The sequence below is a fragment of the Mycoplana rhizolycopersici genome (assembly GCF_013378445.1).
Taxonomy (GTDB): domain Bacteria; phylum Pseudomonadota; class Alphaproteobacteria; order Rhizobiales; family Rhizobiaceae; genus Mycoplana; species Mycoplana rhizolycopersici.
Window position 1 is genome coordinate 55,266 of record NZ_JABXYK010000014.1, and the last position, 56,078, is coordinate 111,343.

Below are 56,078 nucleotides of genomic sequence, written 5' to 3' on the forward strand. Positions count from 1 at the left end.
ATCTTCGGAATGGGGTTCGGCGTCGGGATGGGCTGGGCGCATCTGGTGACGCTGGTGCTGCGGCTGGCGCCGGACAGCGAGAAGGACAAGGCATCGGCTGCGATCACGACCATGCAGTCGATCGGCAGCGCGTTCGGCGCGGCCCTTTCGGGCGTGCTGGCCAACAGCTTCGGCCTGCTCCACCCCGGCGGCGTCGCCGGCAGCATATCGGCGGCCACGTGGCTCTTCGGCATGCTGGCGCTGCCGGCTCTGCTGGCCTTCCTGCTTTCGGCGAGCCTGCGCAAGGAGATCGGCTGACACCGGTCTCCTGCTGCGCTCAATCGAAGCTGATCACCACCTTGCCGACATGATCGCCGTGCTCCAGCATCCGGTGCGCATCAGCGATTTTCGTATAGGGCAGGACCGCCTGGATGACCGGCGCGACACGGCCGGAATCAAGCAGCGGCCATGCCTGTTCCAGAAGCGCGTCGCGGATCTGGCGCTTTTCCTCCGCCGTGCGCGGGCGAAGGGTGGAGCCCATGACGCGCAGGCGCTTCAACAGGATCGGCCCGAGGTTGACCTTGTCGGCAAAGGCACCGCCGAGGAAGGCGATGATGGAAAGCCGGCCATCCTGCGCCAGCGATTTCAGGTTGCGGTCGAAATAGGCAGCGCCGACCATGTCGAGGATGATGTCCACGCCGCGCCTGCCGGTCTCCTCTGCGATCACCGCGCAAAAATCCTCGCTGCGGTAGTTGATCGCGCGCGACGCGCCGAGGCCGACGCAGGCTTCGCATTTCTCGGTGGTTCCGGCCGTGGCAAAGACCCTTGCGCCGAAAGCCGTGGCAAGCTGGATCGCCGTCGTGCCGATGCCGCTGGTGCCGCCGTGTACCAGTACCGTATCGCCCGCCTTCAGCCCCGCCATCATGAAGACGTTGGCCCAGACGGTGAAGAACGTCTCCGGCAGGGCTGCCGCCTTGACCGCATCATAGCTCTTGGGAAAACGCAGGGCCTGGGTTGCGGGCACCGCGCAATACTGCGCGTACCCCCCGCCATTGACGAGCGCACAGACCTTGTCGCCGATCGAAAATCCACTGGCGCCGGGACCAAGGCCCACCACCTCGCCGGCGACTTCGAGACCGAGGATGGGACTGGCGCCGGGCGGCGGCGGGTAGTCGCCCTTGCGCTGCATGAGATCGGGACGGTTGATGCCGGCGGCTTCGACGCGCACCAGAATGTCGCCTGCGCGCGGCAGCGGCAGCGGCCCTTGCGCGACCAGAAGATTTTCCACGCCACCGGGCTCGCTCACGTCGACGAAGGACATGGTTTCGGGCAGCGTCATGGCAGTCTCCTTGGGGCAGGCTGCGGGCTGGTTGCCGCCCGCTTCTTGCATGACCATAGCGGAAACCATTCCGTGACGACATGGCATTGGCAGCGATACATTAAATTTGCTTCATCAGGAAGCTCGCCACAATTTGCCACAAATCATTGAAATCATGTGATTTCATGGACTTGTAGAATTACCTATCTTTAATTTGAAGTGGCGCTTGCGCACGCTTAACGTCCATATCGAAGTCGGGAAGCGCCGGCGGCCCTGGCCGTGACGCGACGCCTTTCGGACGACTTCCGAAATGAGGCCCTACAAGGGCCTAACCAGGACAAGTCTCATGCGTGTTCTTCTCTCCAATCTCGCAATCGTCAGCGTTCTGTCCGCGCCGGGCTTCGCCTTCGCTGCGGCGCAGACCGTTACCGGAACCGTGAAAGCCTACAGCTCGTCGGCAATGACGCTGACGCTTTCGGACGGCACCGCCTACATGCTGCCGAAGGGTTTCAAGGATCCGGGTCTGAAGGCCGGCGAGAAGGTATCGATCTCCTATGACATGGTCGGGAAGAAGCACGAAGCCAAGACTGTAAAGATCCTGGAGTGACCTCAGCAGTCTTGAGCGGTCTGCCCCGACCCAACTACAGCCGCTCAGGATAGGCCGACCAGCTCTGTGTGTGTACGGCTGGCGGTCGAAAGAGGGCGGATCCGTGGCCGGATCCGCCCTCCCCTATTCACCGGTGGCCGCCTTGGGTGATCTCCTTGGATCAGGCGGCCTCGCGCATCTCCACCGAACACAGGACGACACCGTTGGCGCTGAGCTTGGCCTGGCTCTTGAGCGTTGCGATGCGAGCGCTGATCTGCTGGGGATCTGCAACGAGGTCCCCCTCGTGGATGACGAGAACCACCGCCGAGCAACGCATCAGCGGAAAGTTGCGGGCATTGCCATCGCGGTCATGCCCCCTGATGCCGTCGGCCTGCAGATCCTCCAGCGCATAAAGCTGCCGGGCCTCCCGGGTGAAATCGCCCAGAAGCCGCTGCAGCAGTTCCTCCACCGAGGCGACGTCGCGCCCCGAGATGCCGGCAAAGAAATCATCCCCGCCGAGATGGCCGATGAACACGTCGTCTCCGATGAAGTGGCGGCGTAGAAGCGAGGCGAACAGCAGGATCGCGCGATCCCCCATCTGGAAGCCGTAGTGATCGTTGAAGGGCTTGAAGTTGTCGAAGTCGAAGTAGCAGAAGCAGCGCAGCTGGTCGCCGTCGAGCGCCCGGTCCTGGAGGTATTCATGGATCGAGCGGTTGCCGAGCAGGCCGGTGAGCGGGTTCTGATCCTCGGCCGCCTTCAACTGCTTTTCGCTGATGATCTTGAGCAGCGACGAGGCGCTGAGGATGCCGGCATAGCGCATGTTCTCCGTCAGGATCACGCATTCGCTGCCGCCCATGTCGGCGAAGATGTTTAGAAGCTGCTCGGCCGGCGTCTCCAGGTCGGCGACCGGCGCCATCTTGGCGAAATGCGAAAGGCTCTTCTGGTACAGCCTGTTCTTCAGGAGATCGCGACCGAAGGGATGATAGCTCAACTCGCGAACGTGATATTCGTGCAGAATGCCGCGCGGCTCGCCATTGGCGTTCAGGACGGGGAAGAAGGTGCGCTTCGGATCCTTGCGAAACAGCTCGAACACGGATTCGAGACTGTCGGCCTCGTGTACGGCCGGGAGGTGCTCGATCTGGCGGCGGATGAGGATGCTGTCCAGCGAGGGCGAATTGCGCCGGCCGGCGGCCGCCCGTGCAATCGGCGAATAGACCGGCTGCAGCGCCGACATGTCCGTCTGCGGACGGGAGATGTACCAGCCCTGCACGAGATCACAGCCGGCATCGCGGCAAGCGAGGAATTCCGCCTCCGTCTCCACGCCTTCGGCGATCACCCGGATACCGAGCACGTGGGAGACATTGACCATGTTCTTGACCAGGTGGCGCTTGCGGGCATCCGCCTCCAGGCCGGAGATGAAATGGCGATCGATCTTCAGATAGTCGATCGGATTGTCGCAGAGCACTTTCATGCCGCTGTGGCCGGCGCCGAAATCGTCGACGGCAAGCTTGAACCCTTCCTGGCGCAGCCGTGCCATCAGCACCCCGAAGTCCGGCACGTCACTGTGATCGAAGCGCTCGGAGATCTCGAAGCAGATGGACGAGGCGGGGATGCCCGCGCGCTTGAGGTGGCTCGACAGGCGCTCCACGATATCGCCCGCCTGCATGATCAGGCGGGAGTCGAGGTTGACGAACAGGGTCCGGCTGGAAAAATCCGGCAGTGTCGCGAAGGCTGCCAGCGCGCGGCTGGTGACCATGTGCTCCAGAGCCAGCAATTGCCCCGCCGCGTGGGCGCGGTCGAGGAGATCAAGCGGCGAGGAAAAGCCCAGCCGCTCGTGCCCGCGCATCAGCGACTCGTAGCCGAAGACCGCGCCGGAGGCCGTTTCCACGATCGGCTGGAATGCCGTTTCCACGACCAGCTTGGCGAGGGTCACGATCTGGTCGTCGCCGAAACGGCGAAGGCTGAGCATATCGGCGGACATTGCGGACTCCGGACAAGAATTGCCGGAAGCATGTTCGTCGATCCTGAAAAAACCGTTTCCCGAATATGACAGTTTCTTGAAACTTCAACGACAGCAAACACTTACATGACGATTTTATCATATTCTCAAGGTCAGCATCACCGCACCCGTGGCGATGAAGCAGACGGCGAGCCAGTGCATCGGCGACAGGCGCTCGCCGAGGAAGATCGCGGCAAAGGCGGCGACGAGAACGACGCTCAGCTTGTCGACGGGGGCAACCTGGGAGGCGTTGCCGAGCTTGAGCGCGCGGAAATAGCAGAGCCAGGAAGCACCGGTGGCAAGCCCTGACAGGATCAGGAACAGCCAGCTCTTCGGCGTCACCGTCGACGGCGCCTGCCAGCCGCCGGTCAGCGACAGGATGAAGGCGATCGCGCCGAGAATGACGATGGTGCGGATAAAGGTGGCGAAATCCGAGCCCACGCCCTCGATGCCGACCTTGGCGAAGACGGCCGTCAGTGCTGCGAAGATCGCCGAACCGACGGCCCAGAACTGCCAGGACACAAGCAGCGTCTTCACGCCAGCGCCACCGGAAACAGCCGCGCCAGGAACAGACCGGCGACGACAGCTATCAGCGACAGGACGACGCTTGAGACGACATAGGCGACCGCCATAGCAAGATTGCCGCGCTCCCACAGAAGCGTCGCATCGAGCGCGAAGGCGGAGAAGGTGGTGAAGCCGCCGAGCACCCCGGTCGTGAGCAGCAGCCGGACTTCCTGCGGGAGATGGCCGCGAAAGGCGAAAAAGCCTGCTATCAAGCCCATCGCCATGCAGCCTATGACGTTGACGGCCAGCGTCCCGAGCGGAAAGCCGGTTCCAAAGAGGCGCGCGGCGAGAACGTTCACGCCATGGCGGCCCGCGCCACCGATGCCCGCACCGAGAAATACGATGAGATAATTCATTTGCGTTACCTTATCCACGGATGTGGCGGTAACGGAAAACACCCGCAGCCGGCTGCGGACGCAAACCTGCCGCAGGCGACCTTCCGGTCCGCCTTCTGGCAGGAGCTATCAGCCGATATGGCGGTTGTCGGGGAGCTCCATCCCCATCACACGCAAGCTTCCTATCGCGGAAGCGGCGGCGCTGTCAAATGGCAGCGCCATCCCATCCGTCACGCCTTGCGCAGCGCCAGGCCGAAGCCGATCAGCGCCCAGCCCTGCATGGCAAGGTCGAAGGCCAGGAACAGGCCGAGCAGCCACAGGCTGTTGACAGGCCAGCCGATCAGGAAGACCAGGCCCGCAAGCGCCGTGACGATGCCGCCGGCCAGCAGCCAGCCCCAGCCGCCGTCCTCCCGGGCGCGCATCGCCACCCAGATGCGGAACAGGCCGGAGACGATCAGCGCCCAGGCCATGAGCAGCGTCAGCACCTTGGCGGTGAGCTGGGGATTCACGAAGGCAAGCACGCCGGCGGCGAGATAGAGCAGCGCGCTCAGCACCCAGTAGATCGTGTCCTTCCACGCCTTCACCTGGAAGGCATGGGCGAGATAGACGGCGCCGCCGACGATCATCAGCATGCCGACATAGTAGACGGTGACGACGGTGGCCCAGAGAAGGTTGCCGGCGGCAATGAAGCCGAAGACGAGAAGCGCGAGGCCGAGTGCGACGAACCAGCCCCATTTGCCACGGACTTCGGATAGGCGCGGTATCGATGATTGAACAGCCATAACAACCCCCAATAGCTGATACAAGGCAATTCGATAGTATCATGAAATCGACAGTTGTCATGCGTGTGAACGGCATGATTTCGCTTGGATTTTTTTATTGATTGATGAGTCAATTAAAAATAATGTCCTGTCGAAGGAGAGACTGGATTTGCCCAAGGTCGGAATGGAGCCGGTGCGCCGCAAGGCGCTTCTCGATGCGACGCTGAAGGCGCTCGGCGACCACGGCTCGCCGGCCGTCACCATGTCGGAGATCGCAAGGCATGCGGGCGTTTCGCCTGCGCTGGCGCATCACTATTTCGGCTCCAAGGAGCAGCTGCTGGTCGCGACAATCCGGAGTCTTCTCAGGCAGTTGCGCGACGACGTGGTGAAAACTATTCAGCACGCTCACACGCCGCGCGAACGGCTTTCCGCCGTCATCCGTACCAGCTTTCACGCCGATCAGTTCGCACCGGAGACGATCGCCGCATGGCTGGCCTTCTATGCCGATGCGCAGCGATCCGAAGAGACGCGGCGGCTGCTGGTGCTGTATGCGCGCCGGCTGCGTTCGAACCTCGTCGCCAGCCTCGCCGTCCTGTGTCCGCGCGAGGACGCGATCCGCATTGCCGAAGGTGCCGCAGCCCTGATCGACGGGCTCTATATCCGCCAGGGCCTGCGCGCAGCCCCGATCAGCGCCGAGGCTTCGATCGCGCTGACGGAGGATTACCTCAACGCGCAGCTGCGGTCGATCGATGCCGCGCCATCCCGAACTGCCCCTCATCCGCCTGCCGGCACCTTCTCCCCGCAGGCGGGGAGAAGGACGGATGCCGCGCGCTCACCGGCCCACCCTCCCCTTGAGGGGGAGGTTCAGAGCGCAGCTCCGGGGTGGGGTGACCAGTCGGGAACCATGCAGGCGACCGATGCTGTCGCAGGATCACCCCCGCCCGCCGCTGCGCGGCGACCTCGCCCCTCAAAGGGGAGGTAGGGTGCGCCCCGCATTTGCCACCCCCGCAACACCCAAGGAACCGCACGCCGTGACCGCCAAGAAGCCGAACATCCTGATCATCATGGTCGACCAGCTGAACGGAAAGCTCTTTCCGGACGGGCCGGCGGACTGGCTGCATGTGCCGCACATGAAGGCGCTGGCGAAACGTTCGGCGCGGTTTGCCAACAACTACACGTCCTCGCCGCTGTGCGCGCCCGCCCGCGCCTCGTTCATGGCCGGGCAACTGCCGAGCCGCACGCAGGTCTACGACAACGCCGCCGAATACGCCTCCTCGATCCCGACCTTCGCCCACCACCTGCGCCGCGCCGGCTACTACACAGCGCTGTCGGGCAAGATGCACTTCGTCGGTCCCGACCAGCTGCACGGCTTCGAGGAGCGGCTGACGACGGACATCTATCCGGCCGACTTCGGCTGGACGCCGGACTATCGCAAGCCCGGCGAACGCATCGACTGGTGGTATCACAACATGGGTTCGGTGACGGGCGCCGGCGTCGCCGAGATCACCAACCAGATGGAATATGACGACGAGGTCGCCTTCCTCGCCAACCAGAAGCTCTATCATCTCTCCCGCGAGAACGACGACGCCGGCCGCCGTCCCTGGTGCGTGACGGTGTCCTTCACCCATCCGCACGACCCCTATGTCGCGCGCCGCAAGTTCTGGGACCTCTACGCGGACTGCGAACATCTCGAGCCGGAAGTGAGCATGCTGGAGAAGCAGGACCCGCACTCGCAGCGTATCCTGCATTCCTGCGACTATGCCGGCATGTCGATCACCGCGGAGGACGTGCGCCGCTCGCGCCGGGCCTATTTCGCCAACATCTCCTATCTCGACGAAAAGGTCGGCGAGCTGGTCGATACGCTGACCCGCACGCGGATGCTGGACGACACGCTGATCCTGTTCTGCTCCGACCACGGCGACATGCTCGGCGAGCGCGGGCTGTGGTTCAAGATGAACTTCTTCGAGGGCTCGGCGCGGGTGCCGCTGATGATCGCCGGTCCCGGCGTCGCCTCCGGCTTGCACACGGTGCCGGTCTCCAACCTCGACGTGACGCCGACGCTCTGCGATCTTGCCGGCATCTCGATGGAAGAGGTCATGCCGTGGACGGACGGCGAGAGCCTGGTGCCGGTCATCAACGGCGCGGAGCGGACCACGCCGGTGCTGATGGAATATGCGGCCGAGGCCTCCTACGCGCCGATCGTCGGCATCCGCGAGGGCAAGTGGAAATACGTCCACTGCGAACTCGACCCGGAACAGCTCTACGACCTCGACGCCGACCCGCTGGAACTGAACAACCTGGCGACTTCGGACAATCCCGTCATCCGGGCGACACTGGAGGCGTTCAGGCAGATGCGCGAGGCGCGCTGGGACATGGCCGCCTTCGACGCCGCCGTGCGCGAGAGCCAGGCGCGGCGCTGGGTCGTCTACGAGGCGCTGCGCAACGGCGCCTACTACCCCTGGGACCACCAGCCGCTGCAAAAGGCCTCCGAGCGCTACATGCGCAACCACATGAACCTCGACAACCTCGAGGAATCCAAACGCTACCCGCGGGGAGAATGAGATGAGAGCCCAGCCGAAAGCCAGCCACTTCATCGATGGCGAATATGTCGAGGACACCGCGGGCACGCCGTTCGAGAGCCTCTACCCCGCCACCGGCGAGGTGATCGCAAAATTGCATGCGGCAACGCCGGCAATCGTGGAAAAGGCGATCCAGGCAGCCAAGCGCGCGCAGCCGGAATGGGCGGCGATGAGCCCGACGGCGCGCGGCCGCATCCTCAAGCGCGCAGCCGAGATCATGCGCGAGCGCAACCGCGAACTCTCGGAACTGGAGACGCTCGACACCGGCAAGCCGATCCAGGAGACGATCGTCGCCGACCCGACCTCGGGCGCCGACAGCTTCGAATTCTTCGGCGGCATCGCGGCCGCCGGCCTCAACGGCGACTACATCCCTCTCGGACAGGATTTCGCCTTTACGAAGCGGGTGCCGCTTGGCGTCTGCGTCGGCATCGGCGCCTGGAACTATCCCCAGCAGATCGCCTGCTGGAAGGGAGCACCGGCGCTCGTCTGCGGCAACGCCATGGTATTCAAGCCGTCGGAAAACACCCCGCTCGGCGCGCTTAAGATCGCCGAGATCCTGATCGAGGCCGGCCTGCCGAAGGGGCTCTTCAACGTCATCCAGGGGGACCGCACGACCGGGCCGCTGCTCGTCAACCATCCCGACGTGGCGAAAGTCTCGCTGACCGGCTCGGTGCCGACGGGCAAGAAGGTGGCGGGTGCGGCCGCATCCGAGCTGAAGCACGTGACGATGGAGCTCGGTGGCAAGTCGCCGCTGATCATCTTCGACGACGCCGATCTCGAAAGTGCGATCGGCGGGGCGATGCTCGGCAACTTCTATTCGACCGGCCAGGTCTGCTCGAACGGCACCCGCGTCTTCGTGCAGAAGGGCATCAAGGACAAGTTCCTGTCGCGGCTGAAGGAGCGGACGGAGAAGATCGTCATCGGCGAGCCGATGGACGAGGCGACGCAGCTCGGGCCGATGGTATCGAAGGCGCAGCGCGACAAGGTGCTCGACTATATCGGCAAGGGCAAGGCGGAAGGTGCGACGCTTCTCACCGGCGGCGGCATTCCGAACCATGTGCCCGGCGAAGGCTACTACATCCAGCCCACCGTCTTTTCCGACGTCACCGACGGGATGACCATCGCGCGTGAGGAAATCTTCGGCCCCGTCATGTGCGTGCTCGACTTCGAGCATGAGGACGAGGTGATCGCCCGCGGCAACGCCACCGAGTTCGGCCTTTCCGGTGGCGTCTTCACCCGCGACATCACCCGCGCGCACCGCGTCGTCGACAGGCTCGAGGCCGGCACGCTGTGGATCAACACCTACAACCTCTGCCCCGTCGAGATTCCGTTCGGCGGCTCCAAGCAATCCGGCTTCGGGCGGGAGAACTCGCTGGCGGCGATCGAGCACTATTCGGAGCTGAAGACGGTGTACGTGTCGATGGGGCCGGTCGAGGCGCCGTATTGAAACAGGTCCGTCCCGGACCATTCCACTGGCCCCTCACCCTAGCCCTCTCCCCGCAAGCGGGGAGAGGGGACGTGGCACGCGGGTCACCCGAATGCCGGCAGGGGCGCGGCATATCCCTTCTCCCCGCCTGCGGGGAGAAGGTGCCGGCAGGCGGATGAGGGGCAACCAGGCAAGGAAGAGATAGGCAATGCAGAACGCAGATTTCATCATCATCGGCTCCGGCTCGGCCGGCTCGGCGCTGGCCTATCGTCTCTCCGAGGACGGCAAGAACACGGTCCTGGTGCTCGAGTATGGCGGCTCGGATTTCGGGCCGTTCATCCAGATGCCGGCCGCACTTGCCTGGCCGATGAGCATGAAGCGCTACAACTGGGGCTACCTCTCCGAGCCCGAGCCGAACCTGAACAACCGGCGCATCACCGCACCGCGCGGCAAGGTGATCGGCGGGTCGTCGTCGATCAACGGCATGGTCTATGTGCGCGGCAGTGCTGCGGACTACAGCGAATGGGAAGAACTCGGCGCGCGCGGCTGGGGCTATGCCGACGTCCTGCCCTACTTCAAGCGGATGGAGCATTCGCATGGCGGCGAAGAAGGCTGGCGCGGAACCGACGGGCCGCTGCATGTCCGGCGCGGCAGCTTCAGGAACCCGCTGTTCAAGGCCTTCGTCGAAGCGGGAGCGCAGGCGGGCTTCGAGCTGACCGACGACTACAACGGCTCCAAGCAGGAGGGCTTCGGCCTGATGGAGCAGACGGTCCACAACGGAAGGCGCTGGTCGGCCGCCTCCGCCTACCTGAAGCCGGCTCTCAAGCGTCCGAACGTCGAGCTGGTGCGCTGCTATGCGCGGCGGGTCGTGATCGAGAACGGCCGTGCGGTCGGCGTCGAGATCGAGCGCGGCGGCAAGATCGAGGTGGTCAGGGCCAATCGTGAGGTTATCGTCTCGGCCTCGGCCTTCAACTCGCCGAAGCTTTTGATGCTGTCGGGCATCGGCCCGGCGCAGCACCTGCAGGACATGGGCATCGAGGTGAAGGTAGACCGGCCGGGCGTCGGCGCCAACCTGCAGGACCATATGGAGTTCTACTTCCAGCAGGTCTCGACCAAGCCGGTTTCGCTCTATTCCTGGCTGCCCTGGTTCTGGCAGGGGGTGGCAGGTGCGCAGTGGCTGTTGACCAAATCCGGCCTCGGCGTGTCGAACCAGTTCGAATCCTGCGCCTTCGTGCGCTCGGCGCCGGGGGTAAAGCAACCGGACATCCAGTATCATTTCCTGCCCGTTGCGATCTCCTACGACGGCAAGGCGGCGGCGAAGAGCCACGGCTTCCAGGTGCATGTCGGCTACAACCATTCGAAATCGCGCGGGAACGTGACGCTGCGCTCGCCCGAGGTGAAGGACGATCCCGTCATCCGCTTCAACTACATGAGCCATCCGGAGGACTGGGAGAAGTTCCGCCACTGCGTGCGACTGACGCGCGAGATCTTCGGCCAGAAGGCGTTCGATCCCTATCGCGGTCCGGAGATCCAGCCGGGCGCAAACGTGCAGAGCGACGAGCAGATCGACGCTTTCCTGCGCGAGCACCTGGAGAGCGCCTACCATCCCTGCGGCACCTGCCGGATGGGCGACCGCAACGATCCGCTGGCGGTGGTCGATCCCGAAACCCGGGTGATCGGCGTGGATGGCCTTCGCGTCGCGGACAGCTCGATCTTCCCGCACGTCACATATGGCAACCTCAACGGCCCCTCGATCATGACCGGCGAGAAGGCGGCCGATCATATCCTGGGCAAGCAGCCCCTGCCCCGCTCCAACCAGGAGCCGTGGATCAACCCGCGCTGGGAGACGAGCGACCGGTAAGCTGGGACGGCCGATGCGGGGTGGCGTCGGTGATCAGCACCCCAGGCACCGCGCCCGCGATAGTCAGTGGTAGTCTTCCTCGCGCTGGTGGCGGACGGCGGCTATCGTCACCGTCTCGCTATCGTCGATCATGAAGAGAACGACGTCACCCGAATATCCGACCGGGACCAGAAGTTCGCGCAGCAGCGCGTTGTCCTTGTGCGCCTTGCGGCAGCTGAAAGGAAATTCGGTCAACATTCCGAGGGCGGACTGGATTGCCAACAAAGCGCGCTCGGCCAGGCCGACATCGTAGGCGATGAGGAAGTCGTACAGTCTGTCGAAATCCTCCAAGGCTTCTTTGGTATGGCGAAGCCGGTACTTCATTTCGGCTTCGCGGCCTTCCCGGCCCTTGCCGCTTCAAGCTTTCTTCTCATCATGGATAGGACATCGTCGGTCGTGTTATAAACCCCGTCCGCTCCGCCTCGGCGAGCGAGGCCAGCCCGCGGGCGATGAACTCGGCCTGCGTTTTCCGGTAGTCGATCTGCCGGCGGAGCGAGTTTTCGACGAAGGCCGACAGCGTCTCGCCCTCCTTCAGGACGCTTTCGGCGGCCGCGCGCAGTTCCGGATCGACGCGTAGCGATGGGATGGTGGCGGTTTTCATGGCGGCACCTCGTGCGTTGCAATTGCGATGCAATATGCCTGAAATCGCCACGGCGTTCGACGACGCCGGTCAACGGCTCAAAGAAATCCGATCCAGCGGCCGGCGACGACGGCTGCGATCCAGACGAAAAGCGAGGCTGCAGCCGCAAGGCGGAGCGCCGGTCCGGGGGCGGCGCCGGCCAGAACCGCCCTCCAGCCCGCGCCCCGGTGGACGAGGGCGACATTGGCGAGCCCGAGTGCGATCAGACCCAGCTTGGCGAGGAAGGCCGGATTGCCGGCATATTCCGCCGGACGAACGGAAAAGAGACAGAGGCCGGTGACGATGGCGAAGGCGAGACCGGCAGCCGCGACGCGCGACAGGTAGGGTGCGACGGACGCGAGAGGGACTTTCGGGACATAGCCGAGCAGCCGCAGGTCAAGCGCGAGGATGGCCCCGAACAAGGCGCCGATCGACAGGATATGGGCGGCATTGACGAAGAGATAGAGCGTCGCCGAAGCCTTCAGGGATCCTGCCAGCTTTGATGTTGCGATCCAGTCCAGCACCTCCATGCGCTAGTTGGTCCGGATCCGCTCCGGGTAGATGTCGAAGACCTTGCCGTTGACGGTGATGCGCACGGCCTTCATCCGCTTCTCGCTCTGGTCGAGCGAGCGGTTGCCGAGGATGACGACCTCGTCGCCCGGCTTGGCGGAGCCCTCGACGAAGCCCGCGCGCTGGGTCTGGCGCGGATTGCCGAGCTCGATCTTCCACAGGCCGTCGCTTGCCGTCTCGACCTGAAGCGACGGATGCGGCGGGGCGATCGTCACCGTGCGGACAATTCCGGTCAATTCGGACTGCTCCTCCTCGGCCCAGGTCCAGCCGTGATGAGCAAGGGCGGTGGTCGCGGCAAACGCCATGATGGCGGCCGTCGCGGCAAGCATGCCGATCGATGTTCGCATGACGCATTCCTTCCGTTTCGGTGGCAGTTGAAAACGAAGGTAGCGTACGCATCCGCAAAGGCGAGACGGATCACCATTGCTTGAACGCACGGCGTGATACCAACCTCGGCCGATATTGACCGATCGCGCCGGCGTGGTGAAGCGTCTGTCGGCCACTGGGATCGCTGTGGTCAATCAGCGCCCACCGGAGGCCGCATGCCAATCCGCGATCCAGCCTTCTAGCGGAGGAAGGCCGGAGCGGAATCATCGCGAAGGACATTTGCGGTTGCACTGCCGGCCCCAGATGTGACATTTGCGGGATGCGTCCGCTTTATACCAAATCCAAGATCCTCAGACGCTCACGTGCGCTACGAGGATCGCGCGATCAATGGAAGCTTCGGCTGGTGTTCTGGATCGGAGCCGTCTCCACCGGCCTCATCAGCGTGCTGTTTGCGAAGATGGCCGATGCAGCACAGCATCTGTTCCATGGCATGCGTGGCGTCGAAGGCTGGGGCTATCTCATGCCGCTGCTCGTCACGCCGGCCGGTTTCATGGCCTGCTGCTATGTCGCGCTCAAGTTCTTCCCTGGCGCGCAGGGCAGCGGCATTCCGCAGGCGATCGCGGCGCGCCACCTGGAGGATATGCAGGATCGGACACGCCTCCTTTCGCTGAGAATTGCGATCGGCAAGATCCTCCTGACAGTGGCCGGGCTCATGAGTGGCGCCTCCATCGGGCGAGAGGGACCGACGGTCCAGGTGGGCGCCGCCATCATGATACAGGCAGCCCGCTGGGGCGGTATCGCCCATGCCCGCGGGCTGATCCTGGCCGGATCCGCCGCAGGGATCGCGGCCGCCTTCAACACGCCAATGGCCGGCATCGTCTTTGCAATCGAGGAGATGAGCCGCAGCTACCAGTCGCGCGCCAATGGCCTTGTGCTGACGACAGTCATACTTTCGGGACTGGCGGCCATGGGGCTGGTCGGCAGCTATACCTATTTCGGCGAGACCGACGAAGTCGCCAGAACGGCGGCGGACTGGTCGATGGTGGCGATTTGCGGCATCGTCGGCGGGGCGCTCGGAGCGGCGTTCAGTGCCCTCGCCCTGCACCTGACCCTGCGAATCCGGCGATGGACGCAGCCGGCAAGGCTCCGCCGTTCACTGCTCCTTGCCGGCTGCTGCGGCCTTTTCGTGGCCGTGGTCGGCATCCTCTCCCGCGGCGAAACCTTTGGCACTGGCTACGAACAGGCACGCGCCGCCCTGGAGGGAGCGCCGGCTTCGCCACTCTACTTCGCCGAGAAGCTGGCCGTCACCTTTGCATCTATGATGTCGGGCATACCTGGCGGGATCTTTGCCCCATCGCTTTCGGTCGGCGCCGGCTTCGGCAGCACTCTGGCGCTCATGCTTGGCGCGAATGTCGGCCTCGGAGCGCTCCTGGGGATGGCCGGCTATTTCGCTGGCGTCGTCCAGGCGCCGATGACGGCCTTCGTCATCATTCTCGAGATGACCGGCAACCACGACAACGTCATCGCCTTGATGACCGCCTCGATGCTGGGCTACCTCACCTCGCGGCTGATCTCCCGCGAGCCCCTCTATCACGGTTTGTCGCGAAATTTTATCGCCGAAGCGATCCGCACGCGGCGGGCCCAGCAGCGCGCGTAGGCAACGGCTCGCACCGTCGACCCTGTCCGGCCGTCAGTAAAACAGCTTCCAGCGCGTCGGGCGGAACGACAGGACCGAGCCGTTCGAGGCGGCCGCATCCAGCGGCACCTCGATCTCGACATGACAGGGCTCCTCCGAAGAGCCCAGTTCCACCTCGGCGATGCGGGTGCCGGCAAGGCGGCGGCTGGCGGTGACCGGGCCGGTGAAGCCAGGCCCCTCGTCTGCCAGCGACACGTCCTGCGGGCGGAAGAACAGCCGTGCGGCACCGTCGCGCTGGGCCGAAAGCCCGGTCGGCGCACCGTGGAAGAACACCGCGCCGCCTTCCACCGTCACCGGCAGGTTGGCGCTCTCGCCGATGAAGGAGAAGACGAAGGGCGAGTTCGGCCGGTCGTAGACGTCATCCGACGAACCGACCTGCTCGATCTTGCCCTGGCTCATCACCACGACGCGGTCGGCAAGTTCCAGCGCCTCTTCCTGGTCGTGGGTGACGAACACGGTCGTATGGCCGGTCCTGTCGTGGAACTCGCGCAGCCACCGGCGCAGTTCCTTGCGCACCTTGGCGTCAAGGGCGCCGAACGGCTCGTCGAGCAGCAGCACTTTCGGCTCGATCGCCATGGCGCGGGCGAGTGCCACGCGCTGGCGCTGGCCGCCGGAGAGCTGGTTGGGAAAACGCTTCTCCAGGCCAGACAATTGGACCATGTCCAGCAGTTCCAGCGCCCGGCGGCGGATTTCGGCCTTTGGCGGGCGCTGGGCCTTCGGCCGGACGGTGAGCCCGAAGGCGACGTTCTCGGCCACCGTCATATGCCGGAACAGGGCATAATGCTGGAACACGAAGCCGACGTTGCGCTCGCGCACGGACTTGTAGGAGGCGTCCTCGTTGCCGAAGAAGATGCGGCCCTGCGTCGGCTGCTCCAGGCCAGCGATCAGGCGCAGCAGCGTGGTCTTGCCGGAGCCGGACGGCCCGAGCAGCGCGATCAACTCGCCGGACTTGATGTCCAGCGAGACGTCGTGCAGCGCCGGGTAGAGATCGAATTCCTTGCGGATCTTTTCAACGCGAATTTCCATATACGGTCAGCTCTTCCCAGTATCTTGTCGGTCGTTGTTTCTTGTCAGTGCTTCTGGCCGGCCGACAGTTCGGAACCGTACCGGGTCTCAAGGATCGTCCGCAACACCAGCGTCAGCAGCGCCAGCAGCGCCAGCAGCGAGGCGACGCCGAATGCGCCGACGACATTGTAGTCGTTGTAGAGGATCTCGACGTGCAGCGGCATGGTGTTGGTCAGGCCGCGAATGTGGCCGGAGACCACGGATACGGCGCCGAACTCGCCCATGGCGCGGGCATTGCAGAGCAGGACGCCGTAGAGCAGCGCCCACTTGATGTTGGGCAGCGTCACGTACCAGAAGGCCTGCCAGCCATTGGCGCCGAGCGAGATCGCAGCCTCCTCGTCGCCTGTGCCCTGGTCCTGCATCAGCGGGATCAGTTCGCGCGCCACGAAGGGAAAGGTGACGAAGATCGTCGCCAGCACGATTCCTGGAACCGCAAAGACTACCTGGATGCCGTAGGATTTCAGGAACGGGCCAAGGAACGAATTGGCGCCGAAGAGAAGCACGTAGACCAGGCCGGAGATGACCGGGGAGACCGAGAACGGCAGGTCGATCAGCGTGATCAGGAAGGCCTTGCCACGAAACTCGAACTTCGCGATCGCCCAGGAGGCGGCGACGCCGAACAAGAGGTTGGCCGGAACGGCGATGGCCGCCACCAGCAGCGTCAGCCTGATGGCCGAGACGGCGTCCGGTTCCTGCAAGGCAGCGACATACTCGCCCGAGCCCTTGCCGAACGCCTCCTTGAAGACGATCAGCAGCGGCGTCAGCACGAACAGCGCCAGGAAGGCGAGCACGATGAAAATCAGCGTCAAGCGAACGGGCGCACTTTCGCTGATCGGGTTCTTGAAGGCCCTACTGCTCATAGCCGAACCTCCGCCTGCTCCAGGCCTGAATGACGTTGATGAGGAGAAGCATGAGGAAGGAGATGATCAGCATGATGGTCGCGATCGCTGTCGCCGATCCGTAGTCGAACTCCTCGAGGCGGATCACGATCAGAAGCGGGGCGATTTCCGAGACGAACGGAATGTTGCCCGCGATGAAGATGACAGAACCGTATTCGCCGATGCCGCGGGCGAGCGCCAGCGCGAAACCGGTGAGGATCGCCGGCACGAGACCGGGCAGGATGACGCGGAAGATGGTCTGGAAGCGGTTGGCACCGAGCGAGGCGGCCGCTTCCTCGACCTCCTTGCTGATCTCCTGCATCACCGGCTGGACGGTGCGGACCACGAAGGGAAGACCGATCGCGATCAGCGCGATGACGATGCCGAGCGGCGTATAGGCGACCTTGATGCCGAGCGGCGTCAGAAAGCTACCGATCAGCCCGTTCGGCGCATAGAGCGCCGTTAGTGCAATGCCGGCAACGGCAGTCGGGATCGCGAAGGGAAGATCGACGATGGCATCGACGATCCGGCGGCCGGGAAAGTCATAGCGCACCAGCACCCAGGCCGTGATGACGCCGAAAACGACGTTCACCACCGCTGCGATCAGCGCCGTGGAAAAGGAGACCTTCAGGGCTCCGAGCGTGCGGGCGTCGGTGATCAGGCGGAAGAAGTCGAACCAGCCAAGGGCTGCGGAGCGCCAGCCGAGTGCAGCCAGCGGAATGAGAATGATGAGCGTCAGGTAGGCCAGCGTAAACCCGAGCGTCAGTCCGAATCCCGGAATGACGCTCGGATTTTTCCAGTGCCACCGCGCAGCGCTGCGGGCGGATATCATGTGATGTCAGTTCCCCTCGGTATCAGTTCCCGGGCTTGTAGACCTGATCGAAGATGCCGCCGTCACCGAAGAATTCCGGCTGCGCCTTCTTCCATCCGCCAAAGGCCTCGATCGTCACGAGTTCAAGCTTCGGAAACTTCTCAAGCAGCTTCTGATCGACGACGGACGGATCCGACGGGCGATAGAAGTTCTTGGCCGCCAGATTCTGACCTTCCTTGCTATAAAGATACTCGAGATAGGCATTTGCAAGCTTTTCCGTTCCCTTGGCTTCGGCGTTACCCTTGACAAGCGCGACCGGGGGCTCGGCATAGATCGACAGCGTGGGCGCGACGATATCGAACTCGTCGGGGCCAAGTTCCTCCAGCGCCAGCCAGGCTTCGTTCTCCCAGGCAAGCAGCACGTCGCCGATGCCGCGCTCGACGAAGGTGGTCGTCGATCCGCGCGCACCGGTGTCGAGAACCGGCACGTGCTTGAAGAGCGTGGTGACGTATTCGGCCACCTTGACCTTGTCGCCGCCGAACTGCTTGTCGGCCCAGGCCCAGGCGGCGAGGAAGTTCCAGCGCGCGCCGCCGGAGGTCTTCGGGTTGGGGGTAATCACCTCGACGTCGTCCTTGATCAGGTCGCCCCAATCCTTGATCCCCTTGGGATTGCCCTTGCGGACGAGGAAGACGATCGTCGAGGAATAAGGCGTGGACTTGTTCGGCAACAGTTCGCGCCAGTTGTCCGGTATCTTCTTCGTATGCGCGACGATCGCGTCGATGTCGGCCTCCAGTGCGAGCGTCACGACATCAGCCTCGAGACCGTCGATGACGGCGCGCGCCTGCTTGCCGGAACCGCCATGCGACTGCTGTATCGTGACGTCCTCGCCGGTCTCCGCCTTCCAGTGCGCCGCAAACGCGGCGTTGTACTGCTTGTAGAGTTCGCGGGTCGGATCGTAGGACACGTTGAGCAGCGTCGTCTGCGCCCAGGCGCCCGGAACACTGCCGACCGCAAGGCCGACACCGAGCAGAGCTGCACCTAACCTTTTGGAAAAAATAGACATTTGCCACTCCCTCACAGTTTTGATGAACAAACTCTATCTAGTTAGTAGAATTAGTCAACATTGAAGGCGAACTTCGCAAAAGTCGTTCCCTGCAGCGCGCGGGAAGGCAAAACCGTTCCCGGCGAACAGGCGCAGGCGACATGCTTCTGCCGGGAAAACCCCGGCCGGGGAAATGCCACGGGCACCTCAACGAGCGCCGGCGGAGTTCCATTGTGCATAGTTTCAGCGCGTCTGGAAGGCTTCCGCGCCGACGCTTGCAATGCCATCGTTTTGTTGCGCACGCGTCAAAAAGGGCACCCCGGCCGAGGCGCCGCGAAAGGGCAGACGGCCACGGCAGGACCTGGGCAGTTGGCAAAGCCGCCCGGCGCGGCGCAGTGGCCGTCCCCGCCGCAAGCTGCCGCCGGCTTCGGTTCGCCCGTGCGCGTGAGGGCGGCAGGATTTCTGCCGCAGGCGCGAGATGGAGAGATATTTGCTCCGAGCCGAAAGGAATGGAAATCCGTTTTTCTGTCCGCTTGCGAAGGCGCCTGCGATAATCCGGCCAACTTTGGACAGGGCCTTTCCCATGACTGCAGTGACGGAACATAGCGCCGCAAAGACGCTCAACGAACAACTCGGCGAACGCGATCTCGCCGCCCGGCTGGCGCTGGTTGCAAGCCTCGGCGGACGCGCGGTCTTCACCACCAGCCTCGGCATCGAGGATCAGGTCATCACCGCGGCGATCGGCCTGAACCGCCTTCCGATCGACGTGGCCACGCTTGAGACCGGCCGGCTCTTCAAGGAGACCGTCGATCTCATCGACGAGACCGAGGAACGCTTCGGCATCGAGATCACCCGCTTCCACCCACGGAAGGACGATCTCGATGAATTCATCGCCAAGTACGGCGTGAACGGCTTCTACGAAAGCGTCGAAGCGAGACATGCCTGTTGTGGCGCGCGCAAGCTGAAGCCGCTTGCGCGCGCACTCGAAGGGGCATCCTTCTGGATCACCGGCCTGCGCCGCGGCCAGTCCGGCAACCGGGCGGAAACGCCCTTTGCCGAGTACGACGCCGAGCGCAACCTGATCAAGGTGAACCCCCTTGCCGACTGGGATCTCGAGACGATCAACGCCTACGTGGCCGAGAACGCCGTGCCGGTAAACCCGCTGCACGCGCGCGGCTACCCGTCGATCGGCTGCGAGCCCTGCACCCGCGCCATCAAGCCGGGGGAACCCGAGCGTGCCGGCCGCTGGTGGTGGGAAAACGACGAGAAGCGCGAATGCGGTCTCCACGTTCCCGAAGCCGCCATACCTTCGCTCAATTCCAGTTCTCTCTAAGGCCGCACGGCCGCACGAATTTTTCCGGAGACACAAACGAATGTCCGATAACCGCAACGAAGCGGAAGCCAGGAGCGCCGCGGCTTCCAAGCCGCCGCTAGACCCGCATCTGAAGGCGCTCGAAAACGAGGCCATCCACATCTTCCGCGAGGTCGCCGCCGAATTCGAACGGCCGGTGATGCTCTATTCGATCGGCAAGGACAGCTCCGTCCTGCTGCACCTCGCCCGCAAGGCCTTCCATCCCGGCCGCGTCCCCTTCCCGCTGCTGCACGTCAACACGGGCTGGAAGTTTGCCGAGATGATCGCCTTCCGCGACGAGATCGTGAAGCGCTACGACCTCGACCTGATCGAGCACATCAACCCGCGCGGTGCTGCCGAAAACGTGACGCCGTTCACGCACGGCTCGGCGCGCTACACCGACATCATGAAGACGGAAGCGCTGCGCCAGGCGCTCGACGCCGGCAAGTACGACGCGGCCTTCGGCGGCGCACGACGCGACGAGGAAGCCTCGCGCGCCAAGGAACGCATCTACTCGTTCCGCACGCCCGACCACCGCTGGGACCCGCGCAACCAGCGCCCGGAGCTGTGGAACGTCTACAACGGCATGATCAACCGCGGCGAAAGCGTGCGCGCCTTCCCGCTGTCGAACTGGACCGAGGTCGACATCTGGCGCTACATCCAGGCCGAGAACATCCCGATCGTGCCGCTCTACTTCGCCGAGAAGCGCCCCTACATCGAGCGCGACGGCATGATGATCCTCGCCGAGGACCCGCGGCTGGAGCTTCTGCCCGGTGAGGCGAAGCAGGAAGGACTGATCCGCTTCCGCACGCTGGGTTGCTTCCCGCTGACCGGTGCGATCCGCTCCACCGCGACCACGCTGGACGACATCATTTCGGAGCTCGAGACGGCGACCGTCTCCGAACGCCAGGGCCGCGCGATCGACCGCGACCAGTCCGGCTCCATGGAAAAGAAGAAGCGCGAAGGGTATTTCTGAGATGACCGCATCCGCCACCGCTACCGTTGCCGCCTTTCCGGCCGTCGAGACCGAACGCGCATCGCGCGATTCGCGTCCGCTCCGGCTGATCACCTGCGGCAGCGTCGACGACGGCAAGTCGACCCTGATCGGCCGTCTGCTCTGGGATACCAAGGCCGTCAAGGAAGACCAGGCCGCCACCCTTCAGCGTGATTCCTCCGGCAAGCAGAACGATCTCGGCCTGCCCGACTTCGCGCTTCTGCTCGACGGCCTGCAGGCCGAGCGCGAGCAGGGCATCACCATCGACGTCGCCTACCGCTATTTCTCGACCGACCGGCGCTCGTTCATCGTCGCCGACACGCCCGGCCACGAGCAGTACACCCGCAACATGGCGACCGGCGCGTCTACCGCCGACCTCGCCGTGCTGCTCGTCGACGCCCGCACCGGCATCCTCGAGCAGACCCGCCGTCACGCGACCATCGCCACCCTGATGGGCATCCGCCAGTTCGTGCTGGCCGTCAACAAGATCGACCTGACCGGCTACGACCGCGCCCGGTTCGACGAGATCAGCCACGAGTTCAAGGAACTGGCGCTGTCGCTCGGCGTCAAGCAGATCACCGCGATCCCGGTCTCCGCACTGAAGGGCGAGAACGTCGTCTATGACGGCCGCGCCTCCATGCCCTGGTACGAGGGCCCGACGCTCGTCGAGACGCTGGAGAAGGCCACCGTCCGCTCCAACCAGACGGTCGGCTTCCGCCTGCCCGTCCAGCGCGTCTCGCGCCCGGGCGAAAGCTTCCGCGGCTATCAGGGCACGGTTGCCGGCGGTGCGGTCAAGCCCGGCGACAGCGTCGTCGTGCTGCCCTCCGGCATGGTCGCCAACGTCAAACAGATCGTCACCTTCGATCTCGTGCGCAATGCCGCCGTCGCCGGCGACGCGATTACGCTTGTTCTCGACCGGCAGGTGGACGTCTCGCGTGGGGACATGATCGTCTCGATCGACAGCCAGCCGATGACGGGGCGCAAATTCGACGCGCAGATCGTGGCGCTGCAGCCGGAAGGCATCGAGCCCGGCAAGCGCTACTGGCTGAAGAGCGGTAGCCGCCGCCAGCGCGTCAGCGTCACGCCAGCGAGCCAGCTGGATCTCAAGAGCGGCAAGTGGAACGCGGCCGAGGCGCTGCCGATGAACGCGATCGGCAAGGTGGCGCTGACCTTCGACGAGCAGGCGATCTTCGATACCTACGAGCAGAACCGCACCACCGGCGCGTTCATCCTGATCGACCCGGACACGCACAACACGATTGCGGGCGGCATGATCACCGGCCGGCATTCCGAACTCGGCGGCATCCACAAGGGCGACGAGCGGGTGATCCTGTCGCTGCCGGCCGATCTTGCCGACAAGCTGATGGCGACCGAGATCTTTTCCAGCCGCCGCCACGACGCCGAGGTGCGCCACACCAACGCCGGCCGTGCAGCGGAACTCCTGGCCGGCCTGGACGAGTAATCGCGAACGGGACATTTTGACAGATCGAAGGGGCCCTCGCGGCCCCTTTGCATTTCCCCCGTCCTGCTGCGGATGCCCTTCCTCGTGACATCCGGATTAAAGAAACAGGCGGGCATTTCGTGCGGGGGAGCGCCCTCAAGCGCTTCGCGGTCTTTCCGATCGGCGCCTGACGCATTAGGTCTGCGATTCTACGCATGTCATTGCCGCAAGACCGCCGCACGGTTTTGCGCGACATGCTCCGGCATTTCAAGGCGAGGGAACGGGCGGCATCATGAATGAGGACAAGTCGGAGATTGCCGCCCTTCTGAAGGCGATGGCCGAAAGCCCCCGGCGTGACAACAGCACTTATCACAAGGCGATGGCCGAAGCGCGGCAAGCCTTCGAGGACGCCGAAGCGGCCCTGGGCGGGCCGCTGCAGGTGAAGACCAAGACGAAGTTGACCCGCAAGGGCCGCTACGTGGTGAAGTGGACGTTCAGCCGCGCGGATTGAGCGTTCAGATGCCGTTGCGGCTTGCACCGGCAGCGGCAGAATTGCCGGCGCGTCAGCCGCCCGGTGGGCACGCCGTTTAGGTGGCCGACGCTGCCGAGCGCGCCAGCCCGTGCGCCACCAGCCGGCCGATCAGTTCGGCATAGCCGACCCCGCTTGCTTCCATCGCCTTGGGATACATGCTGATATTGGTGAAGCCGGGAATGGTGTTCACCTCGTTGACGAGGAAGCCGCCGTCCGCCTTGACGAAGAAATCGACGCGCGCCATGCCATCGCAGCCGACCGCGCGGAAGGCCTTGGCCGCCGTGTCGCGCAGCGCCTTTTCGATGTCTCCGGGCAATTCAGCCGGAACCTTCAGCGCCGCACCGTCGGCATCGATATATTTCGCGTCATAGGTATAGAAGCCGTGGCTTTGGGCGGGCACGATCTCCCCTGGGCGGGAGACGAACAGACCGCCCCGCTCGTCCTCCAGAACGCTGCATTCGATCTCGCGGCCGCGGATGAACTCCTCCACCAGCAGCTTTGGGTCATGCCGGAAGCCCTCGGCGAGGGCTGCCTCATAATCTGCCTGGCTTTCGACCTTGCTGACCCCGACGGACGACCCCTGCCGGGCGGGCTTGACGAAGACCGGAAGGCCAAGCGCGCGCTGGAGCTCCGCGAAGGTCGGGGTCTGGCCTTGAAAGATCGTGACGGAACGGGCGGCAGGTACGCCCGCCTCGTTCATCAGCCGTTTGGCGATGTCCTTGTCGAGCGCCGCCGCAGAACCGAGGATGCCGCAGCCGACCAGCGGAACGCGCGCCACCTCCGCCAGCCCCTGCACCGAGCCGTCCTCGCCGTAAAGGCCGTGCAGGACGGGAAACAGGATGTCGGCCTTCGGCAGTTCCGCGGCAGTGCCTGCGGCGGGTATCGCCAGCATCCGCCCTCGCCCGCCGGGCAGCAGGCAGATCTCGGTGCCGCCGGACGGCTTTTCGAGTTCGCCGTTCGCGAAGCTGCTCAGCAACCACTGCCCATCGCGGGTGACGAATACCGGCACTGCATCGTATCGTGCCGGATCCAGCGCGCGCATGACATTGGTGGCTGAAAGCACCGATACGTCATGCTCCGACGAGCGTCCGCCGAACAGCACGACGATGCGCAGTCTGGTTGTCGTTCCGGCCATCATTGTCCCCTTGAGTTGGAATCGATCTTCTCCGGCATCGGGTCGATTTGAGGCGGAATTATGCAGCGTCCAGAAAGTGTTACGACTATTGCCCGGAAATTTCAGGTCGGCGCTGTCGTGTTTCGCCGGAGCTCGGAAGGGCTCTCGCACCCGCAACCGTCTAAAAAAGAGCCATAAGGATCCGCTATATATTTTCCATTATGCTAATATAAAGTCGCCGCGTCGCTGACGCCGGCGATCTCATCGGGGGTTTGAGCTTTGAGGGCACCCTTCGCGCATCTGCCGGCGCTGGGCTGCGCGCTGCTTCTGTCGGCAGCGCCGCCAACCTCCCGCGCCGGCCCGTGCGTCGATCTCGCGCTGGTGCTTGCCGTGGACGGATCGGGGAGCATTACGGATGCAGAGTTTGCTTTCCAGCAAGATGCAATCGCGGCCGCACTCCGCGCGCCGGACGTCCGTCGCGCAATGCACGAAGCCGGCGTCGTGGCCCTTGGCGCAGTGTTCTGGGGAGACGGTGAATTCCCGGTTCAGGCGATCGGCTGGCATGTCGTGCTGCGTGGCGCCGGCGGCGAAGCACTCGCAAGCCGGATCGAAAATACGCCGCGGCTGGTGTTTGGCAATACCGATATCGGCAACGGGCTATGGTCCGCGCTCGATATGCTTGCCGAACCCGCCATGTGCGCGGTTCGCAGCGTGGTCAACGTCTCGGGCGACGGCATCGAGACGATCGCACCGAAGAGGCGGCGGGTCGTATCCCTTCCAGCTGCACGTGAACGGGCAATGACGATGGGCGTCACCGTGAACGCGCTGACGGTCTCGAACGACGTGCCGGGCCTTGCCTCCTACTATGCCGGCAGCGTCATTGCCGGCAGGGGAGCCTTCGTCATGGACGTCCGCAACAACGACGATTTCGCCGCAGCCATCAAGCGAAAGCTCATCCGGGAGATATTGCCACAATCCGTGGCATCGCTAGGGGATGGAGCCCGGTAGCGGTGAACCGCAAACGCCTCCCGTCCGCCGCCCGAATTTAGCGTATGCCGCCGGAAAGCGTTTTCGACGGCATGCACCTGCTAAAGCGTATCAGAAAAAGAAGTACCAGAGCAGGAGAACGACAAAGAGCGGAACGCCCATCAGCCACAGGATCAATGCACGAACCATCTTTTCCTCCATCTGCAAAAAAGCCGTTGCGGAAAGAATGTCCGGCGTCCGCCTTTGTTCCGTCCGGCACATCCCGCCCAAAGAGAAAGCCCCGCGACATGATCGCGGGGCTTTCCAATCTTCGGCCGGGGCCGGGCGCGGACTACCGCTCCCGGAAGGCCTTGGCGAAATAGTCGCCGAGCGGCTTGATCAGATATTCCAGCGGCGAGCGCTCGGAGGTCTGGATGAAAGTCTCGACCGGCATGCCGGGGATGACGTGCTTGTCGCCGAGCTTCAGCATCTCGCCGGAATCCGGCTTGATCTCCGCCTGATAGTAGGTCGCGCCGGTGCGCTGGTCCTGCAGAACGTCCGCGGCCACCTTGGTGACATGGCCGAAGATTTCCGGCGTCGAGCGGTGGTCGAAGGCACCGAAGCGGATATGAGCCACCTGGCCGACATGGACCTGGTCGATCTGCGTCGGCGAGATCTGCGTCTTGATGACGAGGTCGTTTTCCTGCGGGATGATGTAGAGCAGCGGATCGGCCGGCTTGATGACCGACTTCAGCGCATGCACCTGCATGCCGAGGATGACGCCCGGAACCGGCGCGGTGATGTCCATGCGGCTCAGCGTTTCGAGCTTGGCGGTGCGGTTTTCCTTGAGCTCGGCGATCTTCGCCTCGATCTCGCGCAACGAGGTCGTCGCCTCCTCGCGCATGTCGGAATCGATATTGAGGACGGCGAGCTCGATCTCGGCGACCTTGCCGGCATTTTCCGCGATGCTGGACTTCGCCTGGCTGATGGTGCCGGCGATATCGGCCTCCTCGCGCTGCAGCTGCAGCACGCGGCTGGCATTGGTCAGGGACTTCTGCAGAAGCTTGTTCTGCGCGTCGAGTTCCTGCTCGATCAGTTTCAGCTGCGTCTCCAGGGCGGCGATGCGGCTGTCCAGGCCTTCGTTCTGCTTGGCGATCTGCTTCTTCTTCTCGCTGAGCTGGCCGATCTTCTTCTCGCGGGTTTCCCGGCGCGCCTCCATCAGGCGCGTCTGCCCCTCGACGATTTCCTGGACCTCGGGGTCGGTCTTTGCCCGTTCGATGAGTTCGGGATCGAAGCGGATTTCCGCCTTGTCGTCCTGTTCGGCCATCAGGCGGGCTGCCGTGCCCATGAGGCTGAACAGCTGGTTTTCGATGACGGCGAGTTCCGACCGGTCGAACGTGTCGTCGAGGCGCATCAGCACATCGCCGGCTTTGACCGTGTCGCCTTCCTGCACGTTGATCTTGCCGACGACGCCGCCGGTCAGATGCTGCACGACCTGGCGGTTGCTCGCCACTTCGATGATGCCGCTGGCGACGACGGCGCCGTTGATCCGGGTCAGGGCCGCCCATGCCCCCATGCCGCCCAGCAGCAGGAAGACCGTGGCATAGCCTATGAGAGCATAGCTCCGACCGCTCCATTTCTTGTTCATGGTGTCCAATTCCTGTTCTGTCTCGCGCCTTGAAGCGTCTTACTTGTTGCTGCCGCCGGTGCCGGTGCCCTGCACGACCTGCGCATGGTTGCGAAGATGCGCGCGCAGGACTTCGTCGCGCGGGCCGAATGCCAGGCGCTGGCCATTTTCGAGGATCAGGATCAGATCGCATTCCTCGATCGCGGCCGGGCGATGCGCCATGATGACGACGGACTTTCCTTCCGCCTTCAGGTTGCGGATGGCGAGGTTGACCGCCAGCGAGCCTTCGGCGTCGAGGTTGGAGTTCGGCTCGTCCAGAACCACCAGAACCGGATCGCCATAGAGCGCGCGGGCAAGGCCGATGCGCTGCTTCTGGCCGCCGGAGAGGCGGGCGCCGGTCGCCGGCAAGCGCGTGTCGTAGCCATCGGGAAGGCGGAGGATCATGTCGTGCGCGCCGGCTTTCTTGGCCGCGGCCACCACCTTTTCGGCGTCCGGGTTGATCTCCATGCGGGCAATGTTCTCGGCAACCGTGCCCTCGAACAGGACGACGTCCTGCGGCAGGTAGCCGACATGCTCGGCAAGGCCGTCAAAGCCGTACTGTTCGAGCGAGGCGCCGTCGAGGCGGGCGTTACCACCGGCCGGCGGCCAGATGCCCGTCAGGATGCGGGCAAGCGTCGACTTGCCCGACGCGCTCTGGCCGATGACGCCGAGCGCCTGGCCCGGGCCGAGCTCGAGGCTGAGCATGCGCAGGGTCGCGACCTTTTCCCCCGGCGGGATCGCCGTGACCTGATTGACTTCGAGGATCGCACGCGGCTTCGGCAGCGCCGTGCGGCCTTCTTCCTCCGGCACCTTGGCCAGGAGCTCGGAGAGCTGCTTCCACCCCTGGAAGGCGCGCTGGACCAGCGCCCACTGGCCGATGGCACCTTCGATCGGGGCGAGCGCGCGGCCGATGATGATCGAGCTTGCGATCATCGCGCCGGCGGTGATCTGGTTCTGCAGCACGAGATAGGCGCCCAGCGCCAGGATCGCCGACTGCAGGAAGACGCGGAACGTCTTGGAAGAAATGGCGTAGAAGCCGTTGCTGTCGCTGTAGCGGATATTGGCCTCGAGCGCGCGGTCGCGAAGCATCTGCCAGCGGTGGCCGACCGAGCGGCGCATGCCGAGCGCGCGGACCGTATCGCTCTCCTTCTGCAGCGTCTGGGTCATCTCGTCGCTCTGGCGGCCGGACACCATGGCGCGTTCCTGGTCGCCCTTGGTCCCGTTCTGGTTCAGCCAGGTCAGCGTGATGAGGATCAGTCCGCCGACGACGCCGAGCAGGCCCATCCACGGATGGAACATGAAGATCACGAACAGGAAGAACGGCGTCCACGGAATGTCGAAAACGGTAAAGACCGCCGGCGACGACAGCACCTTCTGGATCGCGTCGAGGTCGCGCATGCCGGTCAGCGTCGAAATCCCGCGCGAATGCAGCGTCGTGCGATCGAGCACGGCGTCGAACACGCGCTTGTCGAAGCGTGCCTGGAACTTCGCGCCGACCCGCGCCGCCAGGCGGCTGCGGATATGGTCGAGCACGCCCATGATCGCGAACAGGCCGACGATGAGGCCGGTGAGCGCCACCAGCGTCGCCTCCGAGCGCGAGGCCAGCACCCGGTCGTAGATCTGGAGCATGAACAATGGCCCGGTCAGGACCAGCAGGTTGACGAAGAAGCTGAAGAGCCCCATCGCCCAGAAGGCTTGCTTGCTATCTTTCAGCGCGGCGCGCAACTCGTCCGCACCGCCATTGCCAGCAGAAATTGCCACGGTCTGTCCTCTTCACCGATTTTCGGTTTCGCAATAAATACGAAAAACCTGCCACAAAGGGTCCGCACTTTTAGCGCGCGGACGCGGCAGGCGTGTCGTCTCAAAGTTAAAGACGATATACGACCCGTTCTATTCGCAAATCAATAGTACAAAATGGCAGCAAATGGACATTTTAGCGACATCTAAAGCAAAATTCTACCATGTCGTTCAATCCGGGGCGACTAAACCTGCTGCCCCCGCCGCTCCCCGGCTTCCCCGGCAGTCGCGTTCGTCTCGTCCGTTTTCGGTTCGCTCTCGGCGCTGCCCTCACCCGCAGAAAGGCGCCCGAGCAGGTTGAGAACGATGAGGCATGCCGTTGCAGAAAACGCAGCGACGGCCCAGTAGCCTAGCCCCACCGACAGGCCCACCGCGCCGGAGAGCCACATGCTCGCCCCGGTGGTGAGGTTGCGGACCTTGCCGCCCGAGAAGATGATCATTCCGGCCGCCAGGAAGGCAACGCCGGAGGTAACCGCCTCCACCACGCGCAGCGGATCGATCCGCACGTCCGGCTCGCCCAGATGAGGAAGGTGGACCATCTCGATGGAAATGACGGCAAAGACCGCCGCGGCGAGGCTGACGAGGATATGGGTACGCAAGCCGGCCGGATGATTGCGGTATTCCCGCTCGAATCCGATCAGGGCACCCAGGATCACGGCGCCGAGAAGCCTGGCGACGATGACCATCAGGGGAAGCTCGGTCGGCATGAACATATCTTCGAGGACCTGCTGCATGGAGCAAGGAACGCACCGCCGGCGGCGAAGTTCCCTCCACTGCGCGCGGCCACGCCAGCGTCATCCTGTGGACGATTGCCGGCGTTGCATTTTTTTGCTTTTTTCCGCTTGTGGAAAGGAAATGCCTGTTCTATACGGACGCCGCTGGTCACGGAGTGTAGCGCAGCCTGGTAGCGCACCTCGTTCGGGACGAGGGGGTCGAGTGTTCGAATCACTCCACTCCGACCAGATTTTTGCTTTCCCGAAGCAGGCACAGCCAACCGTACCTTCCCGCTATTAAGTATCAACATGCTCGCTCTCGGCGCCGCAAATGCGCAATTGCCATGCGTCGCCTCATGGCTATGCGCCGGTATATAACGCCAGCCATTGAAACTTCTCCGCCTCGATCGGTTTTGTTGCTTGACACTCTAAACCCTGCATTGCAATTGTTCTTCGGGCTGCACTTAAGCAGTTTTTCACTTTAGGGGCAGGGTGAACATGTCAATTACTGCAAAAAGTTTTGATGAGCTTGAAGCATCTGGATTCGGCTCGTCATATGACGCAATAGCTGCGTCCCTTGTCGCCACGATGTTTGGCGGATCAAGCGGAATATCGAATGTTGTATTTGCAGGTTCAGGTGGCGCTGCGTTCTCCGTCGAGAATTTCTCGGTCAACGGCGCGTTTTCCAGTAAAGGCGGAATCCTGATTTCATCCGGCGGACTGCCCGGAGATTCCAATACTAGCGGCAGCCATACCGTGGCCAATGGCACGGATGGCGACGCCGACCTCACCGCGGTTGCGAAAGATGCCTTTCCCAATGCAGGATCGACGCGCGACGCCGTTACCCTTTCTTTCGACTACACCAACAACAATCCGTCCATCGACACGCTGCAATTCTCGTTCGTGTTCGGATCGGACGAATTCCCGGAGTGGTCGGATTCGTCATACGTCGACGTGGCGGCCGTCTTCGTCAACGGCAACAACGAAGCACTGTTCAACAATGCCGCCGACCAGCCGCTGAGCGTTACGGGCAAGAACCTCGACCTCGGCAACTTCATCGACAATACAGCCGGCGGCTACGACATCCAATGGGACGGGTTCAGCAAGGTCCTGACCGTGCGGGCCGCGATCAAGCAGGGCGTCAATCACATCAAGATCGGAATCGCCGACACCGGCGACAGCAGCTATGACTCCGGCCTCTACATAACCGGCGTCAAGCTCAGCGGTGACGGGGGAACGGGCGGCGGCACGCTTGTCGTCGTCGATGCACCCGACGGTGGCGGCACCGTTGAAGGCACGATTGCTCCGGAAGAGATCAATCTCGGCGCTGGAAAGTTCACCGTCAGCGGGACCGCATCCGACCTGAACGGCGACGTCCTGACCGGTTTCAACAAGGGCGACACGCTTGTTCTTCAGGATCAGAAGCTGTCGAAGAAGGACATCAAGGTCACCTACGGCTCGCTCATCCTGGATATCGACACCAACGGCGATGGCAAATCGGACACCAAGATTACCTTGGCCGGCGACTTCAAAGGCAAGAACGTCGATGTCAGCAATGTCGGCAAGAACAGCCAGATCGTGGTTGTCGACGGTGCCACCAACGGCAATGACAAGCTGAATGGCACGGCCGGCAAGGATACGCTGAAGGGCTTGGGCGGAAACGACGTCATCAAGGGGCTGGGCGGCAAGGACACGCTGTACGGCGGCAACGGCAAGGACAAGCTCTACGGCAACAGCGGCGACGACAGGCTCTACGGTGGCAGCGGCGACGACAAGCTTTACAGCGGCAGCGGCGACGACAAGCTCTACGGCGGCAGCGGCAATGACCGGCTTGAAGGCGGCGGGGGCAAGGACCTCCTCAGCGGCGGCACCGGCAAGGACAAACTCTACGGCGGCGGCGGCAACGACACACTCTATGGCGGCAAGGGGGCCGATGCGCTCTATGGCGGCAAGGGCAAGGACGTGTTCGTGTTCAAGGCGCTGTCGGACTCCACGGTGAAGAGTTCCGGCCGCGACAAGATTGTCGACTTCTCCGGCGAAGATCGCATCAACCTCAAGGCAATCGACGCAAACACGAAAATGTCGGGCAACCAGTCGTTCACCTTCATCAGCAATGAGAAGTTCCACGGCGAGGCCGGCGAGCTGCGCTATGGGAAAAAGGGCGGCGACACCTTCGTCTATGCAGACGTCAACGGCGACAAGAAGGCCGATTTTGCTTTGCAGATCGACAAGCTCGTCGATCTGGACAAGGGAGATTTCCTGCTCTGAGCGGGGCTCCGCAGCTTGAAATGATACAAGGGGGGGGGCGCGGTAACGCCTCCCCTTTTCGTTGTGACGCCTCACGCGGCAGGAGTCGTTCGCGGAATGTATATCCCCTTCCTGCCCGCACCTAGGTTGCCTTTCGCACCTGTATCTTCGGTGACATCGCAACCGTCCCGTGCCGTGCAATTTGTTCCCGTACATCGACGCAACCTGCATCAAGGGGACAAGACGTGAAGTTTGTGAAGTTCGTACGCGCCAAGGACGGCGCCGATGCCTATATCAATCCGGAGAAAGTGGCGATGGTGACGGTCGTCAACGGCGTGACCATGATACGGACCACGGCCGGCGGCGACTATGCCAGCGTGGGGGTCCAGGGCGACGTCGCCGTCGTGGCGATGCACCTGCAGATGGCCAACTCCCGCGAAAGGACGCTCGACAAGCTCGCGCAATAGGGATCCCGGCACAGTGCCGCGCTCATTGTCTTTTGGCCAATGAGGAATTTCCACATGCTGCGCGCGAAGATGGCGGTGCGGGAAGCTGGTGGCCCGCGCCGCCCGGCTCTCCGGTGCAGCGGCAAGCGATCGGGCTTGAGCCGCGGAACTGCAGATATGCCCGGGATTGCGAAGGCTGACGGTGGACGCTCGCCTGCCCTGACGGAGCGCGCGCCCACCGAAGAATTGTTGCACCGGCTACTGCTGCGCCAGCTTCTGCAGATCCTGGCGGGTGATTACGGTCGTTTTTCCATCCTCGCCGGACGTCCGGCGAAACCGGAAATCGGCAATCTCCGGCAGGTTGAGCGCCTGCCTGACCGTGATCAGGCCAAGCGGTACGCGTCCGCCGACGACAGCGGCCGATACTTCGATCAGTTGTTGCAAGTTTTCTTCCTCCCTGTTGTGCAGGCGGATATGCCCGAGTTTAGGGGCAAATTGATGGCGACGGGCAGACGTCTCGATCACATTGCTGCCCGCCGTGCAACTTTCGGACGGCGGATGCCAGAATGCGCCTACTCGCCAAAATCGGGAACATAGATGCATTGCGTGCGGCCGCGGGGGCTGAAATCGCCGAGCCCGGCGCAGCGGTGGAAGTGACCGTCCGGCGAATGCTTCACCGGCCAGCTGTTGTACTTGATGATCTCGCCGGTGGTTCGGATCAGCCAGCCTTCCTTCGTCGCCTTGATCTCGCCGTCGGGGACCGGCTTGCAATCGATGCCCGAGCAACACTCGATGTCATAGAAGGAATGAGCGAGCGCGGGCCGCGTGGCACCGGTCGCCAATAGCCCGGTCGCCGCAATCGATATGAAGAGCAGAGAACAAAGCCTGGAATTGCCTGCAATACGCATGCGCCGCCCTCCCCAACAAACGATAAACGCCTTCACACATATTAGAATGAGTGCAGAAAAGGGCGAGATCGGGCCGGCCGACCGATCGGGACGCGAATTATTCCCGCCAAGACCGGCTGCGGCGCAATATTCGACGTGGAAACAGACGCCGGCAGCAACTCCCCAGGGCGCGCGCCGTCTCAGCCGGCTGCCGCGGCGCCTGACGGAATGGCTTCCGCCGCCTTGAGCTTTGCAGCCGCTATCGCATAGCCGCCGGCGGCCCCGTCGATGAAATGGACGTGGTCGCGGCTCAGCGGCGTCGGCACGACGCAGGTCATCAGCGCCGAAGCCTGGCGGTGCAGGCCGTAGCGGCAGACGCCCGCAGCAGCGGCCTGTTCCAGCCGTGTCTCGATTTGCGAAAGCCGCGCCGGTTCGATGTCGAGCGTCATCTTCAGGCCGTCGTCGAACTTACGGAAGTCGGAGTTGGCGACGATGTCGCTCCTGTACCGCCGCGGATCGAACCGGCCGAGGGTGAGGCCGAACACGGTCAGCACCTGCATCAGAAGATACTGCAGCACGATAAAGGCCTTGTGGCGAAAGCGCCGCCCCCTCGGCACCGCTGCCCGCGCCTCGGCATCGAGGGAGACGGCGTTCAGCCCGAGATGCAAGCTTTCCACTTCGACGGGATGCCCCTCTCCCTGCTGCCGCGAGGCGATCGCCACGACATCCGCTATCAGGGCGCGGAACTCGTCTTCGCTCGCGCCGTCGACCGGAACCGCGATGATCGAGACGATTTCGCCATGCCGCGCCGCTATCGGGTTCCAGCGGCAGGAAAGGCCGACAAGGTTCGGCCGGATGCCGGGCGGCCCCAACGGGTTGGTCTCCAGCCCCTCCTTCATCCGCCGCTCCGCCCAGGCAGCCCCGCCGCCGGCAAACATGGCGTAGGACACCTGGTCGTTTATGGCGTAGCGGGCGACGAGCACGTCCTGCCCGGCCGCACGGATCGCCGATACCGGCACCACGGCACCGCGCATGTCGAAACCGAGTTCCTCCTGCGCCCAGCGCTGGACGGCGGAAAGCGCCTGCCGCGCGGTCCCGGCCTTCGACGGCGGCACGGCGACGAGTGCGCCATCGCCGCCGAAGACAAAGGGCAGGTCGTGCTGGCCGATGGCATTGAGCACGCCGGAGATAACGCTGGCGCCGGCCATGTTGACGGCCTTGTAGCGCCCGGACTCGATTGCAGCGGTGGAATCGACGATATCGGCGAGCACCAGCACCCAGCCATCGGGAAGCCGGTGATAGTTGCGCGTATCGGCGACGCCCTCGAAGTCCGGGAAGCCGGCAAGATCGCGAAAGAAGTCGTCGCCGTCGTCGTTGTGGGTGCCGTCGTCGTTGTGGGTGCCGTCGTCGTGGGTCATGGGGCGGAGTCTACCATATGTGCGTCGCGTTTTCGGCCTGGTCGCCCGCCGGGTGCGGCGCATGCGGCAGCCACGATCGGATCGCCGAAGGGGCCGTCGCCGGTCTTCCCGAAACGGCTACTGGAAACGGCTACTGGCAGACGTCGACCCAGGTGCCGCCGACGAGTTCCACCATGCGCTCGGTCGGGATGCGCACGGCGGCGTTGGTGGCACCGGCAGCCGGCACGATCTCCTCGAACGCCTTGAGCGAGACGTCGCAATAGACTGGGATTTCCGAGGGCAGGCCGAAGGGGCAGACGCCGCCGACCGGGTGGCTCGTCACTGCCACCACCTGCACGGCATCGAGCATGCGCGCCTTGCCGCCGAAGCGATCCTTGAATTTGCGGTTGTCCAGACGCGCCGTCCCGCTTGCCACGATCAGCATCGGCTCCTCGCCGACGCGCAGGCAGATGGTCTTGGCGATCTGCTCTGGCGCCACGCCGTGGGCGGCGGCGGCCAGCGTCACCGTGGCCGAGCTCTCCTCGGTCTGAAGGATTTCGATGTCGGGCGCGCGCGCCGCAAAGAAGGTACGGACGGATTCGAGACTCATGGCGGGTATCGTTACCGGCCCTTTCCGGCTTAGGCAAGCAAGCGCCTGCCTCCCGCACGTGCTGCGGCGTTCTTGAACGCGCCGGTTGAGTGAAAGTGTTGCAATTCGGCCAAACCCGCGGACGCGATACGCCTAACAACCGCCACCAGTCGAAGAAGCAATTCCCCTCGCTGCAACGCTGAGCTAGAGCACGAAGCCGGTTCGCCCGCACAACGCCCAAGGATTTGGTCATGAACTTCCGCTTCGCCCTTCTGGCAGGCCTCGCGCTTGCCGTCACCGGATGCACCTCCGTCGCCCCGACCGTGGCGACCACCCCGCTGGAAAGCCGCTGGATCGGCCGCACCGCCGGCGAGTTCTTCGCCGCCTACGGCCCGCCGGTGAACGACATCGCAGGTTCCGACGGCACGACGCTCTATACCTGGCGCGGCGGCTACATCAACCGGCGGGCATGCCAGGTGGAACTTGGCGTGAACGCCGACTACAAGATCCGCAAGATCCGCCCGGTCGTCGACCGCAAGGATCCGAACGGCGGCCCCTCGCACTGCGAGAAGGTGCTGGACGCAGCCCCCAAGGCCTGACGAATGCCAAGGCCGGAGCCCCGCTCCGGCCTTTTGCTTTCCACCCCGCGTTCCCGCTTAAGGCGACCCGCCAAGCCGGAGCCGGCCAGCAAGGAGAGATCCCATGCCCGCCTTCGACCGCCTCTTCGACGATGCCGCCTTCGCCGGCTTCTACGACCTCGACAACGGCTGGGGCGACGATCTCGACTATTGCGCGGGCCTCGCCCGGGACGCGACATCGGTGCTCGATCTCGGCTGCGGCACCGGCGCGCTGGCGGTCTCCCTCGGCGCAACCCACCGGGTGACGGGCGTGGATCCGGCCGCTGCCATGCTGGACATCGCCCGCGCCAAGCCCGGTGCGCAATCGGTCCGTTTCGTCGAGGGCGACGCGCGCACCATCCGGCTCGGCGAGACCTTCGATCTCGTTGTCATGACCGGCCACGCCTTCCAGGTGTTCCTCACCGAAGAAGACCAGCGCGCCGCCCTTCGCACGATCGCAGCGCACCTTGCCCCCGAAGGCCGGTTCGTCTTCGATACGCGCAACCCGGCCGCGCGCGAATGGCTGGAATGGGTGCCCGAGCCCTCGCTGCGCGTGCTCGACGATCCCCGTTTCGGCAAGGTGCGCGCCTGGAACGACATGACCCACGACGAAAGCACCGGCATCGTCGCCTACGAGACGCATTATGTTGCCAAGGCCGGCGGCAAGCATCTCTCCACCACCTCGAGGATCCTGTTCACGGACAAGGCGAAGATCGAGGCGATGCTTTTGGAATGCGGCCTGCGCGCCGAACGCTTCGCCGGCGACTGGCAGGGCGGCGAATGGACGGCCGATGCCAAAGAGATCATCCCGATCGGCACGCTGGCCGCGGCAGCGCCCTGACCGCGACCGCATCTCCATGACGGTTCGCGGTCATCTTTCGTTAAAATTTTAGAATATCATTTCATTCTGCAATAAGCGCCTTTCTTAAGCCGCCGGCAACGCCTGAAGCGCGATGATCGGGCGATGCTGGAGGGCGTATGATGCACCCGAAATTTGCCGAGCAAAGGCAGGGCGACCGGCGTCGCAACCTGCCGCTTGTGTCAGCCATTCCCGGCCTGATCCTCGTCGGGGCCGTTTTCGTCGCTTTCGACACGTTAAGCGACGCAGGTCTCGTCGCCGCCTTCCGGGCGGCGGTGCAGAACTGCCAGGTCAAGGGCAACATCGACCTCGCCGACGGCACGCGCACCTACTACCTGCCCGGCGAAGACCGCTACACCGCAATCCGCATCCACCCCGCCGAGGGCGAGCGCTGGTTCTGCAGCGAGGAGCAGGCGGCCGCCGCGGGGTGGCGGAAGGCGGGGCGGTAGTTACAGAATACCGGTACCAACTATAACCAATACCGCTGTGGCGACATCGGCTCAATGTCGCAGCGCACCCTGCTTGCCCCCAAGCCTGTAAGGCCACAACGCCCCCAGTAGGCATACTACACTAAGCAAGAGAGCCATGGCGTTCCACACACTCTGATCACTGAATCGGCTCGGCAGGCTCGTCCATAAACTGACCATGCCGGCAACGCTCGTAGCTATGTTGAGAAGCGTAAGGAATGTGTCCTCTTTGAGAAACTTCACTCGTAAAAATCTTGGGTACTTCGTAGCAGAAGAGCACTAATTCTCTCTCGAAGAGAGTTTTTAAATTATTGTCTTTATGCAATTCTTCGTTGTCGAGTTCTTGCGCGCAAACGTTAGTTTTGCTGGCGCGATTCTTGAATATTGAATTGCAGGTGTTCGTATCGATAACGACCGAGGCTTCATGAGTGGTTCAATCAAAACTGGCTTACATCACTGGTGGCCAAAAGGACTGTCTACCTTTTGGGTTGGGGACGACGACTGTGTCACCCGTATCACCCCGGAGGGAAAAGAGTTTAGATCCCCCCCGGCACAGTTTGGAGGCATCACTAACGGCCATGCAGTTAAGCTGGATGGCCCGTGGTCCTTCTCATTCGAGGCCAAGTTTGATGCGGTTGACTCTCGGCTCCCATATTTAGTTAATGACCTACTAAAATACGAAGCAAGGCGATCGTCTGCTGCGCAACCATTAGCGGAGCGCCTGCAAGCTCACCGCATTCCAAATCAATTCATGGAGGAGATGGGAAAAACCCTTGCATCGTTGATCGTTCGCAGCCCAAGCCATCGAAACAAGGTAGCAAAAACCACAGAATACTATCAGGGGAGGATGGGTTTTTCCGAGCCAAAGGCCGACAAAAACCTAATTAACATGAACCTTTCCAACAAAATGGAATTTATATCCAGAAATTTTAATGGCGGCAAATATGTCATTGCATTTTCTGACGAGGCGGAATTTATCTTCGGCGATGGCTTTTACACGAACATGTCTAATGAGCATGCCTTGGGACACCGGAAGACGGTTCTTCCGGCCACCCCCATCATGACCGTAATTTATACCCGCCCAACACAATATTTCACAGAACCACGATTAATGACAATTCGCCTTGAGAAGGAGGAAGTTTTGCGTTTTAATGAACTTATTCAGGTTTATTCAAAGGATCAGTTATTCTATCGAAGCCAGCGACCTAATCTTAATGACGCCTTTAAACGTGCTGAGTTTCTTGAATTTCGATACCATAATGTTCCTTGGCTGGATAAGTTCCTGGAAAGCGTCCATCGATGCCGACTGTAAGCTGGAACGGGACGGCAGTACGGCTCTCATAGGCAAGCGGCCCCGATGAGGCGAAATTATACACTGGAACGGCGTTCCGCTTTCAAAGCTTCAACATATTCCATCTAATTTACTTCATTGCAAAATAGAGAACTGGCTGGCCTTCTTGCAACACTATCGAACTCTTTGTGTTGCTCCGCCGCCTGAGTTCCTCTCTCTGATTAAGGAATTCGAAGAGATGAATGACAGATGGCCTAGTGGCGAAACTGAGCCCGATTCCTGAGCCGGATGACAATATACTTCCACCTCTGCGAAGGCAGGTGGTACTCCACCTTGGATGGAGACGCGCGCCGCGGAACTAGCTGGCCGCTGACGACGCCCAGAACCTCGATGCCGGGACGGGGATGGGGCTTGCTCGCATCCGTCACGGTCGTTGAACTGCCAGTCCGACTCCAAAAACGCGGCAGCGCCATCGGCGGACCCCCGCAGATGGTCAACGGCCGAGCCGAGCCTTGCGATTATGGCTGTGCGTCGGCACAAATGCGCCGGGCCAGTCGTCATCTCGACGAAATCGAAATGATCGGCACCAGTCGCCGCAATGGTAACGTGCACGACGTGTTGATGGGCCTGTTCGAACCGGAGACATCGCGCCGCTGGCATGATCCCTATCTTCGGGCCCCGCCGATGATCGCAACGCTCGTGAAGGTCACGATTTCGACGAACTCCCCCCATTTCCCTCCCGTGACGCGATTCCCTGCATATTGTGTGGGCGCTGCTTCAGTCGTGAGGCTTTGACCGTGGTCCGTGTAGCAGACGCCAGGGCGATCTCTCTTAGTAAGGTCACATGGAGCTTTTGGTTAACTCGTGCTGGCCAGCTTTGCTCGCCTGCGAGTTATCGATCAGCCCCCAGCCTAGCCCACTGGCTGGTCGAACGAACATGATACCGTGGTCCTCATAACAGGTCTGAAGCAAGATCGAGGCACGCGTCCGATCCAGCTCACCTGTCTCGAGGCGCTGAATCGTTCGCCGAGAGATTCCTGCCGCTTGGGCAGCTTCCACTTGTTTCAAGCCGAGCAACTCACGTGCGGCGCGGAGGACATTGGGCGGTGCGATCATTCTTGTCAGATTGCACGTGTCGGGAGGTGGAGCAATCTTTCATCACTTGAGATCGCCTCCTTGGACGGGAAATCCAAGGATTCAAAAAAATGAACGACGCCCAAGGCGCCGGTGATGACGCCCATTCACATCTGTGCTACAGCGCCCCCCGAACGCTAACCACGAGGGAATGGATCCTTGACCTTTCGATTCGACAGCCCGGCCACAGCCCGGCGATTGTTTGACGATCTCACACAGCTTGATGACGGCACATTGGATGTATCCGCTGTCCTTGCCGATGCCCCGACGCTGAGCGACCACAAACTTGTCCTCGGTTGGGCCCACGCTCTCAGCGGAGTGGTTCATGGCCATCCCCGTCTGCCCGACGGGAACAAGGTTGTCACGAGCCAACTCTTCTTCCTTGATCCGCAACTCGGGCTCGCGCTGACCATGAACCGCTGGTACCGGCTGGGTGGCTCCGGGCATGGGGGGCACTGATGAGAAGGAGAGACACCCGCGACCGCTTCCGCAGGCTGGTCAAGGATCCGTCCAGATACCTCGCCTACCGGGGGCTGCGCACAGCGTTGATAGTAGCCGGCCAACCGCGTTCGGTTTCCGGTGGGTTCGTGATCTTCGTGGTTCCTGCGGGATATCGCGCGCAGGACTATGAGCTCGCCGCCCATGACCTCATTGGCGCCGATCGCGAGGAGTGGGCGCCGCAAGCTGAGATACGCCTTGCCAATCCCCCCAAGAGGAAGAACAAGCCACACGAGGTCATAACGGTGTTCGGCCTTCACGGGCTGGCGGTCCTGATCGCCCGTAACGTCGATGAGGTTCCGAAGGACGTCCGCTTCGCTGCCTTGGCGCTAATGTTCGTGGAGCCTCCGTCCGCATCGCACATTCATGCTACGCGCCGTCTTTTCGGAAGGCCTCCGATTTCCGAAGAGCATGCTCTGTTGCTCGGCAGTAAATCGCAGAGCATCGTGGTTGCGGCAATTCACAAAAGGGATTTCGGAAATCGGGAGGTTGCCGTACTGGACGATCTGGAACGCCCGGACATAGCAGGCCCGAGCCTCTTCGAGCTGCCGGGATACGAAGAAGCGAAGATCTGGGCCGCAAGCCTTCGTTCGGACGTCGCGCGGTGGCGAGGAGACGCGTTACCGTGGCAGCAGGTCCGCAGCAGCGCGCTTCTCTCCGGCCCTCCGGGTACAGGCAAGACGTTCTTTGCATCCGCACTTGCGAAAGCATTGGGCATGAGGCTCATCAGCACGACCGTCGGAGAATGGCAGTCGGCGGGACATCTCGATGACACCCTGCAGGCGATGAAGAGCTGCTTCGAGGATGCGAACGATGGTAGAGGCGCTGTCCTCTTCATTGACGAAATCGACAGCATCGGCACGCGATCGGCCAAGTCGGATGGCGACAGCAACAATCGATACTGGCGGATCGTGCTGAACGATTTTCTGAGCCTTCTATCCAGTCTTGGCGAGGGCGTCATTGTGATTGGCGCCACGAACTATCCGGAGTGCATCGACCCGGCAGTCAAGCGTGCCGGTCGGCTGGAACAGCATTTCAAGCTGACGCTTCCGGACAAAGTCACACGAGCCGAGATCCTGAACTACCACGTGGATGGAAGTGTGCCCCTTGAATCCTTGGCGGAGATAACCGACGATCTGGACGGCAAGTCCGGTTCTGATTTGGAGCAGCTCGTGCGCGATGCACGAAGAAGCGCACGAGCCGAAGATCGAGAGCTGGAGCTCCGGGATCTGAGGGGCCAGCTTCCGGATAGGATTCGTTATACGCCGGAAGTGGTCCTCCGGCTCGCCGTCCATGAGGCCGGTCATGCGTTGCTCGCGCTCGCGACCGGGTACGCGACGAGTGCCACGATCGAGGTCAAGGACTCCTTTGACGCATCGGCTACGGCATACCTTGGCGGACTGACTTCCTACGAGCTGACGGAAGACCATCTCCCCACGGAGACGAGTCTCCGCAATCGCATCGCGGTGACCATGGCCGGCATGGCGGCAGAGGCAGTGGTGTTCGGTGATCGGTCAGCCGGATCAGGCGGCGTGATTGGCAGTGATGTCGAGCGGGCTTCATCGATAGCTCGGCGTATGGTCGGCAGCTACGGACTCGGCTCGAAGCCGGTCTTTGTCGCCCCGGTTGAGGAACTGGCCGAGAAAGGATTGCCTGAATGGCTCGAGAGGGAAGCGAATGAGATAGTCTGGGCGCAATATGATCGAGCCTTTGCAATGCTCGCCGAGGAGCCCGATCGCGTAGTCGCCCTGGCTACGGAGGCGGTCAACCATCGTTCCGTAAAGATCGAACGCGGGGGACCCCGCGACAGCGCACTACCGATATGGGAGCTTGGCATGCCACAAGATGGAAAGAACGATGCAAGCAAAGCCGGCGACATTGGGCCGATCGGGGAGAGAAGAGACGTCAACGAAGCGTTTGGCGAGGCGTTGTCAAAGGAGGGATTCAAGCCGGCCAAAGTCGGACGCAAGATCGTGTCCCAGGGGAAACGCCGAGAAACACTGAAGAAGTGGAATACTAAGAAGCCGGACTAGCTTCGGAGCGCTGTTGCGAATCCATTGCCGGTCCGAAGGATTCGTGCAGTAAGGCTAGTCCAATGTCAGTCAGATGGGTGCCGGTTTGCGGAGGCTGGGCCGATTTTCCGACCAAGAAGGCAACGAATACCTCCCCCGGTCGGCATGAGCCCGTCGGCATCCCATCACAGTTTAGCACTCGATATCGTTGAAAACCCGCCAAGCGGCATCGCGCACCCCGCACGGAGCGCTGGCCGATTTGGGGCCGTTTCCAGACCGGCAGGTTTCGGGCTGAGGGGCTGGTGAAGCAGACGTTCACCGCCAACTCTCCGCCAATCCGCCAGGGTGATGACGCTCAAGTCTGTAAGATGCTCGGGTCTCGGTAGAACGGCACTCGGATCCAGCATTCTCGACCGGCGTATCTCCACACATCGTAAAAAAGACCGTCTGGCCCGAACTCGAGCATGCAACCCTCCGTGCGAGAAGGATTGAGAATCTCCAGCACCTCTGAACCCAGATCCTGCCCGGCCAAAGCTCTGCTTCCGACGTGGAAGCCGATGTGAGGCGCCATGATGTAGGGTTCATCCATAGTGCCCGAACCCGTATAATCCCGGCCCGCAACGAGCGCGCAGCCATCCCAGCCCCACGACCAGCGCGAACTGCCCACGACAGAAGCGACCGGACCAAGCTCGGCACCATGTCGCAGTCGTATTGTCTGCGCGACACTGGCCGCTGCTGTCCGGATTTCCTCGGCGATCAGCTTACCCAATATAAGCAGGCCCTGTGCCCGAGCCCCCCCGACGATATGATCCAGATCATTCGCAATTGGACCGTTTCGATAAGTGCGCCCGTGCATCACTGCCGAACCAAAATCATACTGCTTTACCCAGAAATCGTCGTCGGAAAACGCTCTGCTCACCACGGTGGAAAGAGATATCCGAGCGCGGGGTCGGCCGGTGACCGGATCGAGCGACCAAGATCGTGCCACGCCGCTCGTTGTTGCACCCGTCGTTAGAAACTCGGCTAAGGCGCGGGCCAATCGGTCCGCAACTTGGGACAAGTGCGGTCCGGCCGCGACATCGAGCGTCATGGTGTCCATGGTCTCGGACAAGACCTTCGGAAGCCACAGCATGACTGCGTGATTTTCGATCGTGCCGCGCGCAGCCAGCCAGATCCCGATCGGGTTACCCCTGACGAGCTGTCTCACAACCTGGGTTCGGAACGCACGCTGCTTCAGGTCGGCGGCAGCGATCGCAAGTTCAAGGGATGCGAGGTTGAAGGCCAGCCAGCCGCTTTCGTCGGACCGTTCCGGCGTGCCCGCCGGAAACCGATCATTGAGTGCTTGCTCCGATCGCCGAGCCGCTGCCATCGATAGAACATCTGTGGAATTGGCACCCGCCCAGATGCGGAAACCTTGGACTCCGCTCTTCATATCCGGCTCACGCGGCAAGCCGGAAAGAAGCTCGGCGAGCATGGGATCGGACAGATCATTCACAAGAGATTCGTGCCGAAGGCGATCGATCAATTCTTTCGTCTCAATCGGGTTCACGGGGGATATGGCGTCGAGCGCACGCATCGCGTCCGCTAGGCCGCGATGTTCGAACTGGTCCAATAAATCGCCGCTGCCTAATGTGCCTCCTGAGAAGGGCGCAGCCGGCGGCGCAACGTGTGCATGCCGAAGTGCGTAGAAGCTCTCATATATGGCAGCCGTCGCCTCAAGAACCGCGCGCGCTGCTTCCTGCCCCTCCGGATAGATAGCGGCGATGTGACTGCCATAGTTGGGGTGGACAAAGGTATTGAGGGCGCGCTTGGCCCTCAGCGCCCGATCGCTGAGCAAGTCGACGGGCGCCTTGGGAAAGTCGGTGCCAGCGAGGATGCTCTCGCGGGTAAATTCGCCCATCAACACCCAAGTCGCCAGCATGAAATGCTTGATGCGGACGGAGTCCGCCTCTTCAGCGGACACCGCTAGGGCGCGCACTTTATTCTGATCAAGATCGAGCGCGTGCAGCCAACTGAGCTCTTCGAGCATCGTGCGGAGCACCGATGCTGTGAACAGAAGATCTCTCGTCTGCATCGCATCCTGCAGGGCCGCCTCCAAAAGCAGCCAACGCTTCCACCCGCACACCGATGCGTAGGTCTTGGCGTTCGTCCAAATCACTTCTGCGATCGTCGAGCGGTCATCGATATTGGTCGGCGGCGTCCCATTCGCCCAGTTCCGGCTGGCGAGCGCGACCGGCCGTATCACCTCTGTGGCGGCTCGGCCGCCATTCCGTGCCGGGACTGACTGAAGACGCAGCCTGAAGTATCCGGATATCTCCCGGGCGAGTTTGTCCGTACCGGATTCCGAAAGCCAAGCGGGCATCCATTGCGGGAATAGGTTGCTATCGATCATTGTCGTAGTCTTCTTCACAGGTTCTCCGCGCTTTCGGTATCGGGCAATGCGCGGCTTGGCGCGAAATGGGGCGGAGCGTCATCTGGTATCAGTCTCTAGTAATAAATTTCCCACGGTCGAGAAGCTCGTCGAAGGTTACGATATCCAGGTTACGGGTGTCCCGCCGGAATAGCTCGAACGTGTCGCGCCGCACCTCGGCGTCGCGGGTGCTCCCATCACCTTCAATGTCGCGACGGCGCCCCATGACCAGGATCGCTTTCGGATCGCGGGTTCTGGCGGTGAGGCGACGGTCGCCGGACTTGTCATAGTTCTGTCCAGTGTGAGCCTGCACGAGCCATTCAGCTTTCTGTTCGAGTACCTGTGAAACTGCATCCATGAACTCGTTGCTGAACCTCCAAGTGCCAGCGCGACCGGAGCGACGCTGTTGAAAGATCGGAGTGTCGGGACGCTTGATCTCGACGAGGACGGAGTAGTCGGTGAAGTTCATGAGGTAGTCGACGGTGGGTCTGTCGCGATCGTCCGTTCCGCCTGCGCCGACCACCATCTCGCGGTCGAAGGGGCGCATTATCCGGTAATCGAGCCCGTAGCCAAACACCCAACTTTGCCGCTCGAAGAAGCTCTGCCAGTCGGACTCAGTCCATCGGTCGGCACCGAGTTGGCGTTCGAACTCCTCGATTCCTTGCCGACGTCCGAGCAGAAGATTGATTTCGGCCTGGCTGAGGTCCGCCTGTATGCCCCGAAGGAGGTGTTCCCGCTCCTTGTGATCCAGGCCTTTGATCCGGGCAAGAAGCGCCTCATCCGCAGCGTCGGTGATAATCTTCGATCCGTGGCCGACGGAGATATCGCGGATGTCGAAGCGCCCCTCGTTCGACCGATCGATGAAGTGGATGCTTTCCAAAAATGAAACGAGCCGTGCGAATTCGCCCGCTCTGAAGGTGAAGGAATGCTCTTCGTATCCGCGATACCAGTCGCCAGCACGGTTTTGGAACGTCTGCAACGTGACGCGCCGTGTGCCGCCATCGTCCTGACTGACAAGAGCCGTCACCTGCGTCTTTCGCTTCTCCCCTGTAAGGCGCAGACATAACGCGCCTTCGATCTCCCCAAGCAGGACCTGATCGGTTCCTTCGAGAACCCAGCGGACGTTGCGACGTCGTTCGGGGTTGATCGATCCATGCGTAAAAACGGAAGTCAGGTAGGTTCTGCCCTCCTTCCGGAACTCGAAGAATTTCACGTCATCGTCGTTCATATCAGACATCCGGAGCGCAAGAGACGGCGCGAACTAGATCATGCCGGTCGCTTCTCTACAACCTGCAGGACGCTTCGCCGCTTTGCCCGACACAAGGATGCCGGTCACCACCACGTGCCGAAGATCGTCCGGGATTCGGTTGGCAGCCGCCCGGTAAGAAGCAAGAGCCCCCCTTGTCCGGAACGGGGCCGGAAGCGGACTGTCAGCGATCAGCCGCATGAACATTGAAAACGGTCATTCGACTTCCTATCCAATCTTTACAGCCTCCGCGCGAACCAGCGTCCAGATATTCCTGGCCCTTACTCAGTTCCGTCGCCTTCGGCGAACTGTCCGAGCGCTTGGGGATTGATGACGGTGACAGAACGATAATTATAGGTCACCCAACCTGCCACAGCAAAACGTCGCATGGCCATGTTCACCTGCTGCCGCGAAGCATTCGCCATGATTCCAAGCGCGCTTTGAGACAATGGGATAGGCAAGTCGCCAAGCCACCCCGCCCGTTGAAGCACCGACGCTATTCGTCGTCCCACGCTGCGCTTTTGCAGGTCGTGAACGATCCGGATAAGCGCGTCGACAGTAAATACGGTATTCAGTCCCACCGCACGCAATACTGAAGGATCACGTGCCTCCATTTGCTGCAGGGCATCGAGTGGCACATGCATCATCCAGGCGTCCCCCAGGGCTTTCAGTTCGATCCTGCGCGGCTGACCGGTTAAAAAGGGACCTTCTCCAGTCCATGCGCCCGGAACGCCGAGATGGATCAGACGGGGCGTTGCGTCAGGCGGTGCAGAATTGATGGTAAGGGAGCCGGCAACAAGCCCATACATTCCGCCACTCGGATCGCCATAGCGGTAAATGATCTGATCAGGCCCGAACCGCTGCAACCGTGCATGACGTAGTAGATCAGACGGGAACGGCTCCGCGATACTCGCGAGCCAGGGCCCTGCACGCATGACCTTTTCCGCCTTCTCTCGCGTTAAATCCAGCATGTCAAAATCCGAATAGCGTGTGTTTGCTAACGCGAGTATAGGTTTTAAAAGCTAAAGGCGGAGAATCCAGATTGACGATATCCCAATCTAAAATTTTGTAGATTGTACGGTTTCGGACAATTTCACACAGCCGAGTATGCAAGGTCGTCACCATTGTTGATGACTGCAATAGTGGCTTCACTAGTGTTGTGCGTGTCCAGGAAGGCTTGGCCGGCGGCGCTGTGTAGTGAACTTTGGAGGACTTCCATGCTTCTTGCCAGATTGAGTGTGTCGGCGATCGCCATCGCGGCGTTGGTCGCTACACATCCCGCTGCTGCCGAACCGGTACAGGTCGACAGCGACAATTTCATCCGCGCGGAGAGCGATCTGTATTTTTCAGCCGTGGCTGCCCGCGGACGCTTCGGCAAATTTGGCCATGATCGCGAGATGACGCCGCTGGACAAGCAGGCCATCATCCGCATGAACCGCGACACACTTTATTCCTCGGCCGTGTTCGATCTCGATGCCGGTCCGGTGACGATCACGCTGCCCGATACCGGTGGGCGCTTTATGTCGATGCAGGTCTTCGATCAGGATCATTATACGCACGGCGTCCACTATAAGCCCGGCACCTATACCTTCTCCCGTGAGGAGATCGGAACGCGCTATGTCTTTCCGGGCATCCGCATCCTGGTGAATCCTGAGGACCCCAAGGACATGAAGACGGTGCAGGAACTGCAGGACAAGATAACGGCAGAACAGCCTGGCGGCCCCGGCAAGTTCGAGATTCCCGACTGGGATAGCGCCAGCCGCGACAAGACCCGTGCAATCATTCTGCAGCTAGGCGAGCCGCTACCGGATACGCGTGGGATGTTCGGTGCGAAGGATCAGGTCGATCCGGTTCGCCATTTCATCGGCTCGGCTTTGGCTTGGGGCGGCAACCCTGAAGAGGATGCCCTGTATCTGAACCGCACGGTGGCCAAGAACGACGGCAAGACCGTCTATGGCGTCAAGGTCGCGGACGTGCCGGTCAAGGGCTTCTGGTCAATCAGCATCTACAACGCCAAGGGATTTTACGAGCCGAACGCGTTGAATGCCTACACGATCAACAATCTCACCGCTGCCAAGGACGCCGACGGCGGTGTGACTGTCCAGTTCGGCGGCTGCGACGGCAAGACTGCCAACTGCTTGCCGACGCCGGAGGGATGGAACTACATGGTTCGCCTTTACAGACCCGAGGCGAACATTCTCGATGGACGCTGGAAGTTTCCTGTCGCGGAGGAATTGAAATGAAGCGACGGAGCTTTCTTGCAGGCACCGTTGCACTGATGGCGGTCCCTTCCATTCCGTCCTTCGCACAGGACGCTGTTAAAGCTTCGGCGCGCGAGGCGTACATCTACACCTATCCGCTAGTGAAGAACTATCTCACCATGTATCAATATGCCCTGGAGCCGGGCGGCAACCAATACAAGGGGCCGCTCAACACGCTGGCCAGTATCGCCAGGGTCTATACGCCCAAGGACACGGCCATCATCACGCCGAACTCGGATACGCCCTATTCCTTCATCGTCTTCGATCTGAGGGCGGAACCCGTCGTCGTGACGATGCCGCCGATCGAGAAGGACCGCTATTACTCGCTGCAGCTCATCGACCTTTACACCAACAACGTCGACTACCCGGGCACACGGGTCGACGGCAATGACGGTGGCGATTTTCTGATCACCGGCCCAGGCTGGAAGGGTGATGTACCGAAGGGCATCAAGCGCGTCATCGAGATGCCGACCACGCTCGCCATCGGCATCATCAGGACGCAACTCTTTTCACCCTCTGACCTGGACAAGGTGAAGACGATTCAGTCGGGCTACAAGGCCGCGCTGTTGTCGGCCTATGCCCGCACGCCGGTTCCTGATGCCCCTCCATCGATCGACTGGCTCCCGATCTCCGATGAAAAGATGGTTTCCGATTATTGGTCGCTCGCTGCCTTCCTGCTTCAGTTCGCTCCCCCCTATCCGGGCGACGAGGCGCAACGGGAAAACCTCGCCAAGCTCGGTATCTACCAGGGAGAGACGTGGCCGGGTGCAGATACGCCTCCCGACACGGTCGCCGTGATGAATGGGATGGCGATCTCAACGGAAAAGGAGATTCGCGACGAAGCGGGCCGGCTGACGGATTCGTCCAAACTCTTCGGCACGCCCGAGTTCATGAAGGGGCGCTACATGGTTCGCGCCGCGGCCGCGCAAGGAGGGATTTACGGCAACTCCGTGCAGGAGGCGCTCTACGTCATCTACGCCTTCGATGCAAAGAAGGCACCGCTTGACGGTGTGACAGGAAAGTACAGGTTGACCTTTACGCTGGAAACACTGCCGCCGGTCGATGCCTTCTGGTCGCTGACCATGTATGACCGACCAAAACAATTCCTCGTCGACAACTCCATTGATCGCTACCTGATCAACTCGCCGATGCTCTCTGGGCTCGAGAAAAACGACAAGGGAGAGATCGTTCTCTACCTGCAGCACGAAAGCCCGGGTTCGGAGCTGGAATCAAACTGGCTTCCAGCCCCCAGCGATGGCTTCTATGCCGTCATGAGACTCTACCTGCCCAAGGCGGAAGCGCTTGACGGACGCTGGACACCGCCGCAAATCGAAATCGCGCTCTAGCCAACCTTGGCGGTTGGTCGTAAGCGGCGTTTTGACGGCACCTTTCGGATCAGCGTGTGGCGTGCTCGAACACATGGGTGATTGTAGAACGTTCGCTCGAATCCAACGGAGGATTACCAACAACATTCGCAGCCTGGCGTGGATGAAACTCGGCTATCCTGCTTTTGTCAGGGCATTCGACAAAATGTTCGAAAGAGTGGAGCGAAGCGCATCACCAGGGCCGCAGGCGTGATCCTCGCCGCCCGCACTGACTGCAGCAACTCCACGGCCAGTATCGGCTTTCGTTCTGAAGGCCCAACGTCGCTGGTGGCCGTGCCGGAATTTAGGTTCATTCCGATACTCTGTCCTGTCGTCAGATCGATCGACCTGTTGGATACGTCCTTCAAGTACCGTGCCCCAAACCTTAATCCCTGCGAGCTCCTTTGGTGCCACCTCATAAGGGTTCTGTTCGAGAATGGTGAAATTGGCGAGTTTACCAGGCGTGATCGAGCCAATCTCGTTCTCCAGACGGATCGAGTATGCAGCGTCGATCGTGATGGCCTTCAACGCGGTATCGATGTCCACGACCTGATCCGGACCCGCCACCTTGCCTTCGGCAGTTGTCCGGGTAATCGCAGACCACACAAGTTGAAGGGGCTTGGCCGGGGCCATTGGCATGTCGGAATGGAACGAGATGGACATGCCAGCGCTCTTTGCGTCCGCGAGCGGGACGATCCGCGCCGAGCGTTGCGGACCGATGCCCACTTCGGCGTAGCGTCCCGCCAGAGCGGTCACGTAATACGGATTGGCGCTGACAATGGCACCCAGCCGTGCGGCGCGGATCACCTGGTCCTTCGTGGAAAATCCAAAATGCACGATGGTCGTGCGGTGATCAAAGCGCGGCCTGCGTCGCTGCGCCTCCTCCAGGTTGCCGAGCAACACGTCCATGCCGGCGTCTCCATTGCAGTGGACATGAATCTGGTAGTCCTCGTCCCAGAAGGTCTGGAACGCGTAATGGAAGACATCCGGGTCCATGATCCACGCGCCAGCATGTCCGTCGGTATAGCCGTCTTTCATCTGCATGAGTTGGCTATAGATCGCGCCATCGATCAGGAACTTGATCTGCTTTGGCATGTATCGCGTTCGACCGCGACCCCAATCAAGCACAGTTTCGGCCATTGCCACCATGGCAGCCGGATCGTGGCGCTCCATGGCGGCAAACGTCTTTCCGTCGCCGATGAAGTAGTGGTTGAAGGGTGTCTCGTCGTTCGAGTAGACGGCATTGATCGCTTCCTGAAGGGGTTTCGAGTAAAACCCTCCAGGCTCGCAACAGGTCGTGATGCCGTTGCGATGGTAATAGCGCACCGTGAACTCCAGCCCCTCACGTAGCCGCTCGGGCGTGGCGACGGCTGGACCGAGGCGCTGAAGCACTTTGAGCGCTCCCTGTTCGTAGAAGTGCCCCTTCTCCATATCGGACTGGGCAGCCTCGCTCGGCGTAAACGTGGCGAAGAACGAGTCGTCAATGCCAAAGCGCTGCATCACTGCTGTGTTCAGGAAGAACTCGTGGCAAGAGCGATGCCATATGACGACCGGGAAATCGGGGGCGAGTTGGTCGAGCTTCGCGCGGCTCATTTGCCCGTGGAAGTAGTGGTGGTAGCCCCAGGTCACAAAGACCTTCGTCCGATCCTTGTGAGCGGCCAAGGCTTCCTTCAATCGGGTCTGGTAGCCTGGCTCGTCACGGACCTGTTCGGAAAAGCCGTCAACGGTGTCCCACGGCTCGATCGAAATGACGACCGAAGGCATGGTTAGCCCCGCAAGAACCGGATGCACATGCTGTTCAACAAAACCCGCGATGATCACCTTGTCACGGAAGGTGTCGTCCACCTCGAATGGCTGATCGCCAGCCATCGCCTTCAGCTCCGACAGCGTCCCGACTGCCGCGATACGGTCGTTCACAACCGCAACCGCTTCCACTTGAGGATGGGCAGGGTCCATGGTCAGGATTTGCTTCGCGACATAGATTCTGGCGCTCGGCAAGAGTACGGCAGCCGTTCCCATGTCCTGCAATCCGACTGCCTGTGCGAATGCGCCGCTAGATATCGCCACGGTGGAAGCGCCCGCCATGAGATGCAAGAAAGTCCGTCTGCAAAGTTGGTTCCTGAGGCTCATTGAACATCCCCCTGAAGGATCGAAGCCTTCACGATGCGTGCTTCGGATTGGCTTTGGCCGTGCGCCCGTCTCCGGACGGTGTCAGTCGGCCCTGTAGATTGTCTCGCCTTCCTTGATCGTCTCGACAACCTTGATGTCCTTGATCGCCATTGGATCGACTTCGAGCGGGTTCTTGTCGAGAATGACAAGATCGGCCAGCTTGCCCGGCTCCAGCGACCCCTTCCTGTCCTGTTCGCCGTACTGCTCTGCCGCCCATATCGTCATCGTCTTCAACCCCTCCAGAGGCGAGACGCGCTGATCGGGACCGATCTCCGCACCTGCCCGAGAAACACGATTGACTGCCGACCACAGCATGAACATCTGGTCGAGGGGCGCGACGACGAAGTCGGTGTGGTTCGTGGGATGCAGCCCGGCATCGATCGCATCCCGCATCGGGCTGATGTACATCGCCTGCTCCTTGCCGCGATTGGCGATATGGGCCTCGGCGAAGTAGTAAGTGTGCAGCGTGTAGAAGGACGGGCGAATCTTGTATTCGATGTACTTCGGGATTTGGTCCGGGCGGGTGAACTGAGCGTGCACCATCGTCACATGCCGGTCCTTGGTCAGGTCGCCAGCAGCAGCAAGTTCGTGGGCCGCGAAAAAGGTGTCGATTGCGGCATCACCATTGGCGTGGAGGTCAAGCGGCACGCCGAGGTCGTAGACCTTCTTGACCATCTGATTGACGGTGTCCTGCGGAAAGGTCAGCTCACCCTTCCAGTCCTTTTCTCCGGCGGGACCACCCGTCAGATATGGTGTCGTGAAGAATGCAGTGCGGCCCTGCGGCGAGCCATCGATGGTAATCTTGACGCCGCCGACCTTGAAACGGTTGTTGTATTTTCCCCATTCGCTCACCGGGTATTCCGCGGCGATCTTGTCGACGTCGGTGATGAAGGGGTAGGCGATGACATCGATGACGTTGGCACCCGCGTCTGACGCGCGCTTCATCGTCTGGAAATTGGCGAGATGCGTGGCCCCCTCGTGCGCCGTCGTGATGCCCGCCTCGGCATAGAGCATCTGCCCCGCTTTCGTCGCCTCGATTTCCTGTGCCGGCGTCATCGGCTCGGACTGCTCCATTGCCTGCAGGAAGGCGCTTTCCATGATCAGGCCGTATGGCTCATCGGAACCATCCTTGCGCACGATCACGCCGCCAGGCGGCGTCACCGTTTCCGCGCTGTAGCCGTATTTCTTCAGCGCAAGACTGTTCATCACCGCGCCATGCATCGACACATGGTCGACCCGGACCGGGTTGTCGGGAAAGGCGGCATCCAGATCGTCCCGGTTAAGGAGCCGCCCGCCGGGCATGACGGTGTCGTCATAGCCATAGGCCATGATCAGTTCGCCCGTGGGAATATTGTGATCGTCGGCGAACTTCCGGATCGCGGCGATGATGCTCTCGACGTCCTTCCCGGTCCCCGAGGGCGGCGCGTACACTTTCGCCTGGTTCGCAACGGAGAGCGAGTTGATGTAGTGCGAATGCGCGTCAATAAAACTCGGAAGAAGGGCCTTTCCCCCAAGGTCGATGACCTTGGTGCTGTCGTCCTTATGTTCCTGCTCGATCATCTCGCGCTGCCGACCGCAAGGATCAGTCCGTTCTTGACCGCCAGCGCCTCGGCGGTCGGTTCGGCATCGTTGATCGTGACGATTTCGCCACCAACGAAGATCGCATCGGCCGCGGAGATGTCCGCAGCCAGTGCCGCGGTTCCAGCGCAAGCTGCCAGCACGCAGGCGATGGCTGTTGACCGCGACAGACATGAGATTGCACGGATGCCCATCGAAAATCCTCCCGCTCCGATGCCGCCGACTTCAATATACACACGGTGGAGTGGCTTTTCTTGATTCTGGTCAAATCTTCGAACTCACCGACTTGCCGTCGGATCGTTCGTCTGGCGAAGGTCGCTCAAATCGCAGCTTCATAAAGCGACCTATTGCCCGGTACCGTTGTCGAGCACAGACGCGCTTGAGGGGTCTTGATCACACCGTGACGGGATAATTCCAGGGGAGCAGTTCGTCGATGCGGCCCTGTTTGTGGCCGTTGACGATGGCCGTGAGCGTGGTGGTCAGATAGGCCTGTGGATCAACAGCACTAAATTGCCGCGATGGCCGTCTCTAAATCCTCCAGGGCCAGTTCGAACTGGTCGGGATTGGTCTTCTCGGATTTGCGCCCGAAGGCCGTCTGCTTGAAGGCGGCAACCAGTTTTTCCAGCCGTTCAATCCGGTCGTCCTTGCGAACCTCCCGGGCTTGCGCCGCGACCAGCATCGCCTTCAGGGCGGCAATCTCGTCAGGAAGATCGGCGGCGTTAAGCATGCGCCGGGTCTACCAAATCCGACCGTGGTTTACCTTTGGAATTTGCTGCCCGAGTCATCGTGCCGCAGCTATTCGATGGCCTCCGGCGCTCTTGCCGCAACGGAGCGAACACGACGCCAGTCCAGGCCCGCAAAAAAGCGCTTCGAACTGCGCATGGCTCAGGGTCATCAGGCCGTCCTTGATGCCGGGCCAGCCGAAGGTGTGCTCTTCCGGCCGCTTGTAGGCCATCACGATGCCGGAGACATCCCAGTAGATCAGCTTCAGCCGGTCCGCCTTGCGCGAGCGGAACACGAAGACCGTTCCGGTGAACGGGTCTTTGCGCAGCTCGTTCTTCACCACGGCCGCCAAACCGTCTTGGCCTTTACGGAAGTCTACCGACTTCGTCGCGACCATGATCCGCACACGGTTCGATGGGAAGATCATGCGAGAGCCGCAAACGCACGCGCAATGGCAACGATCCGGGCGGTAGACGCGCCTTCCTCAAGACGAATGTTAATAGGACTGACGACGATCTCGGGACGACTGACGTCTTTGATCGGCGGCTCGGCGGTAGTTGTCTCGACGACCATCGCCGCGAATTCCACCGCGTCCTCGGGCACGGACAAAACCAGCTTGCCCTGCCGCGCCATCGTCCGCCAAGACGACAGGTGGTTCGGCTTCAGCCCATGGCGCTCCGCCACCTCGTTCACCGTTACGCCCGGCCGCAGGCTCTCCGAAACAATCCTGGCCCTGACCTCATCGGGCCATTGGCGATGTCCCTCACGCCCGGCCTTCCCGGTCGTGAGTATCTCCAGCGTAGTCTCCATGGAGAAACTCCCTTTTGTCATCCACGCAAAGCCGATCACAGATCATGGCTGACAAGACAACGTGGGGACAGAACACCGGTTACGGTTGGTCGCCAACGCTCATGAATCCAATGCACTGGAACCGCGTGTCCGCTGTAGGCGCGATCAAATCGTCCAGCTCTCTCGATGGCGACGTCTGCTTTCGGTTGGCGGCTAAGTTGGTCTCTACGGCCGCCATGCGGGCGCAGAGCGGACAACAAGCGTCGACAGGACCATGGGGTGACACGGCGACAGGCCACCGTAGTGATCCGGCTTGTGTGTGGCCAAAGTCACGCCCTGATCGCTCATCCCGCACGTTCATCTTTTTGAAATACGCACCGCAAGGCATGCCGAATTGGATAGGTGCGAGACGACACCTACGCTCCTGGCGAGCGATAACCAACCGTTCTTGCTAACTCCATAGCCTCCAGTGTTTCCTCCACCGTAAGCAATGGCGTCGTCTCGTACTTTGACACAGCGCCACCGCCTCCAATCGCGATTGCGACGGCGGCCATCGAGACGTTGTCGGGTGCCTCCCACAGGGTATACCCGTCGTGCGATCCGAATGCGTACCAAAAGCCGTGAAGCTTACCTCCGACTGATTCAATGTAACTACGCGCGGCATCCCGACGGTCTTCGGGATTTCGTGTCAATCGGTCCCAGGTTTGCGGTGTGTAGCTGAAGCGTGTCAGGTAAAGTGCCATTGCCGATGCTCCTTCCCTCGTTACCAGATCATTTTACCGCATAGTCGGGATACAATCGTATCGACAAAACAGCATCCGTGGCGCTTTGCGGCAATACTTGTCTTGGTCGCCCGCCATTGGCGCTGGGCCGATGCTGGGCTATAATCCATCAGTTGCCGGAGAGGCATCCGCGCTCCGGCTTTGGAGGAGCGACGCCTATGATTGTGAGGATTTCAACTGCCCTTTTTTTGGCGCTCGCGCCTGTGAATGCCTTCGCCAACCAGTGCCCCACCATGATGACTGCAATTGACGCAGCCCTCCCGCACGCCTCCTTGTCTGAAGCCGACATGGCCAAGGTCAAGCAGCTACGCCAGCAAGGCGAACAGTTGCACCAGTCCGGCGACCACACAGGCTCGGAGGCAGCACTCGGGGAAGCGAAGAAAATGCTCGGACTCTAAAGAGCCGTATCGCCCCCGGCCGTTAAGCTTCGAAAAGTTCGAACGGTCGGCATGGCCGCTCGGCTACTCTTCCGTTTCGTGGTCTAGTGGCCGAGGATCAAAGTTTTGGTGGCGCAATCAAGCCGTCCAACCCTGTTGCTGGCGACGTCTGCTTTCGGGCAGCGGCCAAGTTGGTCTCTAGGGCCGATGTGACGGCGCTTTGCAGATGGAAAGGGGGCGGATGGCCGACCGTCCGCAGCCAGGACAGACAACACGAAGAAAACGGACATTAGAGTTCTTGCCGCAATCGGGGGATAGCCCGAGAAAAAAAACGGCGGCATATAGTTGCAAACGGGAGGGTATATGCCATGACCGTAGAAAGGCAACAGCCAGCCGGAGCACATAGCTACGAGTTCTACAGCGCCCAGTATTCACGGTTCAGCAACCTATTGGCGGCCGAAATCAGACGCGAGGCCTATGGGGAGGACCTGGGGCAACAGGGGTGGCGGACGCTTGACGAACAGCAGGAATTGATTGGGCTTGTCAACGAGCGACCGCACGGCCGATTGCTGGATGTTGCGTGCGGCTCTGGCGGCCCTGCGATTGCCATCGCCGCCGCCACCGGCTGTTGGCTTGCAGGTGTGGATATTGAGGAAGCCGCGATCGAACAGGCGAAATCCCTAGCTGCGGTTGGGCAATTGCGGGTCGGCCCCACCTTTATCGTCGCCAATTGCAGCCAGGTGCTGCCGTTCGAAGATGATGATTTCGATGTCATCTCTTGCATTGACGCCATCATCCACCTGGCTGACCGTCGAGCGGTGTTTGCAGACTGGTTCAGATTGCTCAGGCCTGGTGGTCGGCTGATCTTGACGGATGCGTGTGTGTTAACTGGAGTTGTCTCGAAGG

At 61.9% G+C, this 56,078-nt stretch carries 55 protein-coding genes, 1 tRNA gene, 4 pseudogenes and 1 riboswitch (2 of these 61 cut by a window edge); of the genes and pseudogenes, 26 read left to right on the forward strand and 34 right to left on the reverse strand.

All coding sequences use genetic code 11. The features are described 5' to 3' along the window. On the forward strand, positions 1 to 297 hold the final stretch of the coding sequence (locus HV823_RS19990; protein ID WP_176951513.1) for an MFS transporter. Its footprint begins 1,125 nt before the window's first position; 297 of the gene's 1,422 nt are visible here — the last part of the coding sequence; its start codon lies beyond the left edge, outside the window; it ends in the stop codon at positions 295 to 297. A gap of 19 nt (positions 298 to 316) precedes the next feature. Here HV823_RS19990 and HV823_RS19995 read toward each other — a convergent pair whose 3' ends face one another. Beyond that, entirely contained in the window at positions 317 to 1,318 is a 1,002-nt protein-coding gene (locus tag HV823_RS19995) for an NAD(P)H-quinone oxidoreductase (RefSeq protein WP_176951514.1), read from the reverse strand. 325 nt (positions 1,319 to 1,643) lie between these two features. On the opposite strand from HV823_RS19995, the gene HV823_RS20000 reads away from it, so the two are divergent. Next, positions 1,644 to 1,904, forward strand: a complete 261-nt coding sequence (locus tag HV823_RS20000) for a DUF1344 domain-containing protein (RefSeq protein ID WP_176951515.1) — start codon at positions 1,644 to 1,646, stop codon at positions 1,902 to 1,904. Positions 1,905 to 2,064: 160 nt separating this feature from the next. Here the strand turns inward: HV823_RS20000 and HV823_RS20005 are convergent, their stop codons facing one another. The 4 genes from HV823_RS20005 to HV823_RS20020 form a co-directional block, all read right to left on the reverse strand. Beyond that, on the reverse strand, positions 2,065 to 3,864 hold the full coding sequence (locus tag HV823_RS20005) for an EAL domain-containing protein (protein ID WP_176951516.1): 1,800 nt from the start codon (positions 3,862 to 3,864) through the stop codon (positions 2,065 to 2,067). Between the two features lie 117 nt (positions 3,865 to 3,981). Next, positions 3,982 to 4,419: an EamA family transporter gene (locus HV823_RS20010; protein ID WP_176951517.1), complete on the reverse strand. Its 438-nt coding sequence runs from the start codon at positions 4,417 to 4,419 to the stop codon at positions 3,982 to 3,984. Next, on the reverse strand, positions 4,416 to 4,802 hold the full coding sequence (gene crcB, locus HV823_RS20015) for a fluoride efflux transporter CrcB (RefSeq protein WP_176951518.1): 387 nt from the start codon (positions 4,800 to 4,802) through the stop codon (positions 4,416 to 4,418). The genes HV823_RS20010 and crcB overlap by 4 nt, the downstream gene beginning before the upstream one ends. A gap of 92 nt (positions 4,803 to 4,894) precedes the next feature. Continuing rightward, positions 4,895 to 4,956: riboswitch (Fluoride riboswitch) on the reverse strand. Between the two features lie 55 nt (positions 4,957 to 5,011). Continuing rightward, complete coding sequence (locus HV823_RS20020) at positions 5,012 to 5,563, reverse strand: HdeD family acid-resistance protein (RefSeq protein WP_176951519.1); 552 nt, start codon at positions 5,561 to 5,563, stop codon at positions 5,012 to 5,014. Positions 5,564 to 5,711: 148 nt separating this feature from the next. Here HV823_RS20020 and betI point away from each other — a divergent pair. From betI to betA, 4 genes and pseudogenes are all read left to right on the forward strand, one after another. Next, positions 5,712 to 6,287: pseudogene (betI, locus tag HV823_RS20025) on the forward strand (transcriptional regulator BetI); the annotation flags it as partial. 286 nt (positions 6,288 to 6,573) lie between these two features. Further along, complete coding sequence (gene betC, locus HV823_RS20030) at positions 6,574 to 8,103, forward strand: choline-sulfatase (protein ID WP_176951521.1); 1,530 nt, start codon at positions 6,574 to 6,576, stop codon at positions 8,101 to 8,103. 1 nt (position 8,104) lies between these two features. Continuing rightward, positions 8,105 to 9,568 (forward strand): betaine-aldehyde dehydrogenase, encoded by a 1,464-nt coding sequence (gene betB / locus HV823_RS20035; RefSeq protein WP_176951522.1) that lies wholly within the window; start codon positions 8,105 to 8,107, stop codon positions 9,566 to 9,568. A 187-nt stretch (positions 9,569 to 9,755) separates the two neighbouring features. After that, the gene (gene betA / locus HV823_RS20040) at positions 9,756 to 11,408 is read left to right on the forward strand and encodes a choline dehydrogenase (RefSeq protein WP_176951523.1); all 1,653 of its coding nucleotides are present in this window, start codon (positions 9,756 to 9,758) and stop codon (positions 11,406 to 11,408) included. Between the two features lie 63 nt (positions 11,409 to 11,471). Here betA and HV823_RS20045 read toward each other — a convergent pair whose 3' ends face one another. From HV823_RS20045 to HV823_RS20060, 4 genes and pseudogenes are all read right to left on the reverse strand, one after another. After that, complete coding sequence (locus tag HV823_RS20045) at positions 11,472 to 11,771, reverse strand: type II toxin-antitoxin system RelE/ParE family toxin (protein WP_176951524.1); 300 nt, start codon at positions 11,769 to 11,771, stop codon at positions 11,472 to 11,474. Continuing rightward, a pseudogene (locus HV823_RS20050) lies at positions 11,768 to 12,048 on the reverse strand (YlcI/YnfO family protein). Before HV823_RS20050 ends, HV823_RS20045 begins: the two are co-directional and overlap by 4 nt. 77 nt (positions 12,049 to 12,125) lie before the next feature. Then, complete coding sequence (locus tag HV823_RS20055) at positions 12,126 to 12,596, reverse strand: DUF6644 family protein (RefSeq protein WP_176951525.1); 471 nt, start codon at positions 12,594 to 12,596, stop codon at positions 12,126 to 12,128. Between the two features lie 3 nt (positions 12,597 to 12,599). Further along, the gene (locus tag HV823_RS20060) at positions 12,600 to 12,983 is read right to left on the reverse strand and encodes a DUF6152 family protein (protein ID WP_176951526.1); all 384 of its coding nucleotides are present in this window, start codon (positions 12,981 to 12,983) and stop codon (positions 12,600 to 12,602) included. A gap of 299 nt (positions 12,984 to 13,282) precedes the next feature. Here HV823_RS20060 and HV823_RS20065 point away from each other — a divergent pair, with 299 nt between their 5' ends. After that, a complete protein-coding gene (locus HV823_RS20065; RefSeq protein WP_176951527.1) occupies positions 13,283 to 14,620 on the forward strand; it encodes a chloride channel protein in 1,338 nt (445 codons plus the stop codon). A gap of 33 nt (positions 14,621 to 14,653) precedes the next feature. Here HV823_RS20065 and HV823_RS20070 read toward each other — a convergent pair whose 3' ends face one another. From HV823_RS20070 to HV823_RS20085, 4 genes are read right to left on the reverse strand one after another with little or no spacing between them, the layout of a single operon-like run. Then, complete coding sequence (locus HV823_RS20070; protein ID WP_176951528.1) at positions 14,654 to 15,685, reverse strand: sulfate/molybdate ABC transporter ATP-binding protein; 1,032 nt, start codon at positions 15,683 to 15,685, stop codon at positions 14,654 to 14,656. Between the two features lie 44 nt (positions 15,686 to 15,729). Then, on the reverse strand, positions 15,730 to 16,584 hold the full coding sequence (cysW, locus tag HV823_RS20075) for a sulfate ABC transporter permease subunit CysW (protein WP_176951529.1): 855 nt from the start codon (positions 16,582 to 16,584) through the stop codon (positions 15,730 to 15,732). Next, entirely contained in the window at positions 16,574 to 17,434 is an 861-nt protein-coding gene (cysT, locus tag HV823_RS20080; protein ID WP_176951530.1) for a sulfate ABC transporter permease subunit CysT, read from the reverse strand. Before cysT ends, cysW begins: the two co-directional genes overlap by 11 nt. 22 nt (positions 17,435 to 17,456) lie before the next feature. After that, positions 17,457 to 18,476: a sulfate ABC transporter substrate-binding protein gene (locus HV823_RS20085; protein WP_176951531.1), complete on the reverse strand. Its 1,020-nt coding sequence runs from the start codon at positions 18,474 to 18,476 to the stop codon at positions 17,457 to 17,459. Between the two features lie 562 nt (positions 18,477 to 19,038). Between HV823_RS20085 and HV823_RS20090 the strand changes: the two genes are divergently transcribed. The 4 genes from HV823_RS20090 to HV823_RS20105 all read left to right on the forward strand — a co-directional run bounded on the left by HV823_RS20090 (position 19,039) and on the right by HV823_RS20105 (position 22,752). Then, positions 19,039 to 19,788, forward strand: a complete 750-nt coding sequence (locus tag HV823_RS20090) for a phosphoadenylyl-sulfate reductase (protein ID WP_176951532.1) — start codon at positions 19,039 to 19,041, stop codon at positions 19,786 to 19,788. 40 nt (positions 19,789 to 19,828) lie between these two features. Then, the gene (gene cysD, locus HV823_RS20095; protein WP_176951533.1) at positions 19,829 to 20,782 is read left to right on the forward strand and encodes a sulfate adenylyltransferase subunit CysD; all 954 of its coding nucleotides are present in this window, start codon (positions 19,829 to 19,831) and stop codon (positions 20,780 to 20,782) included. 1 nt (position 20,783) lies between these two features. After that, positions 20,784 to 22,262, forward strand: a complete 1,479-nt coding sequence (gene cysN / locus HV823_RS20100; RefSeq protein WP_176951534.1) for a sulfate adenylyltransferase subunit CysN — start codon at positions 20,784 to 20,786, stop codon at positions 22,260 to 22,262. Between the two features lie 271 nt (positions 22,263 to 22,533). Then, positions 22,534 to 22,752 carry a hypothetical protein gene (locus HV823_RS20105; protein ID WP_176951535.1) on the forward strand — a complete coding sequence of 73 codons (219 nt, stop codon included), beginning with the start codon at positions 22,534 to 22,536 and terminating at the stop codon, positions 22,750 to 22,752. Positions 22,753 to 22,828: 76 nt separating this feature from the next. Here the strand turns inward: HV823_RS20105 and HV823_RS20110 are convergent, their stop codons facing one another. Next, on the reverse strand, positions 22,829 to 23,908 hold the full coding sequence (locus tag HV823_RS20110) for a D-alanine--D-alanine ligase family protein (RefSeq protein ID WP_176951536.1): 1,080 nt from the start codon (positions 23,906 to 23,908) through the stop codon (positions 22,829 to 22,831). 258 nt (positions 23,909 to 24,166) lie between these two features. Here HV823_RS20110 and HV823_RS20115 point away from each other — a divergent pair, with 258 nt between their 5' ends. Continuing rightward, positions 24,167 to 24,895, forward strand: a complete 729-nt coding sequence (locus HV823_RS20115) for a DUF1194 domain-containing protein (RefSeq protein WP_176951537.1) — start codon at positions 24,167 to 24,169, stop codon at positions 24,893 to 24,895. 310 nt (positions 24,896 to 25,205) lie between these two features. On the opposite strand, the gene HV823_RS20120 is transcribed toward HV823_RS20115, so the two are convergent. From HV823_RS20120 to HV823_RS20130, 3 genes are all read right to left on the reverse strand, one after another. Further along, entirely contained in the window at positions 25,206 to 26,501 is a 1,296-nt protein-coding gene (locus HV823_RS20120; RefSeq protein WP_176951538.1) for an HlyD family type I secretion periplasmic adaptor subunit, read from the reverse strand. Positions 26,502 to 26,540: 39 nt separating this feature from the next. Next, positions 26,541 to 28,280: a type I secretion system permease/ATPase gene (locus tag HV823_RS20125; RefSeq protein ID WP_343051947.1), complete on the reverse strand. Its 1,740-nt coding sequence runs from the start codon at positions 28,278 to 28,280 to the stop codon at positions 26,541 to 26,543. Positions 28,281 to 28,501: 221 nt separating this feature from the next. Further along, on the reverse strand, positions 28,502 to 29,050 hold the full coding sequence (locus tag HV823_RS20130) for an MgtC/SapB family protein (RefSeq protein WP_176951539.1): 549 nt from the start codon (positions 29,048 to 29,050) through the stop codon (positions 28,502 to 28,504). A gap of 151 nt (positions 29,051 to 29,201) precedes the next feature. Here HV823_RS20130 and HV823_RS20135 point away from each other — a divergent pair. Then, positions 29,202 to 29,278, forward strand: a tRNA-Pro gene (locus HV823_RS20135). 227 nt (positions 29,279 to 29,505) lie between these two features. Here HV823_RS20135 and HV823_RS20140 read toward each other — a convergent pair. After that, complete coding sequence (locus HV823_RS20140) at positions 29,506 to 29,703, reverse strand: hypothetical protein (protein ID WP_176951463.1); 198 nt, start codon at positions 29,701 to 29,703, stop codon at positions 29,506 to 29,508. Here HV823_RS20140 and HV823_RS20145 point away from each other — a divergent pair. Both HV823_RS20145 and HV823_RS20150 read left to right on the forward strand, forming a co-directional pair. Beyond that, the gene (locus HV823_RS20145; RefSeq protein WP_176951540.1) at positions 29,618 to 31,297 is read left to right on the forward strand and encodes a choice-of-anchor L domain-containing protein; all 1,680 of its coding nucleotides are present in this window, start codon (positions 29,618 to 29,620) and stop codon (positions 31,295 to 31,297) included. The two genes, HV823_RS20140 and HV823_RS20145, sit on opposite strands and share 86 nt — an antisense overlap. Before the next feature lie 224 nt (positions 31,298 to 31,521). Further along, complete coding sequence (locus HV823_RS20150) at positions 31,522 to 31,743, forward strand: cupredoxin domain-containing protein (RefSeq protein WP_176951541.1); 222 nt, start codon at positions 31,522 to 31,524, stop codon at positions 31,741 to 31,743. A 237-nt stretch (positions 31,744 to 31,980) separates the two neighbouring features. Here the strand turns inward: HV823_RS20150 and HV823_RS20155 are convergent, their stop codons facing one another. The 4 genes from HV823_RS20155 to HV823_RS20170 all read right to left on the reverse strand — a co-directional run bounded on the left by HV823_RS20155 (position 31,981) and on the right by HV823_RS20170 (position 34,616). Further along, positions 31,981 to 32,247: a hypothetical protein gene (locus tag HV823_RS20155; protein WP_176951542.1), complete on the reverse strand. Its 267-nt coding sequence runs from the start codon at positions 32,245 to 32,247 to the stop codon at positions 31,981 to 31,983. Between the two features lie 47 nt (positions 32,248 to 32,294). Further along, a complete protein-coding gene (locus HV823_RS20160) occupies positions 32,295 to 32,630 on the reverse strand; it encodes a hypothetical protein (RefSeq protein ID WP_176951543.1) in 336 nt (111 codons plus the stop codon). Between the two features lie 179 nt (positions 32,631 to 32,809). After that, positions 32,810 to 34,027 (reverse strand): DUF3095 domain-containing protein, encoded by a 1,218-nt coding sequence (locus HV823_RS20165; RefSeq protein WP_176951544.1) that lies wholly within the window; start codon positions 34,025 to 34,027, stop codon positions 32,810 to 32,812. A gap of 130 nt (positions 34,028 to 34,157) precedes the next feature. Further along, entirely contained in the window at positions 34,158 to 34,616 is a 459-nt protein-coding gene (locus HV823_RS20170; RefSeq protein ID WP_176951545.1) for a YbaK/EbsC family protein, read from the reverse strand. 230 nt (positions 34,617 to 34,846) lie between these two features. Here HV823_RS20170 and HV823_RS20175 point away from each other — a divergent pair, with 230 nt between their 5' ends. From HV823_RS20175 to HV823_RS20195, 5 genes are all read left to right on the forward strand, one after another. Beyond that, on the forward strand, positions 34,847 to 35,194 hold the full coding sequence (locus HV823_RS20175; protein WP_176951546.1) for a hypothetical protein: 348 nt from the start codon (positions 34,847 to 34,849) through the stop codon (positions 35,192 to 35,194). Between the two features lie 103 nt (positions 35,195 to 35,297). Next, on the forward strand, positions 35,298 to 36,053 hold the full coding sequence (locus HV823_RS20180; protein ID WP_176951547.1) for a class I SAM-dependent methyltransferase: 756 nt from the start codon (positions 35,298 to 35,300) through the stop codon (positions 36,051 to 36,053). Positions 36,054 to 36,193: 140 nt separating this feature from the next. Continuing rightward, positions 36,194 to 36,520 carry a sunset domain-containing protein gene (locus HV823_RS20185; RefSeq protein ID WP_176951548.1) on the forward strand — a complete coding sequence of 109 codons (327 nt, stop codon included), beginning with the start codon at positions 36,194 to 36,196 and terminating at the stop codon, positions 36,518 to 36,520. 442 nt (positions 36,521 to 36,962) lie between these two features. Next, positions 36,963 to 37,850 (forward strand): hypothetical protein, encoded by an 888-nt coding sequence (locus HV823_RS20190; protein ID WP_176951549.1) that lies wholly within the window; start codon positions 36,963 to 36,965, stop codon positions 37,848 to 37,850. A 390-nt stretch (positions 37,851 to 38,240) separates the two neighbouring features. Further along, positions 38,241 to 38,624: a hypothetical protein gene (locus tag HV823_RS20195; protein WP_176951550.1), complete on the forward strand. Its 384-nt coding sequence runs from the start codon at positions 38,241 to 38,243 to the stop codon at positions 38,622 to 38,624. 45 nt (positions 38,625 to 38,669) lie between these two features. Here HV823_RS20195 and HV823_RS27375 read toward each other — a convergent pair whose 3' ends face one another. Further along, positions 38,670 to 38,945, reverse strand: coding sequence for a helix-turn-helix transcriptional regulator (locus HV823_RS27375; protein ID WP_176951551.1), 276 nt, complete (start codon positions 38,943 to 38,945; stop codon positions 38,670 to 38,672). Between the two features lie 177 nt (positions 38,946 to 39,122). On the opposite strand from HV823_RS27375, the gene HV823_RS20205 reads away from it, so the two are divergent. Then, the gene (locus HV823_RS20205; RefSeq protein WP_176951552.1) at positions 39,123 to 39,422 is read left to right on the forward strand and encodes a DUF6634 family protein; all 300 of its coding nucleotides are present in this window, start codon (positions 39,123 to 39,125) and stop codon (positions 39,420 to 39,422) included. After that, positions 39,422 to 41,494: an AAA family ATPase gene (locus tag HV823_RS20210; protein ID WP_176951553.1), complete on the forward strand. Its 2,073-nt coding sequence runs from the start codon at positions 39,422 to 39,424 to the stop codon at positions 41,492 to 41,494. The genes HV823_RS20205 and HV823_RS20210 overlap by 1 nt, the downstream gene beginning before the upstream one ends. A gap of 334 nt (positions 41,495 to 41,828) precedes the next feature. Here the strand turns inward: HV823_RS20210 and HV823_RS20215 are convergent, their stop codons facing one another. From HV823_RS20215 to HV823_RS20225, 3 genes are all read right to left on the reverse strand, one after another. Next, a complete protein-coding gene (locus HV823_RS20215; RefSeq protein WP_176951554.1) occupies positions 41,829 to 43,865 on the reverse strand; it encodes a hypothetical protein in 2,037 nt (678 codons plus the stop codon). An 88-nt stretch (positions 43,866 to 43,953) separates the two neighbouring features. Next, positions 43,954 to 45,111 carry a Shedu immune nuclease family protein gene (locus HV823_RS20220; RefSeq protein WP_176951555.1) on the reverse strand — a complete coding sequence of 386 codons (1,158 nt, stop codon included), beginning with the start codon at positions 45,109 to 45,111 and terminating at the stop codon, positions 43,954 to 43,956. A gap of 299 nt (positions 45,112 to 45,410) precedes the next feature. Next, entirely contained in the window at positions 45,411 to 46,100 is a 690-nt protein-coding gene (locus HV823_RS20225) for a Crp/Fnr family transcriptional regulator (protein WP_176951556.1), read from the reverse strand. A 246-nt stretch (positions 46,101 to 46,346) separates the two neighbouring features. Here HV823_RS20225 and HV823_RS20230 point away from each other — a divergent pair, with 246 nt between their 5' ends. Together HV823_RS20230 and HV823_RS20235 are read left to right on the forward strand one after the other, a co-directional pair. Then, a complete protein-coding gene (locus HV823_RS20230) occupies positions 46,347 to 47,372 on the forward strand; it encodes a DUF1254 domain-containing protein (RefSeq protein WP_176951557.1) in 1,026 nt (341 codons plus the stop codon). Next, positions 47,369 to 48,736, forward strand: a complete 1,368-nt coding sequence (locus HV823_RS20235) for a DUF1254 domain-containing protein (protein ID WP_176951558.1) — start codon at positions 47,369 to 47,371, stop codon at positions 48,734 to 48,736. Before HV823_RS20230 ends, HV823_RS20235 begins: the two co-directional genes overlap by 4 nt. 153 nt (positions 48,737 to 48,889) lie before the next feature. Here the strand turns inward: HV823_RS20235 and HV823_RS20240 are convergent, their stop codons facing one another. The 8 genes and pseudogenes from HV823_RS20240 to HV823_RS20270 all read right to left on the reverse strand — a co-directional run bounded on the left by HV823_RS20240 (position 48,890) and on the right by HV823_RS20270 (position 54,756). Next, the gene (locus tag HV823_RS20240; protein WP_176951559.1) at positions 48,890 to 50,773 is read right to left on the reverse strand and encodes an amidohydrolase; all 1,884 of its coding nucleotides are present in this window, start codon (positions 50,771 to 50,773) and stop codon (positions 48,890 to 48,892) included. A 192-nt stretch (positions 50,774 to 50,965) separates the two neighbouring features. Then, on the reverse strand, positions 50,966 to 52,483 hold the full coding sequence (locus tag HV823_RS20245; RefSeq protein ID WP_210270874.1) for an amidohydrolase: 1,518 nt from the start codon (positions 52,481 to 52,483) through the stop codon (positions 50,966 to 50,968). Beyond that, positions 52,480 to 52,695, reverse strand: a complete 216-nt coding sequence (locus HV823_RS26520) for a hypothetical protein (protein ID WP_210270875.1) — start codon at positions 52,693 to 52,695, stop codon at positions 52,480 to 52,482. Before HV823_RS26520 ends, HV823_RS20245 begins: the two co-directional genes overlap by 4 nt. A gap of 199 nt (positions 52,696 to 52,894) precedes the next feature. Further along, positions 52,895 to 52,993 (reverse strand): annotated as a pseudogene (locus HV823_RS27380) (transposase domain-containing protein); the annotation flags it as partial. Positions 52,994 to 53,009: 16 nt separating this feature from the next. After that, positions 53,010 to 53,228, reverse strand: a pseudogene (locus HV823_RS20255) (transposase domain-containing protein); the annotation flags it as partial. 54 nt (positions 53,229 to 53,282) lie between these two features. Then, positions 53,283 to 53,651 (reverse strand): IS66 family insertion sequence element accessory protein TnpB, encoded by a 369-nt coding sequence (gene tnpB, locus HV823_RS20260; protein ID WP_425487682.1) that lies wholly within the window; start codon positions 53,649 to 53,651, stop codon positions 53,283 to 53,285. Continuing rightward, entirely contained in the window at positions 53,648 to 54,034 is a 387-nt protein-coding gene (locus HV823_RS20265) for a transposase (RefSeq protein ID WP_210270876.1), read from the reverse strand. The genes tnpB and HV823_RS20265 overlap by 4 nt, the downstream gene beginning before the upstream one ends. 395 nt (positions 54,035 to 54,429) lie before the next feature. After that, the gene (locus HV823_RS20270; protein ID WP_176951561.1) at positions 54,430 to 54,756 is read right to left on the reverse strand and encodes a GYD domain-containing protein; all 327 of its coding nucleotides are present in this window, start codon (positions 54,754 to 54,756) and stop codon (positions 54,430 to 54,432) included. Positions 54,757 to 54,953: 197 nt separating this feature from the next. Between HV823_RS20270 and HV823_RS20275 the strand changes: the two genes are divergently transcribed. Beyond that, entirely contained in the window at positions 54,954 to 55,193 is a 240-nt protein-coding gene (locus HV823_RS20275; RefSeq protein WP_176951562.1) for a hypothetical protein, read from the forward strand. A 347-nt stretch (positions 55,194 to 55,540) separates the two neighbouring features. Beyond that, positions 55,541 to 56,078, forward strand: the 5' portion of a protein-coding gene (locus HV823_RS20280) for a class I SAM-dependent methyltransferase (protein WP_176951563.1). The gene runs 320 nt beyond the window's last position; only the first 538 of its 858 coding nucleotides appear in the window; it begins with the start codon at positions 55,541 to 55,543; its stop codon lies beyond the right edge, outside the window.

Coding starts and splice junctions, on each gene's coding strand:
- HV823_RS20220 (WP_176951555.1), bottom strand. CDS start 45,111: ATGAACGACGATGACGTGAAATTCTTCGAGTTCCGGAAGGAGGGCAGA.
- crcB (WP_176951518.1), bottom strand. CDS start 4,802: ATGAATTATCTCATCGTATTTCTCGGTGCGGGCATCGGTGGCGCGGGC.
- HV823_RS20175 (WP_176951546.1), top strand. CDS start 34,847: ATGAACTTCCGCTTCGCCCTTCTGGCAGGCCTCGCGCTTGCCGTCACC.
- HV823_RS20055 (WP_176951525.1), bottom strand. CDS start 12,596: ATGGAGGTGCTGGACTGGATCGCAACATCAAAGCTGGCAGGATCCCTG.
- HV823_RS20190 (WP_176951549.1), top strand. CDS start 36,963: ATGAGTGGTTCAATCAAAACTGGCTTACATCACTGGTGGCCAAAAGGA.
- HV823_RS20180 (WP_176951547.1), top strand. CDS start 35,298: ATGCCCGCCTTCGACCGCCTCTTCGACGATGCCGCCTTCGCCGGCTTC.
- HV823_RS20090 (WP_176951532.1), top strand. CDS start 19,039: ATGACTGCAGTGACGGAACATAGCGCCGCAAAGACGCTCAACGAACAA.
- betA (WP_176951523.1), top strand. CDS start 9,756: ATGCAGAACGCAGATTTCATCATCATCGGCTCCGGCTCGGCCGGCTCG.
- HV823_RS26520 (WP_210270875.1), bottom strand. CDS start 52,695: ATGGGCATCCGTGCAATCTCATGTCTGTCGCGGTCAACAGCCATCGCC.
- HV823_RS20170 (WP_176951545.1), bottom strand. CDS start 34,616: ATGAGTCTCGAATCCGTCCGTACCTTCTTTGCGGCGCGCGCGCCCGAC.
- HV823_RS20235 (WP_176951558.1), top strand. CDS start 47,369: ATGAAGCGACGGAGCTTTCTTGCAGGCACCGTTGCACTGATGGCGGTC.
- HV823_RS20240 (WP_176951559.1), bottom strand. CDS start 50,773: ATGGGAACGGCTGCCGTACTCTTGCCGAGCGCCAGAATCTATGTCGCG.
- HV823_RS19995 (WP_176951514.1), bottom strand. CDS start 1,318: ATGACGCTGCCCGAAACCATGTCCTTCGTCGACGTGAGCGAGCCCGGT.
- HV823_RS20230 (WP_176951557.1), top strand. CDS start 46,347: ATGCTTCTTGCCAGATTGAGTGTGTCGGCGATCGCCATCGCGGCGTTG.
- HV823_RS20105 (WP_176951535.1), top strand. CDS start 22,534: ATGAATGAGGACAAGTCGGAGATTGCCGCCCTTCTGAAGGCGATGGCC.
- tnpB (WP_425487682.1), bottom strand. CDS start 53,651: ATGATCTTCCCATCGAACCGTGTGCGGATCATGGTCGCGACGAAGTCG.
- cysT (WP_176951530.1), bottom strand. CDS start 17,434: ATGATATCCGCCCGCAGCGCTGCGCGGTGGCACTGGAAAAATCCGAGC.
- cysD (WP_176951533.1), top strand. CDS start 19,829: ATGTCCGATAACCGCAACGAAGCGGAAGCCAGGAGCGCCGCGGCTTCC.
- HV823_RS20225 (WP_176951556.1), bottom strand. CDS start 46,100: ATGCTGGATTTAACGCGAGAGAAGGCGGAAAAGGTCATGCGTGCAGGG.
- HV823_RS20070 (WP_176951528.1), bottom strand. CDS start 15,685: ATGGAAATTCGCGTTGAAAAGATCCGCAAGGAATTCGATCTCTACCCG.
- HV823_RS27375 (WP_176951551.1), bottom strand. CDS start 38,945: ATGATCGCACCGCCCAATGTCCTCCGCGCCGCACGTGAGTTGCTCGGC.
- HV823_RS20120 (WP_176951538.1), bottom strand. CDS start 26,501: ATGAACAAGAAATGGAGCGGTCGGAGCTATGCTCTCATAGGCTATGCC.
- HV823_RS20130 (WP_176951539.1), bottom strand. CDS start 29,050: ATGCAGCAGGTCCTCGAAGATATGTTCATGCCGACCGAGCTTCCCCTG.
- cysN (WP_176951534.1), top strand. CDS start 20,784: ATGACCGCATCCGCCACCGCTACCGTTGCCGCCTTTCCGGCCGTCGAG.
- HV823_RS20270 (WP_176951561.1), bottom strand. CDS start 54,756: ATGGCACTTTACCTGACACGCTTCAGCTACACACCGCAAACCTGGGAC.
- HV823_RS20045 (WP_176951524.1), bottom strand. CDS start 11,771: ATGAAGTACCGGCTTCGCCATACCAAAGAAGCCTTGGAGGATTTCGAC.
- betB (WP_176951522.1), top strand. CDS start 8,105: ATGAGAGCCCAGCCGAAAGCCAGCCACTTCATCGATGGCGAATATGTC.
- HV823_RS20145 (WP_176951540.1), top strand. CDS start 29,618: ATGTTTGGCGGATCAAGCGGAATATCGAATGTTGTATTTGCAGGTTCA.
- HV823_RS20020 (WP_176951519.1), bottom strand. CDS start 5,563: ATGGCTGTTCAATCATCGATACCGCGCCTATCCGAAGTCCGTGGCAAA.
- HV823_RS20165 (WP_176951544.1), bottom strand. CDS start 34,027: ATGACCCACGACGACGGCACCCACAACGACGACGGCACCCACAACGAC.
- cysW (WP_176951529.1), bottom strand. CDS start 16,584: ATGAGCAGTAGGGCCTTCAAGAACCCGATCAGCGAAAGTGCGCCCGTT.
- HV823_RS20265 (WP_210270876.1), bottom strand. CDS start 54,034: ATGGAGACTACGCTGGAGATACTCACGACCGGGAAGGCCGGGCGTGAG.
- HV823_RS20160 (WP_176951543.1), bottom strand. CDS start 32,630: ATGCGTATTGCAGGCAATTCCAGGCTTTGTTCTCTGCTCTTCATATCG.
- HV823_RS20000 (WP_176951515.1), top strand. CDS start 1,644: ATGCGTGTTCTTCTCTCCAATCTCGCAATCGTCAGCGTTCTGTCCGCG.
- HV823_RS20245 (WP_210270874.1), bottom strand. CDS start 52,483: ATGATCGAGCAGGAACATAAGGACGACAGCACCAAGGTCATCGACCTT.
- HV823_RS20185 (WP_176951548.1), top strand. CDS start 36,194: ATGCACCCGAAATTTGCCGAGCAAAGGCAGGGCGACCGGCGTCGCAAC.
- HV823_RS20085 (WP_176951531.1), bottom strand. CDS start 18,476: ATGTCTATTTTTTCCAAAAGGTTAGGTGCAGCTCTGCTCGGTGTCGGC.
- HV823_RS20210 (WP_176951553.1), top strand. CDS start 39,422: ATGAGAAGGAGAGACACCCGCGACCGCTTCCGCAGGCTGGTCAAGGAT.
- HV823_RS20005 (WP_176951516.1), bottom strand. CDS start 3,864: ATGTCCGCCGATATGCTCAGCCTTCGCCGTTTCGGCGACGACCAGATC.
- HV823_RS20275 (WP_176951562.1), top strand. CDS start 54,954: ATGATTGTGAGGATTTCAACTGCCCTTTTTTTGGCGCTCGCGCCTGTG.
- HV823_RS20215 (WP_176951554.1), bottom strand. CDS start 43,865: ATGATCGATAGCAACCTATTCCCGCAATGGATGCCCGCTTGGCTTTCG.
- HV823_RS20065 (WP_176951527.1), top strand. CDS start 13,283: ATGCGTCCGCTTTATACCAAATCCAAGATCCTCAGACGCTCACGTGCG.
- HV823_RS20110 (WP_176951536.1), bottom strand. CDS start 23,908: ATGGCCGGAACGACAACCAGACTGCGCATCGTCGTGCTGTTCGGCGGA.
- HV823_RS20060 (WP_176951526.1), bottom strand. CDS start 12,983: ATGCGAACATCGATCGGCATGCTTGCCGCGACGGCCGCCATCATGGCG.